We start from the raw sequence: 57,671 nt of genomic DNA, 5'->3' as shown, positions 1-57,671 counted from the left end.
ACATTATTACTACAGAAGATACCCGTACATTTTACGGAACACTTGATGATGTATATGAAAAAGTAAAGCAGTATAATTTTCTGGATATACATAAATCCTATCTGGTAAATTATAATTATATTGTGAAATTCGAGTATAGACAAGTGACATTATCCAATGACAGAGTTCTTCCTATTAGCCAAATGAACCGGAAAAGAATAAGGGCATTACAATTGGAGATAGAGAAGGATGGTGTCTCGGATGCAGCTCAGTAGATATGAAAGCATGAGCTTGGTTATTAACATTTTATATGTTTACACAGTTTTTAAGTTTATTCGGACTTTTATGGGGAAAAGAAGAGTCAGGTGGTATGTTGAACTTATTTCTTATTTTATGTTTTATGGTGTGATTGCCGTTGTAATGATTTTTTTTAATCGGATAATTATAAATATGGCAAGCAGCATTCTAAGTTTTTATGGATTGGCGCTGCTTTACCAAGGAACTATAAAGAATAGGTTAATGGCAGCTATTACTGTTTTTATGACAATTACATGTACAGAATTGTTAGGTGCGGCATTGTGTGGTTACCTGCAGTTTGATAATTTTTATGGGAAAAATGATTATTCATCTGTTGCGGCTACTATTTTTTGCAGAATTCTCAGTTTTATTATTGTATTGATTTATGAGAATTTCAAGCATATGAGGCAAGGTGTTGATATACCGGTTAGTAACTGGCTTGCATTGTTATTTATACCAATCGGGACATTTTATATTATCATTAATATTATGCTTGTGGGAAATGACAGGCAGGTTTTAATTGCAGTAAGTGTTTTTGTATTATTAGGCATAAATATTATCGTATTCTTTTTGTATGATGCTATGAACAACTATTATGAAGAAAAACTGCAGAAAATGATGTTACAGCAGCAGAATGAAAGCTACTTAAAACAGATGGAAGTTATGAACAGCTCTCATGAAAACGTGCGTTCTGTTCGTCATGATATTAAAAACCATCTGATTGCAATTGAAACATTTGTAAAGAGGGAAGAAAAAAAAGAAGCCATTGACTATATACATAAAGTTATAGACGCATCTTATGGGGATAAGGCAATTGTATCTACTGGCAATATTGCCATTGACAGTATCTTGAATTATAAGATTGAACAGGCAAGAGCCAAGGGGATTGAATTTGAAAAAGAGATCCGGATACCGACAGAACTGAATATAGAGGACTTGGATATTGTTGGGATTCTAGGTAATCTTATAGATAATGCAATTAATGCAAATATGCAGATAAATGAAGGGAGGAAGATTTTTTTAAGTTTAAAATACAGTAAGAATATGTTTTTTATTGCAACTTGGAATACTTTCAATGGAAAAGTGGTTTATCGCGATAATAAGATCGCTACCACACATAAAGATAAAGAACATCACGGAATCGGATTAAATAATGTGAATTCCATCGTTCAGAAATATGATGGGACAATGAATGTGGGACATGAGGATAAAGTGTTTAAAGTTGATGTTATGTTGTATTTAAAGTAACTGTGTAGGGGTTGCATGAGTTGGTTTAAAAAAGCAGGGCTGCTTTTTGGAGGAGGTAATAGTTATGAGAAATTCAATATTAAAATTAGAAAAGAGTATCGGTAAAATTGGATATCAGATAACAAGAAAAAATATTAACTCAGCATGTTGTGTGGTTGCATATCAGGAAAAACTACCAGAATCTGTAAAAAAACTGCGTGAATTTTAATTGTATAGAGATTTGCAAAATTTAATATAAGTATTAAAATATCCAGTCTTAACCGGGGGGAAAATAAGACTGGATATTTTTAATTTTTCTGTTATCATTCTATATAGAAAAGATAGTACGGAGGGATTATATGATAAAGATTAGAGAGATAGAATTTGGTGCGGGAACTCCTAAAATATGTGTTCCGATTACAGGAAGAACTCAAGAGGAAATATTTGAACAGGCAAAAAAAATTGCTCCATTAAAGGTGGAAGTAGTGGAGTGGAGAGTAGATTATGTACAGTTTTTAGATTCCGAAAAAACAATATTATCCGTATTAAAATCATTAAGAAATATCCTTGGTGAAAAAATTCTGTTATTTACGTTTCGTACCAAAAAAGAAGGTGGAGAGCAGGAGCTTGAGATAGAAACGTATTTGGAACTTAATAGAATGGCAGCAGAAACTGGATTTGTAGATTTGGTGGATTTAGAGATATTTTCATCTAAAGAGAAGTTAGGATATTATATAGAAATGATACATAATGCTGGATGTAAAATCATAGCATCTAATCATGATTTTTTTAAAACACCTTCTGAAGAAGAGATAATCAGCCGTTTAGGAAAAATGGAACAGGCAGGTGCAGATATTTTGAAAATTGCGGTTATGCCTCAGTCTGCTGAGGATGTGGCAACACTGCTTCGTGCAACAAGTAAAGCAGCTAGTCGGTTTAATAAGCCTGTGGTTACTATGTCTATGGCAAAACTTGGAGCAGTAAGCCGGATGACAGGGGAAGTGTTTGGTTCGGCGATGACATTTGGAACAGTAGGAGAAGCATCAGCACCTGGACAAATTCCAGTTGGAAAGCTTCGTGAATTTTTAGATTTCTTTTCTTTTTCTGATAAATAAGATATAATGAATATGAATAATAATGAGAAGTAGTATCATTATTATTTAGAATAGTAAGCAAGAAAGAAGGAAAGAAACGTGCAATTAGCAGAATGCAGAAAAGATACCAGTTATATCGTGCAAAAAATGTCACTTGGACTAGAAACCAATCGTCGCTTGCAAGCACTTGGGGTAACGAAAGGGACAAAGATTACGGTTTTAAATCGAAAAAAAAGTGGCAGTGTTATTTTCTTTGTGAGAGGTTCCAGACTCGCAATTGGGAAAGAAATTGCACAGGCACTAGAAGTAAAGGAGTCAGAATAATGGGTGAAGAGTTAAATGTAGGTTTTATAGGAAACCCTAACTGTGGAAAGACAACTTTGTTTAATGCCTATACAGGAGCAAAACTGAAAGTTGCCAATTGGCCTGGTGTTACGGTAGAGAAAAAAGAAGGTGCCATGAAGTATCATGACCATAGATTTAAATTAGTTGATTTGCCTGGTATATATAGTTTGACTTCCTATACTATGGAAGAAAAACTTTCACGAGAATATATAATTGGGAATGATGTAGATGTGATTGTGGATGTTGCAGATGCATCAGCACTAGAGAGAAATCTGTACCTGACATTACAGTTAATTGAGATTGGTAAACCAGTAGTGCTTGCTTTAAATATGATGGATATTGTAGCAGAGAGAGGGATGGAAATTGATCTTCACAGGCTTCCAGAAATGTTAGGAATTCCAGTAATACCTGTATCAGCAAGGAAAAGGACTGGCTTGGATATTCTGATGCATACGGTGGCACATCATAAATCAAAAACAAAACAATGTGCTTTGGAGCATCATCATAAGCATATGAGTAAAAGTGGAACATATCGTTCTGATATTCGTCATGAGCAGCATGCAATTGTTTATGATGATGTAATTGAATCTAAGATTGATAGTCTTACAATTCTTTTAAGCCAGAAATATAAGGAAATTCCAAATAAGCGATGGGTGGCAATAAAACTTCTGGAGCAGGATACGGAAGTGATGAAACGGTATCCGTTAGACACACAGGGAATTATTGATAAAAGTTATGAGACGGAAATTACCAATCAGAAATATGATTTTATTGAAGAAATTATAGAAGAAGTTGTAGTAAATAAGGCAGAGAAAGTTGCTGCAACAGATAAAGCAGACAGGTTACTGACTAATCAGTATTTGGGTATTCCGATTTTTTTAGCTATAATGGCTGCAGTATTTTTTGTTACCTTTGCAGTAGGCGATTATCTAAAAGGTGGATTTGAATGGGCCATAGATACGCTGTCAAGTGGAGTAACAGATGGGCTTTTAGCCATACATGCATCGGATGTTGTGATATCTTTAGTAGTGGATGGAATTATAGCTGGAGTTGGGGGAATTTTAACCTTTCTTCCAAACATTTTTATTTTGTTTTTAGCATTAGCATTCCTGGAAGATAGCGGATACATGGCACGGGTAGCTTATGTTATGGATGGAATTATGGGAAAGCTGGGACTTTCAGGAAGAGCTTTTATTCCTATGCTATTAGGTTTTGGATGTACTGTGCCGGCAATTATGGCATCCCGGGCATTGGAAGATAAAAGAGACCGTTTCAGGACAATACTGGTAACACCATTTATGTCCTGTAGTGCAAGGCTTCCGATTTACGTTTTGTTTTCACAAATGTTTTTTGGAAAGTATGCTATGCTAGCCGCATATTCTATGTACGTAATTGGCCTCTTAGTAGCTATTGGCATTGCCTTAATGATAAAGGTATTTGGAAAACAGAAAAGCATAAATCCGCTTCTGATTGAACTGCCTGATTTCAAGACACCAAATGGAAGAAGTATTATCATTTATGTGTGGGATAAGGTGAAGGATTATTTAACAAAGGCAGGGACTACAATTTTCGTAGCATCCATTATTGTCTGGATTTTCCTTAACTTTAATCAGGATGGATTAACTACGGATATTTCTACAAGTTTTGGTGCAGCCCTCGGAGTAATTCTTGTTCCTGTTCTTAAGCCAGCGGGACTTGGCATGTGGCAGGTGGGATTGTCTTTGTTATCTGGATTAAGTGCAAAAGAAGTTGTAGTTTCGAGTTTCTGTGTGCTGTTTCATGTTGCTAATATTAACTCGCCACAAGGCATTGCCAAGCTTCAGGCTTCTCTTGCAGCACAGGGATTCACCCAGGTAAATGCATATGCTATGATGCTGTTTTGCCTATTGTATACACCTTGTATAGCAAGTTTGGCAACTATAAGAAGGGAACTTCAGTCTCGCAAATGGACTGCATTTGTGATTGCATTTCAATTAATCGTTGCTTGGACTGTTACAACCTTATTTTATCAGATTGCAGTTAGATTGTAGCAGGACAAGGGATACGTTTGGCTAGAAATCCAGGAGAAAGGTGGAGAGAATATGGAGAATCATTTGATTTTGAATCTTAGGCAGCGTCAAGAACGCTGGGAACATGAGAGCCTTAGCCCTTATGCATCCTTTAGTGATGAGTCTTTGGGAAGAGATGTCTATGAAGAACCTTGCGATATTAGACCAAGTTACCAAAGAGACCGTGACAGGATTTTACACTGCAAGGCATTCCGAAGATTAAAACATAAGACACAAGTTTATCTTGCACCTGAAGGAGATCATTATCGAACCAGACTTACCCACACACTTGAAGTCGCACAGACAGCTAGGACAATTGCGCGTGCACTCCGATTAAATGAAGACTTGGCAGAAGCAATTGCACTTGGCCATGACTTAGGGCATACCCCTTTTGGCCATGCAGGCGAACGTGCATTAAATGGAATTTGTCCCGAAGGATTTGATCATGCCAGACAAAGCCTTCGGGTTGTAGAGGTTATTGAGAAAAATGGAGAAGGACTAAACTTGACCAGAGAGGTACGTGATGGCATCCTGAACCATCAGACAAAAGGGACGCCATCTACGTTAGAAGGCAAAATTGTAAGAATATCAGACAAAATAGCATATGTAAACAGTGATATTGATGATTCCATTCGTGGGAAAATTATATCTGAAGAAGAATTGCCTAAAGATCTTATAGAAATTTTAGGTGATTCTACAAGAAAAAGACTAGACGTTTTAATTCATGACGTAGTACGCAATAGCGAAGGAAAAGATGATATCGTTATGTCAGACATCGTGAGCAATGCTATAATGGAACTGAGAAAATTTATGTTCACACATGTGTATACCAATCCGAAGGCAAAGGGCCAGGAAAAAAAGGCAGAGCATCTTTTGGAACAGCTTTACGAATACTATTGTAAATATCCACAGCAGATGCCGGCTGAATACCAGATGTTTATTGCAGAAGGAAAATGGTCAAAGGAACGGGCAGTCTGCGATTACATCGGTGGGATGACTGACAGGTATTCCATCAGTAAATATAAAGATATTATGATTCCAAGTGTATGGAATATTTTTTGAAAAAATATGAATTTCTTTTAAAAGAAAAAAGGAAAATAGACACAGGTGTCGAATGTAATAAATTAAGGGAGATTTTAATTTATTAGCAAGGATATAGTAAAGAAGGAGGCACAATGTTTTATCCAGATGAAGTCATTGAAGAAGTAAGAGAACGAAATGATATTGTTGATGTTATTTCCAATTATGTAAAATTAAAGAAAAGTGGAAGTAACTACGTAGGATTGTGCCCATTTCATAACGAGAAGACGCCTTCTTTCTCTGTTAGCAGGAATAAACAGATGTATTACTGCTTTGGCTGTGGTGCCGGAGGCAATGTATTTACCTTTATTATGGAATATGAGAATTTTTCGTTTGCTGAATCGGTTAAATATCTTGCACAAAGATCAGGGATAGATTTGCCTGATGAAGATTATTCAGGGGAAATAAAGCGGGAAAATGATTTAAAGTCCAGGCTATATGAAGTTTATAAAGCAGCAGCCAATTATTATTATTACCAGATGAAGACAGAACAGGGAAGAAAGGCATACGAGTATCTTAAAAACCGAGAACTGACTGACGAGACTATGAAGCAGTTCGGCCTTGGGTATTCCAATATATATAGTGATGATTTGTACCGGTATTTAAAGAGCAAAGGATATGAGGATGAATTGCTGAATAAGTCAGGGCTTTTAACTTATGACGAAAAGAGAGGCGTTCATGACAAGTTCTGGAACCGGGTAATGTTTCCAATTCTGGATGTCCATAATAAAGTAATTGCTTTTGGTGGAAGAGTAATGGGTGATGGGCTGCCGAAATATCTGAATTCTCCAGAAACAATCATATTTGATAAAAGCCGCAATCTGTTCGGGCTGAATTTTGCAAGACAGGCACGAACAAGAAAATTTCTGCTGTGTGAAGGCTACATGGATGTCATTGCACTTTATCAGGCGGGATTTCAAAATGCAGTAGCATCCTTAGGGACAGCATTTACATCCCAGCAGGCGAGTTTGATCAAGCGGTATGCAGATGAGGTTTTTATTACCTATGACAGTGATCAGGCTGGAACCAATGCGGCACTTCGTGCCATACCTATTCTAAAAGAAGCAGGCTTGTCCGTTAAGGTAGTTAATATGCGGCCACACAAAGATCCTGATGAGTTTATAAAGGCACTTGGGAAAGAAGAATACCAGAAACGAATGGATCAGGCAATGAACAGTTTCCTTTTTGAGGTAGATGTTTTAGAGCGTCAGTTCAATTTTGAAGATCCCGAGCAGAAAACAAAGTTTTTTCAGGAAACAGCAAAGAAACTTTGCACATTTGAGGATGAAATCGAACGAAGCAATTACATCGAGGCTACGGCACGCAAATATCATATCCCATACGAAGATTTAAAAACTATGGTAAACCGCTATGGGGCGAGTTTATCCAATGTGAATCAGTACAATACAGCAGTAAAAGCAGATAGAGAGAGTTCCAAGCCACATAAGGAAGCGGATGGAATTAAACAGTCACAGAAAATACTTTTGACTTGGTTGATTGAAGAACCGGAAATCTACGACAAAATCAAAGATATTATTACAGCAGACGATTTTAAAGATGAAATGTATCATAAGACAGCACAGTTAGTATTCGAACAGTTTAGGGAAAATGGTATAGTGGTACCAGCTGCAATTTTGAATCAGTTCTCAAGCAAAGAAGAGCAAAATGAAATTGCAGCACTTTTTAATACAGGTCTAGTGGGAGAAATTAATCATGCAGAAAAAGAAAAAGCATTCAATGATACAATCCATAAAGTAAAGAAGTTTAGCTTGGATTATGAGAGCAGCAGGGTAACGAGCATAGAAGAACTTCAGAAAATCATAAAGGAGCAGACAAATTTACAAAAATTGCATATTTCTTTGCAGGATGGTTAGTATAGTGAATAAGACCTACGTGGAGGAAGAAAGAGGATGAATAATATGGACGATAGTATGGCGAAGTTTTCTGAAAAGTTAAAAGAACTTTTGGATATTGCAAAAAGCAAAAAAAATATTCTGGAATTTCAAGAAATAAATGATTACTTTTCCAGTATGGCATTAAGTCCAGATATGATTGAGCAGATCTATTCTTATTTAGAGAATAATGGTGTAGATATATTGCGAATTACGGATGACGGTGAAGACATGATTCCGGATTTAGATGACTTAGATGACGTGGAAGAAGAAGACTTAGAAAATATTGATTTATCAGTTCCAGAAGGAGTCAGTATTGAAGATCCAGTCCGTATGTATTTAAAAGAAATAGGTAAGGTTCCATTGCTTAGTGCTGATGAAGAAATTAATTTAGCCCAAAGAATGGAAAAGGGAGATGAGGAGGCTAAAAAGCGATTGGCAGAAGCCAATCTTCGTCTTGTTGTAAGTATTGCCAAGAGATATGTAGGCCGGGGCATGCTGTTTTTGGATTTGATTCAGGAAGGGAATCTTGGATTGATTAAAGCAGTAGAAAAGTTTGATTACCGTAAAGGATATAAGTTTAGTACTTATGCAACATGGTGGATTCGGCAGGCCATTACAAGAGCCATTGCCGATCAGGCAAGAACCATCCGGATACCAGTGCATATGGTGGAAACCATTAATAAATTAATCCGTGTGCAAAGACAGCTGCTTCAGGAGTTAGGAAGGGAACCAACTCCTGAAGAAGTTTCTGAAAAAATGAATCTTCCAGTAGATAGAGTGCGTGAAATCCAGAAAATTTCCCAAGAACCTGTTTCTTTAGAAACACCGATTGGGGAAGAAGAAGACAGTCACTTAGGAGATTTTATACAGGATGACAATGTACCAATACCAGCAGAGGCAGCGGCATTTACACTATTAAAGGAACAGTTAGTAGATGTGTTAGGAACACTTACAGAACGTGAGCAGAAAGTATTAAGGCTCCGTTTTGGATTAGATGATGGAAGAGCACGTACATTAGAAGAAGTAGGAAAGGAATTTAATGTTACCAGAGAACGAATCCGTCAAATTGAGGCAAAAGCATTGAGAAAATTAAGACATCCAAGCCGTAGCCGGAAATTAAGAGATTATTTAGACTAGTCAGGAGATTTTTATGCAACTTTCAGATAGGCTGTTTGCCATAGCCAGCGAAGTACCAGAAAATAAAGCCATTGCCGATGTAGGCTGCGACCACGCATATACATCTATTTATTTGGCAGAACATAAAAAGCCCACACATATTATCGCAATGGATGTTCGAACAGGTCCTTTGGATAAGGCGAAAGAAAATATTAGGGCGAGTGGTTTGGAAAAGATGATAGAAACCAGATTATCTGATGGATTAAAAGCCGTTGAGAAAGGGGAAATTAATACTGTTGTTATCTCAGGCATGGGTGGTGCCCTGATAAAGAAAATATTATCAGAAGGCAAGGAACCGTTAGAATCCGTAGAAACACTGATTCTTCAGCCACAGACAGAAAAGGCTGAATTAAGAAAATATCTTCATTCTATTGGCATGAAGATAAAGAAAGAAGTCATGCTTATAGAGGATGGAAAATATTATACGATTGCTGTGGCAGAGCGAGGAGAGGAAAAACAGCCATACAAGGAAGTTGAGTATGCGTTTGGAAGATATCTTTTAAATGAGAAAAATGATATTCTGTATCAGTTTTTACAGAAAGAATCTGAAAAAATCCAGTCCATTTTAGAGAATCTTGAACTGTACAGAGAAAAAAATGAGCAGCGGATTAGTGAATTAAGAGAACAGCAGAGATTAATTGAGGAGGGGCTGAATTATTTCAAATAAGGAGTAGAGTTATATGTCAAAAACTATAAATGTTACCATAGATGGAGTTTCCAAAGAATATCCAGAGGGGATTTCTCTTTGGGAAATCAGCAGAGTTTATCAAGAAGAATGCCATGACCAGATTATGCTTGCTTTTGTAAACCACAAGCTTAGTGAACTGAGAAAAACGCTACATAACGATGCAGTTGTTCGTTTTGTGACCATAGGAGAAGATGCTGGATATAAAACTTATACAAGAGGTCTTACCCTTGTCCTGTTAAAAGCCATTTATCAGGAAATGGGCAAGGAAAATGTGAAAAAAGTTTCCGTAGAGTATACCATTGATTCAGGCGTATACTGTGATTTTGAAGGTTCTTTGGCACTTACGGAAGAAGTGCTTCAGAGAATAGAGAAGAAAATGAAGGAATATGTTGAGAAAGATCTGCTTTTTGACAAAAAATCAATTGATACAGATGAAGCGATCCGTTTGTTTGAACAATATAAGATGTACGACAAACAGAAACTGTTCCGATATAGAAGGGTTTCCAGAGCCAATGTTTATAATTTAGATGGCTTTGAAGATTATTTTTATGGTTACATGCCATACAGTACGGGATGCTTGAAGTATTTTCGGTTGTTTTTGTATGATGAAGGCTTTATTATGTTACTCCCACACAGAAATAATCCTGAAACATTGCCGGAATTTAAAGACCGTCCGAAATTCTTTCAGACTGTTAAGGAGTCGAATGAATGGGGAAAAAGTATGGATGTGGATACAATAGGAGCTTTAAACGATGTGATAGCTGCGGGACAGATGAGTGACTTGATTCTGGTACAGGAATCTATGCAGGAGAAGAAAATAGCAGATATTGCAGCCAGTATTGCAAAATCAAAAGATAAAAAGTTTGTAATGATAGCGGGGCCTTCATCCTCGGGAAAAACGACATTTTCACACCGTCTAAGCATTCAGCTTAGGACATTTGGTTTGAAACCCCATCCAATTGCGGTAGATGATTATTTTGTGGATCGGGAAAAGACACCTGTAGATGAAGAAGGCAACTTTAATTTTGAGTGCTTGGAAGCCATTGATGTAGAGCAGTTTAATAAAGACATGACTGCACTGTTAAATGGCGAAAGAGTAGAGCTGCCTTCATTTAACTTTAAAACTGGTAAACGAGAATACAAAGGTAACTATAAACAGTTAGGTCCAGATGATATTCTTGTAATAGAAGGGATTCATGGACTAAACGACAAATTATCTTATTCACTACCAAGAGAGAGCAAATATAAGATTTACATCAGTGCATTGACATCGTTAAACATTGATGAACATAACCGGATTCAGACAACAGATGGAAGACTGCTCAGGCGAATGATTCGAGATGCTAGAACAAGAGGAACATTAGCAAAAGAGACGATTGCTATGTGGAAATCAGTACGCAATGGCGAGGAAAACTATATCTTCCCGTTTCAGGAAGAAGCAGATGTTATGTTTAACTCAGCAATGATTTATGAACTGGCAGTATTGAAACCATATGCAGAGCCGATTTTGTTTGGGATTCCAAAAGATTGTAAAGAGTATGTAGAAGCAAAAAGGCTCTTAAAATTCTTTGATTATGTAATCGGAGTAAGCAGTGAAGAAGTACCACATAATTCCATACTACGAGAGTTTATAGGCGGAAGCATTTTTAATGTATAAAAGAGTGAAACATCAGGGACGGAAAACAGGCACAAAAAAAGAGTTTCACAATTGAAACTCTGGTTTTGTATATTAGGCCATTAGCTGTCTGCTGAGCAGCACTATAAGCCGAGTTCTGTATTAGATGGTTATCTATCTGGTCCTGATGTCACCATCAGGCTCAAGCGACCTACCCAAAAGCACGACGGGCAATCGTATCGCTTTAAATTCGGTCTTGCTTCGAGTGGGGTTTACATATGCCCCTGCTGTTACCAGCAAGGCGGTGAGCTCTTACCTCGCCTTTCCACCCTTACAGAAAAAATCTTCTGCGGTTTATTTCTATTGCACTAGCCTTGGAGTCGCCTCCACCGGACGTTATCCGGCACCCTGCCCTGTGAAGCTCGGACTTTCCTCACCTAAGGTCTTTCGACAGCTAATAGGCGCAACCATCTGTGCTACTCATCAAACGTAAAATATTCTAACACGAAATTGCGAAAATGTAAATAATTTATATCTCATGTTTTTAGTTTTCTGTTCATATATACTTTTATAAGGACATGTAAACACATAGGTAGAATAGGATTTTTGTTTAGTAAACAAAGGAGGGCATATGGATATGTTAGATTCTACACTTTCTTTAAGAGAAATTGAGCATGAATTAAGAGAAGCAATTACTAAGAGAAAAGGAACTATCCGAACCATTGGGGATTTAGAACTTACAAGCGAAGATTATAAAATATTATCTTTGCGGTTTAGAGGATTCCGGAAATATCAAAATGATATAAATATTTATGAACAATTTACTTTAAGTCTTCTTGCTTTTGGATCGTATCAGTTTATGGGGGAAGAAGATCCATTAAAGATTGTTGAAAAAATCAATGAAATAGCTAGTGTAATTCCACAATATCTCCAGAGAAAAATCTTAGATGAATTTGACAGTGCTATTAAGGAGTATTCTTTATCGAATCCTAGCATTCACTTAAAAACAGTACCTCAATTAATATCACTTTTTTTATTAGGCTCATATAATACAGACACATTTTACCATCAGTATTTTGCAGAAATAGAAAATTGTTCAGATGAAGATTTTACGGAAGAATATATTGAAAAGCTAGATCGGAAATATTTTTACAGAGAATATGCGATATATGAAAAAGAAGTGCTGAACCATGCATTTGGCATGCAGAGACGGGCTTTTCTTGATTGCATGAATAACAAACTGGATATAAAAGAAATGCTCGTGAAATATACAAGACTTCCATATCGTTTTATTAAAAACTGCTGTGAATGGTGTGAATGCCATGAAAAGAAAAATAGCTTAAAAGTCGTGAAGTAACAGTTGTATATATTTCATTCTTGACATGAAAAATATTTATGTATATACTTATTTATAATTACATATAAAAAGACAGGCAATGACAAGGAGGAGTACAGATTGCTGAAAGCATAGAGAGAAGATGGAAGGTGCAAATCTTCGGGTAGGCAAATCTGGAAGTAGCCTTTGAGCTTTGAGCTGAACAGGACAACTTAGTAGGTTTTAACGGAAGATCCAACGTTATATGGATAGTAATAGGTAGCTTACATAAAAGCTGAATCTTTATTATATAGATAATATTATTCTGAGAGCAGGAATGAAAGTTCTTGAATTTAGGTGGTATCACGGATGTTAATTCGCCCTAAGCAATGTGCTTAGGGCGTTTTTTAGAAAGGATGAAAGATATGAAGTTTAACATTGCAGTTATTCCAGGGGATGGAATAGGACCAGAGATTGTAAAGGAAGCAAAAAAAGTTTTAGATGCCGTAGCAAAAAAGTATGATCATGTATTTGACTATACGGAAGTGCTAATGGGAGGAGCCTCTATTGACGTTCATGGAATTCCCCTGACAGATGAAGCCATAGAAGTATGTAAAAAAAGTGATGCCGTACTTATGGGTTCTATTGGTGGAAATACATCCACGTCACCTTGGTATAGATTGTCTCCAGATAAAAGACCAGAGGCAGGCTTGTTAAAATTAAGAAAATCCCTGAATTTATTTGCAAACTTGCGTCCAGCAGTTCTTTACGATGAATTAAAAGGGGCTTGCCCATTAAAAGAAGAAATCATTGGTGATGGCTTTGATATGATGATTATGCGAGAATTAACAGGTGGCTTGTACTTTGGTGAAAGAAGTACAAAAGAAGAAAATGGTGTTATGACCGCACATGATTCCCTTACATATAACGAAAATGAAATTAGACGAATTGCAAAACGTGGTTTCGATATTGCTATGAAACGCAGTAAAAAAGTAACCAGTGTGGATAAAGCAAATGTACTGGATTCTTCTAGGCTATGGAGAAAAGTGGTAGAAGAAGTTGCAAAAGATTATCCAGAGGTTACATACGAACACATGCTTGTAGATAACTGTGCAATGCAGCTGGTAAAGAATCCAGGCCAGTTTGATGTGATTTTAACGGAGAACATGTTTGGTGATATTTTGTCAGATGAAGCAAGCATGGTAACTGGTTCAATCGGAATGTTAGCTTCTGCAAGTTTAAATGATACAAAATTTGGTTTATATGAGCCAAGTCATGGTTCTGCTCCAGATATTGCAGGACAGGGAATCGCCAATCCTTTGGCAACCATCTTATCTGCAGCGATGATGCTACGCTATTCATTTGATTTGGATAAAGAAGCAGATGATATTGAAAATGCTGTTAAGACGGTATTAAAAGCAGGATATAGAACAGGTGATATTATGCAGGATGGAAAAACATCTGTTGGCACTGTAGAAATGGGCGACATTTTGGTAAAAACTATATTAGGTGAATAGAAAAGAGGGTTTATTATGAGAAGTGATGCAGTAAAATGTGGAATGCAGCAAGCACCACACCGTTCATTGTTTAACGCATTAGGATTAACAAAAGAAGAAATGGATAAACCATTAATTGGTATTGTTAGTTCCTATAATGAAATTGTACCAGGCCATATGAATTTAGATAAACTTGTAGAGGCTGTAAAACTTGGTGTAGCTATGGCGGGTGGAACTCCTAGAATGTTCCCTGCAATTGCAGTTTGCGATGGTATTGCTATGGGCCATGTTGGCATGAAATATTCTTTAGTTACAAGAGACCTTATTGCAGATTCCACAGAATGTATGGCTATGGCACATCAGTTTGACGCTTTGGTCATGATTCCGAACTGTGACAAAAATGTACCAGGTTTATTAATGGCAGCAGCAAGATTAAATATCCCTACTGTATTTGTAAGTGGAGGTCCAATGCTTGCAGGACATGTAAAAGGAGAGAGGAGAAGTCTTTCCAGCATGTTTGAAGCGGTTGGTTCTTACGCAGCAGGTTCTATGACAGAAGAAGATGTATTAGAATTTGAAAATAAAGCATGCCCAACTTGTGGGTCATGTTCCGGTATGTATACTGCCAACAGTATGAACTGTTTAACAGAAGCAATTGGCATGGGCCTGCAGGGAAATGGTACGATTCCAGCAGTTTATTCTGAGCGTATCAAACTTGCAAAACATGCAGGCATGAAAGTAATGGAATTACTGGAAAAGAATATACGTCCAAGAGATATTATGACAAAAGAAGCATTTATGAATGCTTTAACAGTAGATATGGCATTAGGATGTTCTACTAATACAATGCTGCATTTGCCAGCAATTGCACATGAAGCAGGTGTGGAGTTAGACATGGATATTGCAAATGAAATCAGTGCGAAAACTCCAAACTTATGCCATCTGGCACCAGCAGGTTATACATATATGGAACAGCTTAATGAAGCAGGTGGCGTTTATGCTGTTATGAATGAATTAAGCAAAAAGAATCTGCTAAATCTTGATTTAATTACAGCAACAGGAAAAACAGTTGGAGAAAATATCAAAAATGTATATAACAAAGATCCAGAAGTAATTCGTCCAATTGAAAACCCATATAGCCAGACTGGTGGCATTGCTGTATTAAAAGGAAATCTTGCTCCTGACTCAGGTGTTGTAAAACGTTCTGCAGTAGTTCCAGAAATGATGGTACATGAAGGACCGGCACGTGTATTTGATTGTGAAGAAGATGCAATTGAAGCAATTAAAAGCGGGAAAATCGTGGCAGGTGATGTAGTTGTGATTCGTTACGAGGGACCAAAAGGCGGCCCAGGCATGAGAGAAATGTTAAATCCTACTTCAGCAATTGCAGGAATGGGATTAGGATCTTGTGTTGCATTAATTACAGATGGACGTTTCTCAGGTGCTTCCAGAGGGGCTTCTATTGGACATATTTCACCAGAGGCAGCAGTAGGAGGACCAATTGCATTAGTAGAAGAAGGCGATATCATTTCCATTGATATTCCAAATAATAAATTAAATGTACTTGTATCAGAAGAAGAATTAGCAAAGAGAAAAGCAGCATGGACACCAAGAGAACCGAAAGTAACAAATGGTTATCTTGCACGTTATGCAAAAATGGTTACATCAGGAAACCGTGGTGCAGTCCTAGAAGTAAAATAGAGATACAAAGAAGACTTATGAAAGAGGTACAGACATGCAGTTAACAGGATCACAAATCGTAGTGGAATGCTTGAAAGAACAAGGCGTGGATACTGTTTTTGGGTATCCAGGTGGAACGATTCTAAATATTTATGATGAATTATACCGTCATCCAGAGATTAAACATATTTTAACATCTCATGAGCAAGGTGCTGCACATGCGGCAGATGGATATGCAAGATCCACAGGAAAAGCTGGAGTATGTATGGCAACTAGTGGCCCGGGTGCAACAAATCTCGTAACAGGAATTGCAACTGCCAATATGGATAGTGTTCCAATGATAGCAATTACTTGCAATGTTGCAAATCCGCTTTTGGGAAAAGATTCTTTTCAGGAAGTAGATATTGCAGGTGTTACAATGCCTCTTACAAAGCATAACTTTATTGTAAAAGACATTACAAAGCTTGCAGATACCATGCGAAGAGCATTTAAAATTGCACAGTCTGGTCGTCCTGGTCCTGTTCTGATTGATATTACCAAAGACGTAACAGCAGCTAAAACAGAATATACCAAAGAAGTTCCAGCCATTATCGGAAGAATTGGAGATACTATAACAGAGGACGCAGTTGCTGATGCAATTGAGATTATTAAAAAAGCGAAAAAACCTATGATTTTTGTAGGTGGTGGAGCGGTTATAGCAAACGCTAGCCAGGAACTGGCAGAGTTTGTGGAGAAAGTTGATGCACCAGTAACAGATACCTTAATGGGAAAAGGTGCATTTGATGGGAATAATCCGTATTACACTGGCATGCTGGGAATGCACGGCACAAAAACAGCGAATTTAAGTGTATCAGAATGTGATTTACTGATTGTTGTAGGTTCCCGTTTTTCTGATCGTGTTACAGGAAATGCAAGTAAGTTTGCATCTAAAGCAAAAATACTTCAGATCGATGTGGATCCTGCAGAGGTAAATAAAAATATTGTAGTGGATCATTATATTATTGGTGATATAAAGCTGGTTCTTGATATTCTGAATAAGAAGCTGGAAAAACAGGATCATAGCAAGTGGCTTGAGAAAGTTTTTGCAAGAAAAGAAGAGATGCCTTTAAGCTATCCTGTGGATCGCTTAACAGGGCCATATATTATGGAAAAGATTTTGGAAATCACCAAAGGTGAAGCTATCATCACGACGGAAGTAGGCCAGCATCAGATGTGGGCAGCACAGTTTTATTCTTATAAAAAGCCAAGAACATTTATTACTTCTGGTGGACTTGGAACCATGGGATATGGTTTAGGTGCTTGTATAGGTGCAAAAGTTGGAAATCCAGATGTACCAGTATTTAATATTGCAGGAGATGGCTGCTTCCGTATGAATATGAATGAGATTGCAACGGCAACTCGTTATAATATTCCAATTATACAGGTCGTATTCAACAACAATGTATTAGGAATGGTAAGACAATGGCAGACTTTGTTCTATGGCCAAAGGTACTCTCATACAATTTTAAATGATAAAGTGGATTTTGTAAAACTGGCTGAGGCTATGGGAGCTAAAGCTTACCGTGTTACAAAGAAAGAAGAAGTTGAACCAGTCATTAAGGAAGCAATGCAGCTTGGAGAACCAGTTGTAATAGAATGTGTCATTGACTGTGATGATAAAGTGTGGCCAATGGTTGCGCCAGGAGCTCCAATTAATCAGGTTATGACAGAAGATGACGTATAATACTGATAAAAGATAAAAAAGATTGACTAAAAAAAAACAAAGTTTTATAATAGCATATAAAATAGAAAAAATGCTATATAGGAAGATTAAAGGAGGATATATAAAGTGGCTAGAGTGTATAACTTTTCAGCAGGTCCAGCAGTATTACCAGAAGAGGTATTGAAAGAAGCAGCAGATGAAATGCTTGATTATCAGGGAACAGGTATGTCTGTTATGGAAATGAGCCATCGTTCAAAGGCATATGACAAAATTATTAAAGATGCAGAACAGGATTTAAGGGACTTAATGAATATTCCTGATAATTATAAGGTATTATTTTTACAAGGTGGTGCATCACAGCAGTTTGCTATGATCCCAATGAACCTAATGAAGAATAAGGTAGCAGATTACATAGTAACAGGCCAATGGGCTAAAAAAGCATATCAAGAAGCTAGTAAATATGGTAAAGCTAATAAAATCGCTTCATCAGAAGATGAAACATTCTCTTATATTCCAGACTGTTCCGATCTTCCTATCAGCGAAGATGCAGATTACGTATACATCTGCGAAAACAACACTATTTATGGAACAAAGTACAAAACATTACCTAACACAAAAGGAAAAACACTAGTTGCTGATGTATCTTCCTGTTTCTTATCGGAACCAGTGGATGTAAGCAAATATGGTGTTATCTATGGTGGAGTTCAGAAGAACATAGGACCTGCTGGTGTTGTTATCGTAATTATCCGTGAAGACTTAATTACAGAAGATGTGTTGCCAGGCACACCAACCATGCTTCAGTATAAAATCCATGCAGATGCGGATTCTTTATACAATACACCACCAGCATACGGAATCTATATCTGTGGAAAAGTATTTAAATGGCTTAAGAAAATGGGCGGTTTGGAAGCAATGAAACAGCGCAATGAAGAAAAAGCCAAAATTCTTTATGATTTCTTAGATCAGAGTGAATTATTCAAAGGTACGGTTCGGAAAGAAGACCGTTCTTTAATGAATGTTCCATTTGTAACTGGTGATGCTGATTTAGATGCAAAATTTGTAAAAGAAGCAAAAGAAGCTGGTTTTGAAAACTTAAAAGGCCACAGGACTGTTGGCGGCATGCGTGCAAGTATTTATAATGCTATGCCAAAAGCTGGTGTGGAAGCTTTAGTAGAATTCATGAAAAAATTTGAAGCAGAAAATAAATAGTCAGTCATACGGGAGGAAATTATGGTAAAGGTAAACTGTCTTAATAAAATTTCACCTGTTGGGTTAAATTTACTAACAGATAACTATACACAAGTAGAAGAAACAGCAGATGCTAATGCAATTTTAGTTCGTAGTGCTGCTATGCACGATATGGATTTTTCTGATAATCTTGCAGCAATCGCTCGTGCTGGTGCAGGGGTAAACAATATTCCTTTGGATAAATGTGCAGAAAAAGGTATTGTGGTATTTAATACACCAGGTGCCAACGCCAATGGGGTAAAGGAATTAGTAATCTGTGGCATGCTTATGGCTTCTAGAGATATTGTTGGTGGCATTGAGTGGACAAAAGAAAATGAGAGCGATCCAAATGTAAAGAAGACCATGGAAAAAGCAAAATCGCAGTTTGCTGGTAAAGAAATTAAAGGGAAAAAGCTTGGCATTATTGGTTTAGGAGCAATTGGTGTATTAGTAGCCAATGCAGCTAACCGTTTAGGAATGGACGTATATGGATGTGATCCGTTCTTATCCGTAGGCAATGCCCTTAACTTGTCTAGAGATATTCATGTTGTAAAAACAAGAGAAGAAATCTTTAAAGAATGTGATTATATAACCGTTCATGCTCCTTTGTTAGACGATACCAAGGAAATGATCAACAAAGAAACAATTGCCATGATGAAAGATGGCGTTATCATTTTAAATTATGCTCGGGATCTTCTTGTATGTGAAGCAGATATGGTAGAAGCAGTACAGTCTGGCAAAGTTGCGAAATATATGTGTGACTTTGCAAGCCCTGCATTTAAAGATGTAAAAAATATTATTGCTACACCTCATTTAGGAGCATCAACAGAAGAATCCGAAGATAACTGTGCAATTATGGCTGTAAATCAGGTTATGGACTACATCGAGAATGGTAATATTAAAAACTCAGTGAACTATCCTGCATGTGATGCTGGAATCTGTACAACAGAAGGACGTATTACTGTAAACCATAAAAATGTACCAAACATGTTAACACAGTTTACAAAAGTGTTTGCAGAAGAAGGAATTAACATAGAAAATATGGTAAATAAGAGCCGTGGAGAATATTCATATAGTGTATTTGATATTTGTTCTCCATCTGGCGTACATTTAGTAGAACAGTTAGAAAAAATCGAAGGCGTATTAAAAGTCAGAATAGTAAAATAATACAGCGGATATATAAGAGAAAAAGCAAGAATAAATTTAGAAAACACCTGTGGATTGCGATTGTGAATCCAGCAGGTGTTTTTTAGGAGAAGAAAAATGAGAAAACAAAAGAAAAAGTAAGGAATGGATTAGCCGCATTAAAAAATTGGCAGAAGTACTTACAATTTAATCTATGAATCCTCAGGTACAACAGCTTACTGGACAGGTAAGTCCGTACAAGTTGAAATAATGAAAGAAAAATGATCCTTCTCTAGGAGCTTTTTTTGTATAAAAAAACATATAACGGCAATTCTATAAGGTAATAAAGCTTAGGAATAAGGAATCGTATAATATGGGAAATTCTTATAAGAATGAAATATATCTGCGGTATATTTTAAGCAGCTGCACGGCACCTGTCTTGGCTAATAAAAAGCCTTCAGGACTTGTTACCGTATGGAAGCATTATTTAAGTGATGTTGAATTGCAAGCATACTGTGAGTCAAGTGAAAATGGCTTCTTGAATGGAAGCAGATTAGAGATTCTGTTAGAAACAAAACTTTACTATTTGCTTTTTTGTTATCAGAGAGAACAGCTAGAAGAGGAACTAGAAAAGAACAAAAATTCAAAACTATTAAAAGAATATTTTCTGGCATTAAATCTAGATGAAAAGATCGGACAGCTACGAAGAAGACTGCAGGCTTATTATTTAGGAGCTGCAGAATTTCCCCATGAAATAGGTTTGTTTCTTGGTTATCCTATCTGGGATGTAGAAGGATTTATTGAACATAAGGGGTTAGCATATAAGATATGTGGTTACTGGAAAGTGTATGATGATGTGCCAGGTGCACTTCAAAAATTTGAAGAATATGACTGGTTAAAAAAGGCTGCTTTGAATCGGTTTTATATGCAGCTTGAGAGAAATAATCAGAAAATCTAAGAAAAAAGCTATCCAGTTTGTATAAAAAGTGGTAAAATCTATTGATGATACGAACATGCAGATAAGAAAGAAGGTTTTGTAATGACAAAAATAAATATTATTTCGGGTTTCTTAGGAGCTGGAAAAACAACATTAATTAAAAAACTTTTGAATGAAGTGTATAAGGGGCAAAAAGTCGTTTTAATTGAAAATGAATTTGGTGAAATTGGTATTGATGGTGGTTTCTTAAAAGACGCAGGTATTGAGATTACAGAGATGAATTCAGGCTGTATCTGCTGTTCCTTAGTAGGTGATTTTGGAAAATCATTAAAGGAAGTACTAGAAAAATTTAAACCAGACCGTATTATTATTGAACCATCAGGTGTTGGAAAATTATCAGACGTAATCAAAGCGGTAAAAGATGTGCAGAAGGATTTATCTCAAGTAGAATTAGATAGTTATGTCACTGTTGCAGATGCAGGAAAGTGCAAGATGTATATGAAGAACTTTGGAGAGTTCTTTAATAATCAGATTGAACATGCCTCAACAATTATTTTAAGCAGAACACAGAACTTAAGCCAGGAAAAACTAGAACAGGTTGTAAAGCTGATACGCAGCGTGAATACAGAAGCAACAATTATTACAACAGCATGGGATTTGATTACTGGAGAGCAGATTGTTGCAGCTATGAAAAAAGAGAATTCACTAGTTGATGAATTATTGAAAAAAGAAGAAGAAAGCCATGACCATCATCATGATCACGAATGCTGCGGACATGACCACGACCACGATCATCATCATGACCACGAATGCTGCGAACATGACCACGATCATGATCATCATCATGATCACGAATGCTGTGGACATGACCATGACCACGATCATGATCATCATCATGATCACGAATGCTGTGGACATGACCACGATCATCATCATCACCATGCAGATGATGTATTTACAAGCTGGGGAACTGAAACACCACACAGATATAAGAAGGCAGAAATGGAAGCAGCATTGAAACAACTATCCGAATCTGAGGAATATGGTATTATTTTACGAGCTAAAGGTATGGTTGCCAATGAAGATGGTACATGGATTTACTTTGACCTGGTTCCAGGAGAATATGAGTTACGTGAAGGAAATCCAGATTATACTGGACGCCTATGTGTAATTGGAACGAACCTGAATACACAAAAATTAGAAGAACTATTCCAGTTAGCATAGGCAGATTGAGAGGAAAGTACAATGGAGATACCAGTTTATGTCATCGTCGGCTTCTTAGAAAGTGGCAAGACGAGTTTTCTTAGAGAAACATTAGAGAGCGAAGATTTTACAAGTACAGAAAAATCTCTTCTAATTGCTTGTGAAGAAGGGGAAGAAGAGTATGAAGAAAGCTTTCTTAAAAAAGTAAATACTTCAATTGAGATGATTGAGGATCAGGAGGAACTTACGCCAGAAAAACTGGAAGCTTTCCAGAAACAATATCATCCTGACAGAGTTTTGATTGAGTATAATGGAATGTGGAAGTTAGAGGATCTTATGAATATGCAGCTGCCAAAAGACTGGGCAATTGTTCAGGTTATCAGCATTATAAACGCAGAGACATTTTCTCTATACTTAAATAATATGCGTTCCCTTGTAATGGAAGAATTCACGAACGCAGATATGATAATTTTCAATCGCTGCGAAGATGATACACCAGGGGCTTCCTACCTTAGAAGTATCAAAGCAGTGAATCGGCGTGCAGGTGTTTATTTTGAAACAAAGAGTGGAAAACCATTGGAAGTAGAAGAAGAACTTCCATTTGACTTAGATTCAGATATTATTGAAATCGAAGACATTGATTTCGGTGTATGGTATATTGATGCAATGGAAGAATCTAAAAAATATGATGGTAAGACGGTTCGTTTTAAAGGACTTGTATATAAAGGCAAGAAGTTTGCAAGGGGTACTTTTGTTCCAGGACGTTTTGCAATGACATGCTGTGCAGATGATATTTCCTTCTTCGGATTTATCTGTAAAGGTGGAAAAGAATTTTATGAATTGGTGGATTCCCTCGAAAACCGTGAATGGGTTACTGTAACAGCAAAAATCCGTCATGAATTCTGTAAGGATTATATGAGAAAAGGACCAGTGCTTTATCCAGTATCCATTGAAAGATCAACAAAGCCAAAAGAAGAATTAATTTATTTCTAATATAGAAAACCTCTTAGATTTTTCTCTAAGAGGCTTTGCTTAATATAGCAGGAAATGCGGCAGAATAAGAAAATGCTAAGGACGTGTGTTAAATACAATACAGTACACAAAATAGGAATCAGGGGGATTTACTGGAATGGTAAATCCCCCAAAACTCTTCAGGATAGTTCATAATGGATAATTTACAGTGTAAATTAATTGCCTACACCTGTAATTTTTATATAAATAGCATTGGTATATTGATAGGTACTTAGTGGACGGTAAAGGGCATTGTCGTCATGGGCAGCTACTAGGATTTCTTTATTTGCTGTAAGTACATAAAGACTGTGGTATATTCGGCCAGTTTCATTTTGCAGCTGAATAATGTCACCAGGTTCCATGTCTGATTGTGTTGTGATTTTACCTTGAGGACCTGAGGACTTATTGGTTAGCAGAAAACGATTTAAGAAAATGGCCCCAGTCCATGATGGGCTACGGCTATTTAGTGAATTGTAATACCATCCAAAAGTAGGAGTGTAGTTCATATGCTTTGCACCAGCATAGAGACATTGAGAGATAAAATTGGTGCAGTCCCCCCCTAGCTTATCAAAGCTGTAATAAGCAGGATTTCGGCCAAGTGCCCATTTTCTGGCATATGCAACACCGGCATTTCTGTTATAAGGAAGCAGATTTGGCATTTTCGTCACCTCGTTTCCAGTATATTCCTAGGCAGCAGAAAGGTTACTGTTTCTTAGATAACAGGGGATTTTTAAAAAGCCTTTTCTTCTCGTTTATGGGTTTGATCCATTAACCATATTGGTAGCGACATTACCAGTTCAAAATTCTAAGATACTTACATTTTTTGCAGGAATGGTGGCAGCAGCTACATTAGGATATGTAACGCATTAAAAAAAAGTGTACAACAAAATTTAGTAAAGATGTATAGGAAAAATGATAAATACATTTGCATATTTTTCTAATATATGATAGACTTATCTCAATTGATGTTTTAAATCAATTGAGATCCGTTGCTTATTAATTATACACTGAAACAGGATTTTTTACTCATGTAGAAAATCTCATTATGAAAACCTTATTGACATTGAATTACTGTATTAACTCAACTTCTTGTCAGCCTAATATGTACAGTATTTACATAAGAATTGAACTGAAAGTAAAGGGAAATGAAAAATAATAAGTGGCATTATGATGTAATGCTGATAAGACCTTGACAACATGGAGAATACATCGTTTATTTGAGAAGTGAAGGAGATGTAATATACGTTGGGGACAAATAATAATTCAATGAGAATCATTAAAGATATCTATTGGCCAGAAAAGATGAAGCTTTATTTTGAACAGACTATGAGGGCAACACCATCCCAATTCCGTAATATTGCTAGTGGGAGTCTGGTTCGTGAGATAGAGGACAAGACAAGGGAGAGAAACGGAACAGAGGTAGAAGAGCAGGATTTGCTTAATGCATTTCTTGATACCATCCCTGTTTATTTCCGGGGAGATATGATAAAGCTGCTTAGAGATCTGGGAATTAATACAAACAGAAAGAAAGAGGAAAGTGTTCCTGAAAATGATATACCGGCTACCAAAAAAGCAATCCTTAAGGCAGTAGAACTAGCAGGTGTTACATATGATGAAAAAGCAATAGACAGTATTTTAACTACATATAAAACTAGCCTGAGCAGTATTCGGACGAATATTGTATTGGGTACTACCACAAGAAAACCGGAACATAGAGGACTAACGGTTCATTTTTCAGATATTTTCAATCAGCTTAATCCTTATAAAATTGCGGTAGAGAATCACTTGTTGCCAAATAACGGAATGCCGGCAGATAAACTGGTTATGGAAGTAATGGAGTCTATACCAGTGTTAGGGTATATGGTTGAATTTGATGCAGCTGTAGGAATGCAGACTATAGGTATTTTAAGTGCATCCCATTTGCCACAAAAGCTTCAGTATATATCTGCTCTTAAAAATGTACCAGACAGCTTTAGAAGAAATATAGGAATACTGGAAGAGAGTGGAATTCGGTATGGAAGCATTTTCGGAGTGAATTACTTAAAAGGAACCATGTTCGCTTATTGCATGGCAAACCAGTTACCAAAAGTTACAACACAGTGGTTTGGAAATCTTCTTAAAAAATTTGACTATAAGGTTCCATCTGATACAATTTTAGAGCTATGCCTGAATTTGAATTCTATTACGGCAGAGTTTTCATATATTAAGAGTCAGCCAGATTCTATAACGGTTCAGGTTTGTGTAAATGTTTTTGAGGAAGTGCCAAAGAATCTGAATAAGTTTATAGAAAACTTTGGAAGGAATCTGGAGTTCCGCTCGGAAAAGAAAAAATATATGTATGCAATTACATTTACCAAAAATGGACAATATCTTCATTTAAAGGGCGATTATTCAGGTACAATGGTAGATTGTCTGACTGGACCTTTCAATCAGCCTATTAGGGAAGAGGAATAATCGTATAACTGAATACGGCGGTAATATATGTACCTTGCGTATATATGTTATATATAAAAACCTAGGTCAATTGAAGGGGGGGACCTAGGTTTTTTGGATCAGTAATAGGAAATTTGTATCTTTTAAGATATACTAAATTTTCGTCACTTTATGTTTGAAAATTATACATGTTGTCCTGTTTTGTGGATTGTTATAAGGGAATATGGTAAATTATACACAAATAAAACGATTGGGAGGGATTAGATGCTAAGCAAAACAAAAAAACGTACTTTTGCGTTTATTATGAGCTTTGTATTTATCTTAACAGGTTTTGGGTTTAATGTAGGCACTCCAAAAGCAGATGCCGTAACGGTTACAGACTCAAACCTTACTTTAGCTTTTGAAGCAGGAAATGGATGGAATGATGGAACTGCTTCTTATCAGCAGATTAGCTGTACATTATCCAGTGGCAATGCTGGAGTAATTACAGATTGGAAAGTAAGTTTCCAGTTTAGTGCAGGAGCACAAGTTAATCAGGGATGGTGCGGAGAATATTCCGTTGATGACGCTGGTCTTTTGACAGTAGAACCATCTGACTCAAATGCGACAATTCAGAAATCATCTTCAACTACATTTGGTTTTATTGTGAAAAATCCAGGTACTTTTAAAGAGGATTGTGCAGCAATTGTCAGCTATAAATTAAATGGCAAAGAAGTTACAGGTGAACCAGAAGTTCCTGCTGTAAGTGAAGAACCAACTCCAGTGCCATCAGCAGCAGTAAGCAAAGAACCAGCTGTTTCAACTGTACCAAGTCAGAAACCAAGTGCAGTACCAAGTCAGAAACCAAGTGCAGTACCAAGTCAGAAACCAAGTGCCGCACCAAGTCAGAAACCAAGTGCAAAGCCTTCTGGAAGCGGTGACTGGTTATTCACAGATGGTAACAGAGTTATTGATAAAAATGGCAATCAGGTATGGCTGACAGGATGTAACTGGTTTGGCTACAACACAGGTACAAACTGTTTCGACGGTATCTGGGCTTGTGACTTAAATAAAGCATTAGAAGGTATTGCAGACAGAGGATTTAACCTTTTAAGAATCCCTATCTCTAGTGAATTATGTTTAAACTGGGAAGATGGAATCTATCCAAAACCTTGTTACAATGATTTCGTTAACAATTACTTAGCTGGAATGAACAGCTTAGAAATCTTTGATTATGTAATCAAAAAATGTGATCAGTTAGGCATCAAGATTATGATGGATATCCATAGTGCAGAAACAGATGCTTCTGGACACTATGCACCATTATGGTATACAGAGAAGATTTCTGAAGCAGATTATCTTGAATCCCTTTCATGGTTAGCTGACAGATATAAAGATGATGATACAATCATTGCTTACGACTTAGAAAATGAACCTCATGGAAAAGCCCAAGAAACAAAAAGAGCGATCTGGAATGGTACAAAAGATCCTAACAACTGGAAATACATTGCAGAAAAAGCAGCAGCTGCTGTATTATCCAAAAATCCTAATGCTTTAATTATGGTAGAAGGTATTGAAATTTATCCAAAAGACCTTGAAAATAATTCTGATTACCATTCAACAAACGCAAAAGAATACTACGGAACATGGTGGGGTGGTAACTTAAGAGGTGTTAAAGACTTCCCTGTTGATTTAGGAAAGTTCCAGAATAAATTAGTATATTCTCCACATGACTATGGCCCAGGAGTATTTGAACAAGACTGGTTCAAGGGTGATTATACATTGCAGTCTTTATATGATGACTGCTGGGGTGACAACTGGATGTACATCCACGATGACAACATTGCACCAATCTTAATTGGTGAGTGGGGTGGTTATATGTCACAGCCTAACTTAAAATGGATGACATTATTAAGAGAATTAATCATCAAAAATAAATTAAACCACACATTCTGGTGCTACAATGCGAACTCTGGTGATACAGGCGGATTAGTAGGATATGACTTTATCACATGGGATGAAGACAAATACGAATTCGTAAAAGAAGCACTATGGCAAGAAGGCGGTAAGTTCGTAGGTTTAAGCCAGGATACAAAACTTGGTAAGAACGGAACTTGTGTAGGAGAAGTTTTCAAATAAAAATTCCAATAAATAAATAATCCTTTATCAGCACCCAGGCGGTTTTGTCTGGGTGCTTCCATTGTGTAAAGAGAAAAATAAAAGAATGGTATTGCAAAAGGTGTGAGGATTAGAGTATGATAGTAGCAATAAAAATGAAAAAAGGGGAAATGAAGGTGAAAGGGAAAAAAATATTTACCAATCCAGTCATGGTTGTGCTGATTGCGGTATTTTGCAATATTTTATGGGGGAGTGCATTTCCATTTGTAAAGAGAGGATATGCACTCTTTCATATTACAGATGCCGTAAGTGACAAGCTGCTTTTTGCTGGAACGAGATTTTTTCTTGCGGGGATACTATTGCTTGTGGGGTATCTGGCATTGAATAGAAGAGTTCCAAAACTTCACAAGGATAACTTAAAAAATGTAGTGGAACTTGGGATTGTACAAACAACGGTTCAATACATTTTTTTCTACATTGGATTATCCAACACTACTGGCACCAATGGTTCTATTGTAAATTCTTCCAGTGTGTTCCTTTCGGTCATCCTTTCACATTTTATCTATGCGAATGATAAAATTACTTTGAAAAAAGCCATAGGATGTATGATTGGGTTTGGTGGAGTGTTATTCTGTACATTAGGACAGGGAAGTGCAAAGTTTTCTTTTACAGGAGAAGGGTTTATTGTAATTAGTGGATTTACATCTGCAATGGGAGCTGTGATATCGAAAAAAGCTACCCAGAGAGATGAGTCATGGGTAGTAACTGCGTACAATTTAGCAATGGGTGGAGCCATTTTAATAGCTGCAGGATTTCTGATGGGTGGAAGGCTTTGGGAGGTATCATTAGAAGGAAGTCTGGTTTTGCTCTATCTGTCTATGCTGTCAGCTGCTGCATTTACTTTGTGGGCTATGTTATTAACTTACAATAATATTAGTAAAATCTGCATTTATAACTTTGTGATTCCTATTGCAGGAACACTGCTTTCAGGATTGATATTAAAAGAAACTATTTTTAAAAAGGAATATATAGTGAGCCTGCTTTTGGTAAGTGGGGGAATTTTTCTTGTAAATAGCCAAAAGCATGATAAAATCGTACAGTAATGTTTAAAATAGACAATGACAGAAAAGAGGGCTGCCCATGACACAAGAACAAGTCGTAAACATTGCAACGGAAATCAGCTATCTTATGCTGAAAAATGGAGCGGAAATTTATCGTGTGGAACAATGTGTCCGTTTTATTGCCAATGCCTATGGATACTATGATGCAGACTGTTTTGCAATACTGACAAGCATCGTTGTATCTGTTGTGGATGGGGATAAAGTATGCACTAGGACAAAAAGAGTAACGGATCGGGGAACCGATTTTAATAAAGTCGTAGCACTAAATGATTTGTCGCGGAATATATGCAGAGAATGTATGGATTATGAGACTATTATGAAAAGAATAAATGAAATCAGAAGAACTAGGCCATATCCATTTTGGGTTTCTACGGTGATGTATATTATGATTTCTTTTTTCTTTGGATTGTATTTTGGCGGAACCTTTATAACAGCCTGCATATGTGGAGTGGCAGGAGTAGTGGTGTATCCTGTTCAGTGGTTTGCCAGAAAAATTCAGACCAATATTTTTATTGCTAACATGATTACTAGTGGCGTAATTACCATTCTGCTCAGTACGTTTTATGTTACGTTTTATCCAAAACAGCTGGATATTATGCTGATTTCTCTTATTATGAATTTAGTGCCAGGAGTTGCACTGACACACTGCATGCGTGACTTGATTTCCAATGAGCTGATATCGGGACTGGCACGTCTGGCAGAAGTATTTATCAGTGGAGCAGGGACGGCAGCAGGTGTGTTTATTGTGTTGTCTGTATTTGGACTGCAAATTTAACGAAAGAGCAGGTAGCATCATGTTTTTAAAGTGGCTTCTAGAGTGTTTTTATTGCTTTATTATTTCAGTAGGGTTTTGCGTGATATTTAATGTAAAAGGGAAGGATGTATTTTACGGTGGCTTTGGAAGTGCTCTGGGATGTTTTTTATATCTTATCTGCCAGAGCAGATTTGGCTCTATTGTAGGCGGTTATTTTATTGCCACAGTAGCAACCACTTTGTATTCGGAATATATGGCAGTAAATCGGAAAAAACCATCCACCATATTTCTGATTCCGTCTATTATTCCATTTGTTCCAGGAGGTATTGTATTCCGTGCCATGTCAGCCTGGTTAAATGGAGACCAGAATGAATTACTTGTACAGGGAAGGTATTCCATTACGGTAGCAGGTGCTATTGCACTTGGCATTATTATAGGTATTTCATTTGTGCGTTTACAGAAAAGCAGTATTAAGCTTTTACGTTCAAAATTTTGAATATAGCAGTTAATGATAAATGTTCTCATCTACATTCTTGACTGGGATTTAATAAAAGAATAAAATGATATTGAAAATCGTTATCATAATTAAATTCGAGAAAGGTGAAAAGAATGAGTGTAGTAATTGTAGGAGGCCATGACAGAATGGCGGCGAAATATAAGGAGATTTGTAAACGATATCATTGTAAGGTTAAGGTGTTTACCCAAATGCCTAGCAAATTAAGAACTCAGGTTGGAAGTCCGGATTTGCTGATTTTATTTACCAATACAGTTTCTCATAAGATGGTAAATGGTGCATTAATGGCAGTGGAAAACCAAAATACGGTTGTAGCACGTTCTCATAGCAGCAGTGCCTGTGCGTTGTGTGATATTTTGGATAATTACGCTGCCTGTTAGAACTGCGAAATATAGAAGTTTTATATGACCAGATGTCGTTAGTAGAGAACATCGACCTGTTTATGGGTGAGCTGGTGAGGAAAAACAAGAAATAAACTGCTTGGAGCAGCAGTAGGAAAACAAAGCAAACCAGCAAGCACCTTTTGGGGCAGATCTGGAATAAGGAAGCACTGAAAAAGCCCCCAGAGGGGGCAGCTGAAAATGTAGTGCAGCTGGCAGACCTTTCAGTGCGCCTTCCAGGCACAAGCAGGTAATATCCCCTGATAGGGGAGAGAGCAAGCCATCAGCTAAGCTGGTGGTCTTGACTTTATATAGTTGGAAACTGAATCTTTTTATACTTCTCGAATTTCGTTTTCACAATTTTCAGATTTTCTTCTGTATAAAAGCCGCCTTGGGTGACAGCAATTTCAGTCATATGTTCCCCGCCACCAGCAGCACAAGTACGGTCGCGACAGAGTCCATTTTCGGCTAGTACGAACTTCCATTTTCCATTATCTGATTTTTCTAGGTCACCACCAGCTCCACAGACTTGACATTCAACAGGGAAGCAAAGTCCATCCCATCTAGGCTGACCTAAAATTAAAGCATTGGAGTGACAATTTGGGCACCATCCCATGTTCTCGTCACCAAGCCATTTTCTTTCTTCTACTGGGGTATGTAATGCTTGCATGATGTTATTTCCAACTTCTTCGGCTCGTTTAATCAAATTATCATGAAGTAGACAATGTTTTGGAGCAGGAACTCTAGTAGCCATAAACATATCTACTATTTTTGCACCACTTGTAATGCATGCAGCCTGCATAGATTCTAATGCCATAGACTGCCAAGAAAGAGTTGAACCTCCAACTGCGATTAATGCTCCAACACGGTCAATGTGTTTTAACTTTCCTGTAGCCTCAAGATATGGAATCGTATACCCAAGGTTTCGATGCATGAACTTTAAGAATGTAGCACTGGGCATAAGCTCATAGGTTGGAATAGAGAAAATTAAGGCATCTTGCTGTAATAATACATCCATAATGGCTTTTTTATCATCTTTTCCTTCTAATGAGCATTTTAATTCTTTGCCATCGCTCATTGCATGAGTGCAGACAGTACATCCAGTACAATCTAAAATATTGTAGTCATGTAAGTTGATCATAGTGATTTGTGCACCTTGATTTTGACAAGCAAGCAAGGCTTCTTTTAATAAAATTTCAGAATTGGAATCTTTTCTTCCAGCAGTAATTCCCATAACTTTAAAACTCATATGTGTAACCTCATTAAATTTATATTTTGCAAACTATATTATACTACATTTATCTGCAGATGGTAAAGGAGAAACTCTCCTTGAGTTTCCGTGGTTTTATCTACAACAGTCTCATTTTATCTAAAAGTACAAATCACTGCATCGAAACCAGGCATCCGTATTGAAAGCCGTTGCATGGATCAAAGAAAAAGTTTGTCTATTTTATGTCCTGATGTATTGCTTCCAAAAGATAAGATAAATTTCACGAGCGTAGAAAAGCCAAATTTTTGTTGTATTTCTGCATAATCTGCTCTTTTAGGGTATCATATTAACTTTGAACTGTTATCAAGCTTGGGAAAGCAGCTAACAGAACCAGAAGATATCAACCTTTCAAAGCTGTAAAAAAGGAGGCAAAACTTTACATAGTCTTTACAAATGCTTATAATATATCTTACAGCTTAGGAATATAATGGATTTTAGTGTATAAGCAGAAATTTTATGATTTATATATGGAAAGGAAGTATATAAAATGAATTACTGTTCCACAATAGTAATTTTTTTTGGAGGGTTAGGAATGTTTCTGTACGGTATGAACCGCATGGCTGAGGGTATGCAGAAACTGACAGGAGCATTTGTTAAGAACTTTTTAGAGGCTTTATCGGATAAAAAAGCAATGGCAATACTGGCAGGAGTGCTGATTACAGCCATTATTCAGAGCAGTACAGGGACAACCATTATGGTAGTGGGATTTGTCAATGCAGGAATTTTAAGTCTGATTCAATCTGTTGGTGTTATTATGGGAGCTAATATCGGAACTACAGTAACAGGATGGCTTGTATCGCTGTTTACTCTTAGAAACCTGCAATATGGGTATTTAATAGCTTCATTTTTAGTAGGAATTGCAGCGTTTATGATGATGTTTTTAAAGACAGAGAAGAAAAAAGTGGCTGCAGATGTAATCTTTGGAGCTGGAATTCTCTTTTTAGGGTTATTTACTATGACAAATGCTATCGGACAAGTGAAAGAACAAGGAGATTATGTTCAGAAGTTTTTATACCTAGGGAATAGGCCATTTCTTGCAATTATAGCTGGAATTTTTGTGACATTAATTTTGCAGAGTTCTTCTGTATCCATAGGAATTCTCCAGTGCTTTGCACTGAATGGACTTGTAAACTGGAAAACAGCCGTTTTTATTATCTTAGGACAGAACATAGGAACTTGCATGCCAGCACTTATTTCCAGTGCAGGTACTCAGGTAAATGCAAAACGATCTGCCATGATTCATTTGTTTTTTAATGTTTTTGGAACAATTGTATTTGGTTTCGGAATGGCAATTGTATTTGCAAGAAATGCGGGTTTTGCTAATGGAACCATATCCAGTGCAGGAATTGCAGCATTCCATTCTGGATTTAATATTGTAGTAGCCTTTCTGCTCGCTCCATTTACAAAACTTGTAGCCAGTTTTTCTGATATTGTGTTAAAAAGTCACGGTTTAGAGGAAGCTGAAGATGACGTGGAACTTGCATCGAGGCATCTGGATAAACGTATTTTAGAATCCCCATCTTTTGCAGTAGCGGAGGCTGTCCAGGAAGTGGTTCATATGGGAGAAGTGGCTTATGAATCAGTTAAGCTAGCCTTTGATGCTATCATTTCAAGAGATGCAAGGAAAGTGAAAATAGTATTTGAGAAAGAAGATACTATTGATAAAATGACGGATGTAATATCGGATTATTTAGTAAAAATCAGTGCATTGCCTTTAACGGAAGAACAGCATACCAGTATTACCAATCTGTTTTATACCGTAAGCAATTTTGAAAGAATGGGGGATCATGCTGAAAACCTTGCAGAACTCTGCAATTATATGATAGAGAATAACATCCAGTTTTCAGAACCTGCCTATAAGGAATTAGAAGGTATTATGGAGATTGTAACCAACAGTTTTATTTATTCCATAAGGGCTAGAAGAGATTTGAGCAAGGAAAGTGCAGACAGGGCAAGACAATATGAAGACCTGGTAGACAGTATAGAAGACGAACTTCGAAATAAACATATGAAGCGGTTAGCTAATGAATTGTGCAAACCTACCTCAGGGGTGGTATTTCTTGATATTTTAAGTAATCTGGAGAGAATTTCCGATCATGCCGATAATGTTGCAGGGTATGTCTTAAATGAGATATAATAAAAGATGGTGGTGAAAAGTATGGCGCAATTGATTTATTGTATAGAAGATGATGATAATATCCGTGAACTAGTAATTTATACCTTGCAGTCTGCCAATTATCAGGCTGAGGGTTTCGAAAATGCAGAAAGGTTTTACAAGGGATTAAAAAACAGAAAACCGGATTTGATTTTGTTAGATATTATGCTGCCTGATGAAGATGGAATCTCTATCTTAAAGAAACTGAAGGCAAATCAGGATACAAGGAAACTGCCTGTAATTATGTTGACTGCCAAGGCAAGTGAATATGATAAAATCAAGGGGCTTGATCTGGGAGCGGACGATTATGTGGCCAAGCCATTTGGAGTAATGGAACTGATTTCCCGTATCAAAGCAGTTATGCGCAGAACCAATGTCAGTGAGCGTGAAAATGTATTGCGGATCGGAAACATTGAACTGGATAATGAAAAACATATTGTTTTAGTAGAAGGAGAACAGGTATCTTTAACCTATAAAGAATTTGAACTTCTTTACAATCTGATGGTCAATCATGATTTAGTCATGTCTAGGGAAAAACTGCTGGATCTGGTATGGAATACAGGTTACGAAGGAGAAAGCCGCACCGTAGATGTTCACATCGGTTCTTTAAGACAGAAACTTGGTGCTGCTGGAAGTCTGATTCAGACCATCCGGGGCGTAGGATATAAAATCGGGGTGGCAAAATGAGAAAGCGAATTTATATGAATATGTGTGCCTTATCCTGTGCTATTTTAATGGTAATTTCTGTGTTTGTTCTAGTGCTCTTTCATAACGTAAATCACATTATGATGGAAAAACAGATGAAAAGCGAAGTAGAGGATATTGCCATTGCATTAGAGCATATGAATTCAAAGGAAGTGCAGAGGTATTTGGAATCTATATCCAAGGAAAATGATTCACGAATTACTGTGGTAGCTAAGGATGGAACGGTGTTATACGACAGTAAGGAAAAAGCAAGCCAGATGGGAAATCATAAAGACCGTCCTGAGATTAAGGAGGCTTTTACTCATGGCAGTTCCTTTGATGTAAGGCATTCCAAGACTCTGAATGAGCAGACTTATTATGCAAGCCAGTGCGTAAAGTCGGGTGAAGCTGTTCGTATCGCCTATGTGTCACAAAGCCTGCTTTCTCTAGTGATAAGTTTGACACCTTATTACTTTGTTGTATTTGCATTTATCATGGTGTTGTCTCTGGTGGTTGCATGGAAAATGTCCAATACTATCATTGAACCTATCAATAATATTGATATACACAACCCGGAAACTAATTTCCGTTACAAAGAGTTTAATCCTTTGTTACGAAGAATTAGTAAATATAACGATGAGCGAAAGAAAAATGAGAAACTTAGAAGAGAGTTTTCGGCTAACGTTTCTCACGAATTAAAAACACCTATTACCACTATATCAGGCTATGCGGATCTGCTTCGGAATGGCATGGTAAAGGCCGAAGATGTGGAACATTTTTCAGAGAAGATTTATAAAGAATCAGAAAGACTTATTAATCTGGTAAATGACATTATTAAGCTTTCCAGGCTAGATGAGAAAAAAGTAGGAATTGATGTAGTCAGTGTAAAAATGAATGAACTTGCCATGAGAGTGGAACAGTCTTTACAGCCTGTTACCGATCGCTATAAAGTAAAATTTGATCTGGATATAGAAAATATCCGGATTACAGCAGTGGAGCTTATGATGGAAGAACTTTTGTATAATCTCTGTGAAAATGCAATTAAATATAACAAACCTGGTGGTTTTGTGCATTTGAGGATTAAGAGGAAACAGGAAAAAGTAGTAATCGAAGTAGAGGATAACGGAATTGGAATTCCAAAGGATTGCCAGAACCGCATTTTTGAACGTTTTTACAGGGTAGACAAAAGCCATTCCAAACAGATTGGCGGGACAGGATTAGGGCTTGCCATTGTGAAGCATGTGGTAGAATACCATGAAGGAAAAATAGACATCGACAGTGATGTAGGAATAGGAACTAAAATTATGGTAACATTGCCAGCAGAGACAAAGGTAAGTTGACATTGCCATCTCCATTGTGTAAGCTTGTTATAATTCCAGTATTTCGTATGGAACAAGCTTACCGATGGAGTGATTATATGGAGACTTTCGTATTTGCCTGTAACGCAGTGTTACCTATTATTTTGCTTATTTTTCTGGGGTATTACCTTAGACGGAAAGAGATTTTAAATGATAGTTTTTTAAAATGTGGAAACCGGTTTGTATTTCAAGTGGCGTTACCCGTGCTGCTTTTCTATAACGTATATTCAATTGAAGCGATTACAGAGATTCATTGGCAGGTACTGCTTTTTATATGTATGGCAATAGGAATTATATTTCTGGCAGGTATTGGTGTGACAATACTGTTTACGAAGGAGCCGAAAAAACGTGGTGTTCTTTTACAATGTATCTTTCGTTCTAATTTTGCCATTATAGGTATTCCATTAGCAGAATCTATAGGAGGAAGTGGCGGGATTAAGGCAGCATCCGTTGTTTCTGCATTTTCCATTCCTATGTTTAATGTACTGGCTGTCGTTGCATTGACTATGTTTCAGACGGATGCATCAGGAAAAAGGGTTTCTCTTAAAGAAATAGGAAAGAAAATAGCGAAAAATCCATTAATACGAGGTGTTTTATTGGGAATAATCTGCCTGTTGGTTCGTTTGGTACTTCCAAGGGAAGAACAGTCAGGACATCTGGTATTTACCATGCAGGATAATCTGCCATTTTTATATAAAGCAATTAAGAGTGTAGGAACCATTGCCTCTCCACTTGCACTAATAGTGCTAGGTGGCAATTTTCAGTTTCGTGCAGTGAAAAGACTGAGGAAAGAGATTATATATGGAACATTCTGGAGAGTTGTGCTTACACCATTTCTTGCATTAACCAGTGCAGTACTTTTGTCAAGTTACACAGAACGGTTTCAATTTACAAATGCACAATACTCAGCATTTATTGCGTTGTTTGCCTCTCCTGTGGCAGTAGCAAGTGCCATTATGGCAGGGGAAATGGGTGGGGATGAAGAACTGGCAGGACAGCTTGTAGTGTGGACAAGCATTATGTCTGTGTTTACTATATTTATTGCAATTGTTATTTTAAGAGGAATTGGACTAGTATAAGGTGGGTTCGCAGTGATTATTGACTGGACATTGCATAGTTTTCATTACGAAAGAGCAGTAAAGTCGCAAAAGAAAATATTTTATAAATGTCCCATATGCAAGAGAAATAACTTGGCACGGCATGGGTACTATAAGAGAAATATAGTACGATGGCAAGGTACTTTGGAAGAAGTACAGCTTAAGATTCTGAGAGTTCGCTGTTTAGCTTGCAAAGTAACTCATGCTGTTTTGCCAAAAGACGTTGCTCCATATCGTATTTATAGCATTTCTTTCTATCTGAAAATATTACGTCTTCTATTTCAATTCAAAGGAAAAGTAAGTTGTTGTCAAAGGATTCTAAAAATATACCATAATTTTGTTTATAGGACGTTACATGGTATTCATCTTATTTTATATATCTTTAGAAAACAATGGATAAGCTGGTTATATTATCTACAGAGCACTAAGATTATAACTAGAAAAAAGGTAAGGCAGATCCTTTTTTATACCACATAGATTGTGAATAGGCAAAATGTAAATATTATGTTACATTTGGTGAGGAATAACTAGATATAAGGGAGGTTACAATGCGGTTACATACAAACGATTTATGGGTATTACAGGAATTGGAGGACGTAGATATGTATGTGGAGGATAGACGGCGAAAGGGAAAGCTGATTTTTGTCTATGATTATGTGAGTCAGTTTATTTTGCAGGCAAAATTTTTCTTTTTAATAGAGTCAAATGCAGATACGATTTCGCTGTTTGATAAGCTGTGGCGTTATGGGATTCCAAAAACGGTATTAATTGAAACAGAAAGGATGTTGGGGGAGAATTGGCTGCAAGTTGCACATGTACTAGGAATTCAGGTGTGGAAAACAGAAGAAAAACGAGTTGATTTAGATACTGGTTCAATTAAGGAACAATGGGGAGAAAAGATAAAGACGCTTACAATAAAAAAATACAGGAATTTTAAAGAATTCAGGAAGCATGTAAATGGGCTGATTTTAGAGTGGAATCAGCAGAACAGGGAAGGACGTGAGAAAAATTCAAGATTGCAAGAATACGATAAACAGCTATGCAGGCACATTTTTCTAGAGAGAGAAGTATTAAGAGAGAGTTATCTCATCAAATACAAAAGCTTTGTTACGGCAAAAGGCAACATTCAGGTTCTGCACAGAATTTATCAGGTGCCAGAACAATATAAAGGGAAATGGATAGAAATCAGAGTCTCTCTCATTTACAAACAGGAAATTTACATATATGATGAAACCAGAAATTTGCTGATACATCGGTGTCCATTAGTGGCACAGCTATAAAATTTTAATTTTTAGTTTACAATCTGGCAGATTACTCCTTATTAAAAGATAGAAATACTTCTTCAGTGGCCACATGAAAAGCATTTCCAATTAATAAAAGGATTAATAGGAGGATGAAAATTATGAGTAATAGTTCTTTAGTAGTGTATACCAAAATATCACCAAACAAAACGGTGAACAGAAATCATGTCATTGATACAATCACAATCCACTGTATGGCAGGTAACTTAACCATTGAATCTTGTGGTAATTTATTTGCAGACAGTACAAGAGGTGCAAGTTCTAACTATGGTATTGGCAGTGATGGCAGAATTGGCATGTATGTAGAAGAAAAAGACCGTTCATGGTGTTCTTCTAGTGGTTCTAACGACCATCGTGCAGTTACGATTGAAGTTGCAAATGATGGTGGGGAATCGACAGGATGGCATGTTTCAGATAAAGCCTACAATGCTTTAATTGATCTGGTTACAGATATCTGCAGACGTAATGGTATTAAACAGCTTCTCTGGAGGGGGGACAAGTCTCTGATTGGGCAGGTGGACAAACAGAACATGACAGTACATCGCTGGTTTGCAGCAAAAGCCTGCCCTGGAGATTATTTATATAACCTTCATGGACAGATTGCAAATCAGGTAAATGCAAGATTAGGTGCTCCAGCAGTTCCTGACAACAATAACAATGATTCTGGTGCATCATATTTAGTTAGGGTAACAGCAGATGTATTAAATATCCGTAAAGGCCCTGGAACTTCTTATGGAATTGCTGGTACCATCCAGGATAGAGGAATTTATACCATTGTCCAGACAGAAGGCAATTGGGGTAAATTAAAGAGTGGTGCAGGATGGATTTGTTTGGATTATACTGTTAGAGTGTAAGAACAGTTAAATATTAGCTGTTAATAAAAAATAGCGTTTTGCTAGTGCGATTAGTTGCTTAAACGAAACTTTTTGTACGGCAAAGCGCTATTTTTCTTGAGGTTAATAGTTTATTCAATAGTCTTGTCTATATTCCTATAATAGAGTAAACTAATAGTGGTCTACATAGTTTAGGGAGGGGAAAGAATGTATAGATTTTTGGCTTTCTATATAAAATATCAGAAAGTGTTCCATGTAGTTCTAAGGATTCTATTTGCTATTTTTGTAGCGGATATTGTTCGGTTAATTAAAGCAGGTGGAGAAACAAATCGTATAGTAAGCGAAATTTTAATAGCTCTCGTGCTCGCATTAGTTGGATCTGTAACAAGAAATGATAAGGAAAAATAGAGACGTAAACTTCAAAGCCAGGGTATCTGCTCTGGCTCCTGTGCTCTGGAAATTGTTTTCCATGAATATTTGAATTGATATATACACGTAAGTTAAGAAAAACGGAAGAATAAACAATAGAAAGTTAATTGATTATTAATGAAAATTGATAGATAGTGGGGCGAATATCTTAGTAGGGGAAAATAAAACTACGTGGGTTTCTTTCTCATGCTAAACCTCACGTTTACTATTAGTTCAATAAAAAATTTATAATCAATCAAAAAAAGTAAAATTCTGCATTTACAGTCATATCTACATGTCCCACATATAAAAATATCCAAAAGTAACACAAATACTAAACTTCAAGTTTATTATTACTCTTGCCAAATCTTTCGTTTTCCTGTATACTGTTAAAGATTATTACACGAGGTGGAAGGAGAGTCGAACGTTGAATATGCTAACACAACAAGACACGCCTATTCGTAAGGCGTTAGAAGAACAGAGACACAATCGTTTAGCTCATTTTGATGTACCTGGCCACAAAGGTGGAAGAGGAAACAAAGAATTGAGGGACTTTCTAGGAGAAGAATGTATGAGATTAGACATGAATTCTATGAAGCCGTTAGATAATTTATGTCATCCCGTATCAGTAATAAAAGAAGCACAGGAACTTGCAGCAGAAGCATTTGGAGCGAAAAAAGCATTTTTTATTGTAAATGGAACAACTGCGGCGGTGCAGGCTATGATCATGTCTGCATGTAAAGCTGGCGAAAAAGTCATTATGCCCAGAAATGTACATAGAAGTGCAATTAATGCGTTAGTAGTGAATGGAGCAATACCTGTTTATATAAATCCAGGAACGAACAAGCAGCTAGGTATCCCATTAGGAATGTCTGTTGAAGATGTAAAGAAAGCAATTTTAGAAAATAAAGATGCCAAGGCAGTGCTTGTGAACAATCCTACCTATTATGGAATCTGTTCCAATCTTTGTGAAATTGTAAAACTTGCCCATCAGTATCATATGCTTGTACTGGCAGACGAAGCACATGGAACCCATTTATATTTTAATGAAGATTTACCGGTGTCAGCAATGGCAGCAGGAGCAGATATGGCAGCTGTCAGCATGCATAAGACAGGTGGCTCATTGACACAGAGTTCTATTCTGCTTACCAATAATAACGTAAACAGCGATTATGTGAGGCAGGTAGTTAATTTAACCCAGACAACAAGTGGAAATTATCTTTTGCTGTCTTCACTTGACATAGCCAGAAAAAACATGGTGTTAAATGGTGCGGAAATGATACGGAAAACCCTTGGTTTTTCAAGTTATGCCAGAGAAGAAATTAATAAATTAGGCGGATATTATGCATTTGGGGAAGAACTTATAGATGGAGATATGGTTTATGGATTCGATACTACAAAACTTTCCGTTCATACAAGAAATATTGGACTTGCGGGAATTGAAGTGTATGATTTGCTTCGTGATGATTACGGAATCCAGATCGAGTTTGGAGATATTGGCAATATCTTAGCCATTATTTCGGCAGGAGACCGCAACCTTGAGATAGAACGCCTGATAGCAGCCTTATCTGAGATTAAGCGTCTGCATCAGAAAGACAAAGCAGGATTATTTGATCATGAATATATTCCACCTCATATTATTATGGGACCACAGCAGGCATTTTATAGCAGGAAAGTTTCCATGCCAATCGAAAAAAGCGAAGGTCGTATCTGTGGAGAATTTGTTATGTGTTATCCACCAGGAATACCGATTCTTGCACCAGGTGAACTGATTACCAGAGATGTGCTTAATTATATTCAATATGCCAAAGAAAAGGGATGTTTTATGACTGGAACACAGGATATGAAAATAGAAAATATTTGTGTTGTGGAGGAATCATAATGGAATATTGGTATAGCGATAAGCATACAAAAGATGTGAAGTTTTCTATGAAGGTAAAAAGGCAGATTGTGAGTCATGAAAGCACATATCAGAGAATTGACATATTAGAAACTTTTGAATATGGAAGAGTTCTGATTCTAGATGGGGAACTGATGATTACCGAAAAAGATGAGTTTATCTATCATGAAATGATTTCCCATGTATCCATGGCGGTTCATTTAAATGTAGAGGATGTGCTGGTAATTGGAGCAGGAGATGGAGGAACAATCAGGGAACTTTGTAAATATGATACCATAAAGAGAATTGATATGGTAGAAGTCGATAAGGATTTGGTGGATATTTGTAAGGAACATTTCCAGAAAACAGCCTGCAGGCTAGATGATAAACGTGTCCATATTTATCATGAGGAAGGACTTCGGTTTGTCCGTTCTCATCATGAGGAATATGACTTAATTATAGTAGACTGTGCAGATCCTTTCGGACCTGCAGAAGGTTTGTTTACAAGAGAGTTTTATGGGAACTGTTTTAAGGCAATGCGAGAAGATGGAATTCTGATTAATCAGCATGAAAGTCCATTTTACAGTGAGCATTCCCAAAGTGTCCAAATGGCACATAAGCATATTACAGCAGTATTTCCTATGAGTACAGTATATCAGTGCCACATTCCGTCTTATCCATCGGGACACTGGCTGTTTGGATTTGCATCCAAAAAATATGACCCGATTAAAAATTTAAGAGAAAACTGGTGGAACAGTCTTGGAATCCAGACACGTTACTATAATACGGATCTCCATAAAGGATGTTTTTGCCTTCCGAATTATGTAAAGGAGCTATTAGGAACCAATGGATAGAAACATACATACTTTTATTGGCTGTGAAAGCGAGTACAAAGATGCAGATGTTGTGATATTTGGTGCACCATTTGACAGTACCACGTCGTACCGTCCAGGAACTAGATTCGCTAGTTCAGCCATTCGCAATGAGAGTTTTGGATTAGAGACGTATAGTCCTTATCAGGATAAAGATTTAACAGATTATCAGATTTTTGATGGAGGCGACTTGGAACTTCCATTTGGAGATCCAGGTGATGCATTAAGGAAAATTGAGGAATATGTTGATGGGATTCTTGAAGATAACAAAATTCCACTTATGATAGGTGGAGAACATCTGGTTACATTAGGTGCAGTAAAAAGTACAGTAAAAAAATACGAAGATCTTCATATTATTCATTTTGATGCCCATGCAGATCTGCGAAATGATTATTTAGGAGTTACCCTGTCTCATGCAACGGTGCTTCATCGCTGCCATGACTTAATAGGAGATAATAAGATTTTCCAGTTTGGGATTCGAAGTGGAGATCGTGAAGAATTCCGATGGGGAAAAAATCATGTAACTACTTGTAAGTTTAATTTTGATACGTTAGAAGAAGTAGTAGAAAAGCTGAAAGGAAAGCCAGTATACTTTACATTAGATTTAGATGTATTAGATCCATCTGTATTTCCAGGAACAGGAACACCAGAGGCAGGTGGCGTGACTTTTATGGAACTGTTAGAAGCTATTAAAAAAGTAGCGGAACTTTCTGTGGTGGCTTTGGATATGAACGAACTGTCACCAATGTTAGACCAGTCCGGAGCATCTACGGCTGTTGCCTGTAAGGTTTTACGAGAAATGTTATTATTGTTTGGAACAGAGTACCAGACAGAAGACTAATAGAAAAAAGCAGGAGGAATTGTAAAATGGGAAGAGCGTTAATTATTGGAGCTGGCGGAGTAGCAAATGTTGTTGTTCATAAATGCTGCCAAAACAGTGAGGTATTCGAAGAAATCTGCATTGCAAGCAGAACCAAATCAAAGTGTGATGCTATGAAAGCAAAGCTAGATGGTGGAAAAACGAAAATTACCACTGCACAGGTGGATGCAGATAACGTACCAGAACTGGTGGCACTAATCAAGGATTATGAACCAGACATTGTAATTAATGTAGCACTTCCATATCAGGATTTGCATATCATGGATGCCTGTCTTGAGACAAAGACAAACTATATGGACACAGCCAATTATGAACCAGAAGATACAGCCAAATTTGAATACAAATGGCAATGGGCTTACCGTGAACGTTTCGAGAAGGCAGGTATTACAGCTTTGTTAGGATGTGGTTTTGATCCAGGCGTAACAGGTGTATTTTCTGCTTATGCCCAGAAACATTATTTTGATGAAATCAGTGAAATTGATATTTTAGACTGTAATGCAGGGGATCATGGTTATCCATTTGCAACGAATTTTAACCCGGAAATTAATATACGTGAAGTCAGTGCGAAAGGAAGCTACTGGGAAAATGGAGAATGGGTTGAGACAGAACCAATGGAAATTAAGAAGGTTTACAATTTCCCAGAAATCGGTCCAAAGGATATGTATTTGCTACATCACGAAGAATTAGAATCTCTTGGTTTGAATATCAAAGGCATTAAGAGAATCCGTTTCTTTATGACATTTGGGGAAAGCTATTTAAGACATTTAGAAGTATTAAAAAATGTTGGCATGACTTCTATTGAACCAATTAATTTTGAAGGAAAAGAAATCGTGCCTTTACAGTTCTTAAAAGCAGTACTTCCAGATCCAGCTTCCCTAGGACCTAGAACAGTTGGAAAAACAAATATCGGCTGTATTTTCAAAGGAGTAAAGGATGGAGAGGAAAAAACATACTATATATACAATGTATGTGACCATCAAGAATGTTACAAAGAAGTAGGTTCTCAGGCGATCTCTTATACTACAGGTGTACCAGCTATGATTGGTGCCATGATGGTGATGACAGGCAGATGGAAGCGCCCAGGGGTATATAATGTAGAAGAATTTGATCCAGATCCATTTATGGAAGCGTTAAATAAATGGGGACTTCCTTGGAAAGAAAACTTTAACCCAGATCTGGTAGAGTAGGAGTGTGGCATGGAAAAAACTGCAGTTCAGACACCGTATTATGTAGTGGAAGAAAAACTTCTTAAAGAGAATTTAGAAAAGTTAAAGTATGTAATAGATAAAACAGGATGTAAGATACTATTGGCACAAAAAGCATTTTCTATGTTTTCGGTGTATCCAACAATTGCACAGTATCTGGATGGAACGACAGCAAGTTCTTTGTTTGAAGCTAAGCTGGGAAAAGAAAAGTTTGGAAAGGAAACACATATTTTCAATCCAGCTTATGATCCAAGAGATTTTGAAGAAATTGTATCTTTGGCAGACCATATCGTATTTAACTCAGTAGAACAATGGCAAAGGTTCCGCTTTCAAGTAGAGAAGGCGGATCATCCTGTCCAGTGTGGAATCCGGTTAAATCCAGAGTATGCAGAGGTGGAAACAGATTTGTATAATCCTTGTTTTACTGGTTCCAGATTAGGAACGACTCTTGCAAATTTAGAGGGAAAAGATGTAAGTGGAATTGACGGCTTTCATTTCCATACTATGTGTGAACAGAATTCGGATGTTTTGAAACGTACCATTCCTCATATAGAAGAGAAGTTTGGCAAGTATCTAAAGGAGGCCAAGTGGATCAATCTAGGAGGAGGACACCATATTACCAGACAGGATTATGATATGGAAACTTTAATCCAATGTATTTTATATTTGAAAGAAAAATATCAAGTACAGATTTATCTAGAACCAGGAGAGGCAGTTGTTTTGAATACAGGTTTTCTGGTATCCACTGTGTTAGATATTACTCAAAACGGTTTAGATATTGCGATTCTGGATACATCTGCAGCGTGTCATATGCCAGATGTACTGGAAATGCCATATCGTCCAGAAATTATAGGAGCAGGCAAGCCAGAAGAAAAGAAATATACGTACCGTCTTGGTGGACCAACCTGTCTGGCAGGGGATGTTATTGGAGATTATTCTTTTGACAAGCCATTAGAAATTGGAAGTCAGGTTGTCTTTTGTGACATGGCTCATTATAGTATGGTAAAAAATAATACATTTAATGGGATCAACTTACCATCAATTGCAATACATCATACGTCGGGAGAACTTGAAATTGTACGTAGATTTCGTTATACTGATTTCATGATGAGATTATCATAGGATATAGGATCCAATAAGATAATGTCGTGTGCAGATGCTTTTAGATGTCCAGAAGGGTCATTTATGAACAGGTTGCATAAGAAAAAAAGACGAGAAACTGATTTGGATGAATTGGTTTTGTGGAGGAATTATATGAAATTAAGTGAAGTTCTGAAAAAACATACGGTTAAGGAACTAAAAGATATGTCAAAAGCATTTGGCATCCAGGGCTATAGCAAACTAAAGAAAGATGAGCTTATTGAGTATGTAGAAGCATCCTTATTAAACTATGAAACTGCAAAGCAGGTTTTTTTATGTGCAGATGATAGTGAAATGGAACTTTTTAGGCAGGCAATGAAAGAAGAAGTTATGGTATCCGAAGAGGATTATTATAAATGTGCATACTTTTTTGTTTCAGGATATTACTATTTAACCGATGGGAATGGAATTATCGTGCCTGATGAAATAAAGGACTTATATGAAAAATTATTCACGACCGAGTTTATCGCAGAAAAAGAAAGATTTGATTTAGTTATCAAGTATTGTGTGGCATGTACCAATTTATATGGCATTGTGCCAACGGCTAAGATCGTCGAGATTTTTAATGAACAGAATGAAGAAGAAACTTGTATAGAGGAAATATTAACGGATTATCATAATCTTGGTTTGCGTGTAGTATTTTTTGAACTTCAAGGAGATTATTTTGTTCATGAAGCCATTGAGGGAGAAGAAGAATTTAACAATCTTTTAGATGGACAAAGTGATAAACCTTATTATGTACCAGCAAAAGCGGAATTGTTAAAGTATGCAGAGGATGATTATTTTGAAAGAAATGAAGCATATGAAACGTTAAAAGCATATATTATTGCAAATATATTAGAAGATGAAGCGGCAGCAGAAGAACTTTGTTCTGATTTACAGCTTGCATGCTGTTTTGGAGAAGGTCCAGCGGATGCGTTGAACCAGTTTTTGGCAAGGAATATTGAATTTGCCAATGAACAGCAAGTTTACGAAATTGGTGAATTAATTTCAGAATTAAATAACACAACCAGAATGTGGGACAATCGAGGATATACTCCAGATGAGATGCAAAAATTAGGTTTTGCAGAAGAAGTACCTAGAATAGCAGGCATGATGCCTCCAAAACAGACTACTTATGTAAGAGAAGGCAAAAAGATTGGACGTAATGACAAATGTCCATGCGGAAGCGGGAAAAAATATAAGCATTGTTGTGGAAGATAATAACATAATAAATAAAATAATGAAAAAGCCTAGGAATTTATTTCTAGGTTTTTTGATTTTAAGAATTTAGTCATGCTTCTATTCTTATTAAGTAAAAAGTATCCTGATAAACAGTAGTATTTCCTTGAATTTTTATAGAAAGAGGAAGATGTAAGTGACGAATTCTTATATTTGTGGTATGATGTTTACATATGTTGGTTTCCAAAGTAAGCTTTTATTTATGTACGACTGAAGAAAACTGGGAAATAAGGAAAGAGAGTGTGAAGATATGATGAATGAGTTGTTAAAAAATATTATTGAGATTGCACCATTGTATGCGAAGGCTTTGCAGCAGGATGTGGCAATCGGTATTTCTGATAACGAACAGTTTTTAGCACTCTTTGAGACGGAAAATTTAAAATATCCTTTTAAAGCAGGAACAAAAGTAAAAGACACAGCTTACATCAAAGAATTAGAGCAGGTTATTAAGACTAAGGAACCACATGTTTTTTATATACCCAAAAAGGTAACAGGCAGAGTGGATATAAAATCTATTATTGCACCTATTATGGATAACGGGGAAATGGTAGGATGTATTTCACTCTCTATTAATATGGAAGAAGAAGCAAGGCATGAGGATTATTCTTCTATACTTCGCCTGTGTGCGAATAGTGCAAAACCTATGGCGGCTCGTGAAAGAAGGCAGTCAGATAAAAAAGGGGAAGGGGAAGTTGTAGAGACGCTTCTGGAGATTCAGGATGGCATCGTTCAGTCTGCGGAGCATGGAAAGTAAAATATATAGGGAAAATTGTTTTTTATATAAAGTATTTAAGTGACTATTATCATAAAGTATGCTATGATAATAGTGTAAGTTTATTCTAAGTTATTCTGTCGTTTTAAAACATCATTTATATCTCAAAAGAGTGTCAAAAAGCAAATCACAATCAAGATAAGAAATATCAATACAATCTTTTAACAGGAAAATGAAATAGGGAAGTGTGAAGGTAAGATGAATGTATTATTAGAGAATTTGATTGAAGTTGCACCTTTATTTGCTGAAGTTTTACAGCAGGATGTTGCAATCGCAATTTCCGATATGGAGCAGTATTTGGCTTTTTATGAAACGGATACTCTGAAATATCCTTTCCCAGTAGGAACCAAAATAAAAGAGGCTGGGTTTGATTATATTATAGACGAAATTTACCGTACTGGAGAACCAGTAGTGGATATTGTATCACGGGAAGTTACTGGAAGTGTTGATATTAAGACGATTATTGCACCTGTGATGGATCAGGGGGAAATGGTAGGATGTATTTCTCTGTCAATTAATATAGAGAAAGAGGCGGAATTTGACAATTATGCATCCATGCTAAGGATGTCTGTAAATGCGGCTAATAAAAGCATACATAATGCAGGGAGAAAAGATTTGCATACAAAGCAGTTTGAAAAAATGAAGGGGCAGTTACATGACACTTTGTAAGATATTCAGGATGAAATCGTTTTAACAGCAAAGAATACGTAAAAACAATGAAAAGTGAAAGAGGACACAAACATATACATTTACCAATTGTGTATTAGAAGTAGAACTTTTCGCAGAAAACTGTGAAATTGTAAAGGCTGATAGCAATGTAAACCTTTGTTATAAGAAAGTTACCTGCTAAGGGGTTAGATAGAGAGCATTTTCAGAATCTGGTTTGGGTTTTGGAAATGCTTTTGGTTTATAGGAGATATATGTTATATACAGATGTTAAAAAATTTGAATATATATTGTCAGAAGAGAGTTTGTATATAGTGAATGGCGGAGATAAGGCTGACTTTGATTTTGGCTATAAATGTGGGAGAGCTGCGCGAACAGTATGTAATGCAGTGAAGTCAGCATTTAATACTGTAAAATCATGGTTCTAGTATAAATTTGGAAGTTTGAGTTTAGAAAGGAGTAGTATTTTAAATGAAAAAATTATCAGCTGAAGAATTAAAAAATGTGAATGGTGGTTCACCATTAAATTGGTACATAGGCGTAAGAGATTTTGTTAATAATCACTTAGACGATTTTGTAAAAGGCGTAAAAGCTGGATGGAACTCAAAATAATGTATAGTTGGTAAGGAAAATGAAAGCAAATATTTTGAAGATGTTTTGTCCCATTATATATCTGTTATTTTATGCATTATGTGCTTATTGGATATACAAGGGAACAAGTGAATCTGTATTATATTGGAAAGACTGCTTCAAGATTGTAATAGGTAATTTATTATTTATTGTAGTACTAATATTCTATTGCAGACTGATTGGAATAAATTTAAGGGAAAAGATAAAGCTAATACCGTTAAAATATTACTGGGGAGCATTGATTATTCCAGGGGCATATTGGCTTTTGATGCGGTTGATACTGTATCTTATAAAGTTATTAGGTTATACATACAATTTAAAATAGGAATGAGACAAAGGCTTGGACTTGCATCTGTATTAATAAGTAATCCGCAGATTATTTTATTAGATGAACCAATGAATGGTCTGGATCCCGATGGAATAAGAGAGCTGCGTGCTTTGTTAATCGAGTTAGCACATAAAGAAAATAAAGCCGTTCTTGTATTGCAATTTTTGCATTTGGGCTGTTTTTAAAAAATGACATAACAAGTGATGAAAGGGATTCCAGTACATCAGCAGAAGAAAAACAATTACAAGAAGAATATGAAAATGCTGACGACTGGAAGGAACAGATGCGGATTCAAATGGATTTAAATATATATATGAGCGATATTTATGGAAAAGAACAGGCTGAAGTTAAAAATGAAATACTTCAATATAAAATAGATCATAATTTGCAGCCATATAAAGAGAATACGACGTATGATTTTGTAGCCTATATGTTTCAGATTTTAGGATTTTTATTATCTGTTTTTGCCATTGTTATTGCAGTAGAAATAGTTATAAGTGAATATTCTAATAAGACAGTAAAGCTGATTTTTTGTAAGCCATATAGAAGGGAAGAGATCATTATGTCTAAATATATGGCAGTATTATTGTATGTAATATGGCTGGTCATTGTTAGCTTTATTATATCTCTTATAACGGGCGGAATACTTTTTACATGGCATGGCAGTAACGTTAAGACGGTTATAAGGTTTTTTCATTCTATGTGCCAGTGCTCTCTCTTAGGGAAAGCAATGATATATTTTGCTTTTTCTTTAGTAAATATGGTGATAATAGGGACAATTGCATTTTTTTTAAGTGTTCTGTTCAAAAGTCAAGTAAGTGCCCTGATTGTATCTTTAGGAATATTGTTGTTTGGTAATACTGTTGCAGAAAAAATAGATTCAGCAGATTTTAAAGCAATAAAGTACTCTATATTAGCAAATTTAAACCCTGGAAAGTTTGTAGATAGTCCAGTTCATCAAGGATATACTCCATTTATAATGGCAGCAGTGATAATGATTCATATGGTTTTACTTGTTGGTGGAATAATATTTCTAATAAAGAAAAGTGATTTTTAGGTGAGATTATGAAATATTTTTGTATTAGGCAGATGGACGAAACAGATTGTGCCGCTGCGTGTTTATCAACAATATGTAAACAGTATGGTGTAAATAAAAACGTTACTAAGATTCGTGAAATGGCAGGAACAGATAAAAATGGAACAAATGGAATCGGAGTTATAAAAGCAGCAACAGAACTTGGATACAAAGCATATGGCATTGAAGATAGTGTTAATATCCTTTTGTTATACACTGGTAGGAATTCTATGTACACTCTTTTTTCAGTTTGTATTTGATAAGTTTATTCCAGTAAAAAATATTGGCCTGCTTCATTTGTTTGGAACTGGTTTTGTTTTGCTGAATATTTTACAAGGTGCAATTCAATATTTCCGAATAAAGTTAATTCTTTTGTTAGAAAAAAAGTTTGATATTGAATTGACGTTTCATAGTTATACACATATCATGGAATTGCCTATGAATTTTTTTGCGCTTCGACAGACCGGTGAGATAATCTCAAGATTAAATGATGCATCAAAAATAAGAGATGTTTTATCAGGTGTAACAATAAGTGCTGCTGTAGATACAGTTATGGCAGTATTTTGTGGCATTATATTGTTTATGTACGATAAGACTTTGTTTTTTATTGCATTTATTACATTGGTTTTATATGGAACAATAAATTTATTTTTTGCAAGCAAAATAAGAAAAAAGAACAGAGAGGTACTAGAACAGAGTGCCAATGTGAATTCCATGTTTATCGAGACAATAAAAGGAATAGAAACTATCAAATCATATGGTGCTGAAAAAGAAGTTGAGAAAAAATCTGGTAATATTTTTACAAAGCTTTTAGATGCATCAATTGACTGTCAGGACAATCAAGGTTTTTTAGGTGCAATTACAGCAGCTATATGCGGAATTGGGTACATTGCTATTATTTGGGCAGGTGCTATGAAAGTTATGAATAGGGATATTACAGTCGGAGTATTATTAACATTTTATTCTTTGGCAGGATACTTTTTATCACCAGGACAACGGATAATGGACTTGCAGATCCAGTTGCAAGGGGCGATAGCTGCCATGCAAAGGCTGGAGCAGTTATTAATTTCAGAACCAGAAGATAAGAATGTAGAAAAAGGAACATCTGATTTAGGACATATTGGGCAAATAAAAGTATCCAATTTGAATTTTCGTTATGGGACTAGAAATTTAGTGTTAAATGATGTTTCGTTTGAGATAAATGAAAATGAGAAGATTGCATTTGTAGGTGAAAGTGGTTCAGGAAAGACAACTATAGCTAAATTGCTTCTTGGATTTTATGAGTATGAAGCTGGTGATATTTTTTTTGGAACAAAAAATTTAAACGAAATTAATAAGGAATGGTTAAGAAGTAATATTGCTTATGTATCGCAAGAACCATATTTTTTCAAAGGGACAGTCCGAGAAAATCTCTTATTTGGGAATAGCAGCTATCATTCGGAAACAGAAATAATTAAAATATTAGAAATTGTAAAAATAAGGGATTTTATTAAGGAATCTCCAGATGGTATAGAAATGAAATTACAGGAAGGTGCATTCAATATCTCAGGAGGGCAAAGACAAAGATTATGTCTTGCAAGAGCACTATTACGAAAGCCTAAAATATTGATTTTAGATGAGGCGACTAGTAATCTAGACGTAATAACAGAAAAAGCAATTACGGATGCGTTAGAAGAGTATACAGATACGACAAAGATAATTATTGCGCATCGGTTAAGTACAGTAAAGAACTGTGACAAAATTATAGTATTAAAAGATGGCAGAATTCTTGAAGAAGGAAGGCATGAGAAATTAATTAAGAACAAGAAGTACTACTATTCATTGTGGAAAAAGCAAGAGTAAATATAAATAAGAAACGAACGTCAGGCAAAATACAGCCTGGCGCTGTTTCTTTTATTTTAAAATAGTGTAAAATATGAAATTTTTCTGAAATTCTTATTTTGCTGTGTACGAATAAAAAGAAAATGGTATAATGGCAATAAGTTTAGTCAGTGAAAGGCTATTCAGTATGGAGGAAATATGTTTGGTTATGTAACAATTGATAAGCTGGAACTTAAGGTAAAAGATTATTATAAGTACCGAGCTTATTATTGCGGGTTATGTAAAACACTAAAAGAACGTCATGGACGTTTTGGACAAATGACACTAACGTATGATATGACATTTCTGATACTTGTGCTTACTTCATTATACGAGAAAGAACCAGAAAGTGCGAAACAAAGGTGTCTAGCACATCCAGCTAGTAAGCATTGGATGTTATGGAACCAGTTCTCAGAGTATGCCGCAGATTTAAATATTGCACTTGCATTTCATAATTTTGCAGATGACTGGGCGGATGAGAAGAAAATTTCAGGATATGCAGGAGCGGTATATCTGAAAAAGTCTTATAAAAAAATAGCAGACAAGTACCCCCGTCAATGCCAGAAGATAGAGGAGGGACTGAAAAAACTAGGGGAGTGCGAACAGCGGAATGAGGAAAACCTGGATATAGTTTCAGACTGTTTTGGTGAAATCATGGGTGAACTGTTCGTATACCAAGAAGATGAATGGCAGGATAATTTAAGACAGCTTGGATATTATTTAGGTAAATTTATTTATCTGTTAGATGCCTATGATGACCTTCCAGAAGATATTAAGAAAGGAAATTATAATCCATTTAAAGCTATGGCAGGGCAGCCAGAGTACCATGAGATTTGTGAAGAAATTTTAGAGATGCTTATGGCAGAATGTGCAAGGGAGTATGAGAAGCTGCCTTTGCTGGAAAATGCAGATATTTTACACAATATATTATATACAGGAGTTTGGGTAAAGTACAAAACCAAAAAGTTAGGAGAGGAAAAGAACAATGATAGCAGATCCATATAGCGTATTAGGTATTTTACCTAACGCATCCAATGACGAAGTGAAAAAAGCATATAGAGATTTAAGCCGCAAATACCATCCGGATTCATATGCCAACAATCCATTAGCAGATTTGGCAGAAGAAAAGTTTAAAGAAGTGCAAGAAGCCTACAAGCAAATAATGGATGAACGAGAAAAAGGATATAACAGCGGATATTCTGGAGGACAAAGTTATCAGAAGGAAAGCTATTCCAATCAGGGATATAATTCTTATGCTTATGAAGAATCACAGGAAATGCGAGAGATTTATAGCATGCTGATGATGAGGCATTTCAGGGAAGCATTAAATGAACTTTCCAGAATTCCAGAAAGAGGTGCAAGATGGCATTATTACAATGCCATTGCTTACTCGGGACTTGGAAATACCATTACTGCAATGGGCCATGCAAGACAGGCAGTTGCTATGGAGCCGTCCAATTCAGATTATAGCCAGTTTTTAAGACAACTGCAGAATAACACTAGAAATTATCGGAATAATGGTGGTGGAATGTCAGGTTCTAATTCTGACGCATGTGATATGTGCTGTAAATTGTGGCTGGCAGATTCCATCTGTGAATGTATGGGAGGAGATTTGTGCGCATGCATGTAAATGCAAGAAAAATTGCCTATTTAGGCATTTTGTTAGCGTTAGCAGTTCTATTGGTTTATGGAGGAACCGTGATAGAAATAAATACATTATTTTTTATTTGTGCAGCATCATTTTGTTTAGGAATTGCCATAACAGAGTGTGGGAGAAGATTAGGGGCAGGCTTTTTTATAGCATGTACCCTATTAACTTTTATATTGCTGCCTAATAAAATGTATGGTTTGACACTAACGGTCATAAACTTTTATGTACTAGTTTCAGAGTGTCTAAAAGACAGAATTCCCAAGGGATTTCTTTTGGCAAAATTCGTATTGTTTAACATTGTGTATATTCCGGCATTTATATTTGCACCAGAACTTATTTATACAGGAAAGATGAATGATAGATTTTTTATCCTGGGTATTCTGGCAGGCCAGATTGCATTTTACATCTATGACAGAGTATACCGCAGTATCATTTACGGCTATTGGCCAGCAATCCGGAGAAGGATAATGCGAGATTAGCATATGGATTAGGGGGGCAAGGAGTTGGGAAAGGAAAAGAAACTTGGAAACCATGCAAAAGATAAGTTAAATGGCCTTTTGCCATATATTAACGTGTTTTTGTTTATCACGATTTTATTTATTATTGTGTACCGGCTGGGGATACACCAGCATGTGAAAATAATACAAGGCTTTATGCTGGCAGGAGTTTTCTTTTCTTTGGCGGGACTTGGAATCTGCAGTTTAGGAAAAGGGTATTCTTGGAGTACGGCGGTTAAAGTATTCATTGGAATTGGATTTATCATGCGCATAGGCTATATGCTGTATACTCCGTATACTACAAGGGCAATTGATTTAGGGGATAGCAGCCTAGAAGGATACGGCCATGCGGCGTACATATTAAAGTTACTGATAAACGGCCATTTGCCAGAGACAAACTGGGTGCAGTTTTATCATCCTCCATTCTTTCATGGAACAGCAGCAGTTGTCTGCTTTTTTGTGAATAAGATTATGGAGTATTCCAAATATGAGGATATCCTGCAGATAGCTAAGATTGTATCTTGCACAGCAGCCTGCTGGTCCTTGATGCTTTTGCCTAAGATATGTCAGGAACTGAAGTTAAATGCCAGGGCCAAGGCAATTGCTGCTGGAATTATTGCTGTGCTGCCAAGCTGTTACCTGATGAGTGCCAGGGTAAATAACGATGCACTGGTAACGTATTTTATGATACTGGCAGTTTTATATACGATACGATGGTACAAGACACAAAACTGGGAAAATACAATTTGCCTTGGACTGGCTTTTGGGCTAGGCATGATGACAAAGACGTCTTGTGGTAACATAGCCATATTTACAGGAGCATTAATGCTTTATGTTGCTTATAAAAAGTTCAAAGAGAAAAAGGGAAAGGATATCGGATACAAACTTCTAGGCTTTGGATCCATTGCATTTCCACTAGGACTTTGGTATACAGTCCGTAATTATATTTTATTTGCTCAGCCATTTGGATATGTAGTAAGAATCGGAACAGATCAGCGGATATATACAGGAGATGTGTCCTTTGTAAAACGGTTCCTTACATTTCCTGCAAGAGAATTATTTCAGCCAGTCTATTCAAATCCTTGGGAAGAATATAATATAAGTATGTTTGTAATTAAAAGTTCCTTGTTTAGTGAGTTTACATTTGATATTCCTGCAATGATACCTAGAATCCTAATAGCTCTAAATAGCTGCATGATTCTATTGGCATTAGGTGCTATGGTGTATGTAATGGTAAAGTTTAAGGAAAATAAGTTATTGAGCAGAGGAATGCCTGTGTTATGGGGTGTTATTTACATTACTTTTTTATATTTTAATATAGAATATCCTTTTGGCTGTACAATGGATTTTCGATATATTGTACCAACGGCCTTTTTAGGTGCCATTTTTATGGGAAGTGTTTTTGAAAAGGCGTGTAACAGGAAAACAAAAAAGGCTGTTTTATGCCGTTTTACAATAGGAACAGTGACAATGCTGTTTGGGATTTGTTCAATTCTGATGTTTTGTATGATAGGACAGTAGCGAAGGAAACTTGTATGTGTAAGTTTCCTTTTTGCATTTGAGTAGGAAAGTCCTCTGCGAGTACATTCCTATCGCGAGAGTCTGGGGGAACTCAGATTTTGTTCTAGAGCAGTTCATGCAGGAAATAGGATCTGTTAGAGAGTCTGGTAAATGGGAAAGGGGTTTTAGGATGGAAGATATCATCAATAAGGCAATTGTATTTGCAGCCAATGCGCATAAGGGAGCAGTACGGAAAGGAAGCAAACTTCCGTATATTTTACATCCCTTAGAAACAGGTGTCATTGTATCTGCAATGACGAATGAGAAAGAAGTCATTGCAGCCGCAATTTTACATGATGTGCTGGAGGATACAGAAGTAACTTACGAAGAACTAAAAAGGGAGTTTGGCAAGGCAGCAGATTATGTTTGTGCAGAATCGGAGAATAAAAGGAGAGAACTTCCAGCAGAAGCTACTTGGAAGATTCGGAAACAGGAAACCATAGAACGTTTACAACAGGAGACTTGTTTGGAAATAAAAATGATTGCACTGGCAGATAAACTTTCTAATATACGTTCTATGTATTATGATTATAATAAACTGGGAGACGCTTTGTGGGAACGGTTTCATGAAAAAAGGAAGGAAATGCAAGGCTGGTATTATAAGTCACTGGTGAAAGCACTAGAGGATCTTAACTGCTATTTGGCTTGGCAGGAGTATAAAATGCTTGTAGAAAGAGTGTTTGGAGAAGAATAAGCGGATGGGGCGGAGCCGATAGGCAGGAATATAATATCTTTTTGTGGAGATTGACAGATAAAGAGCAATATAGTATTGTATTTGAAAAAGGAGAAGTTTGGTATAAGAAAAAGAGTAATTAAATTTTTAGCTAGCTGCTTTATGGTTACGACATTTGTAACAAGCACTAGTAAAGCGATGGCGTTTAGCATTACAAATGAAAAAAAGACATTTGATAAAGCATGGGAGTTGAGTGTTACATCTGATAATTCCAAAGCTGTGTTGACATATGGGTATAATACATTTGCAATTAATGAAGATTATGCTCATGCATATCATTCAAGTAAAAAGCACTATGCATATGTAAAGAATTCAAATGGTTCATTTGCAGGTTCAAATGTTAGGGATGGTAAATGGTCAAAAATTGAAGTAACACATAAGGGAAGTAGTATCACATATGGAAATAGTTATTAACTGTTATAAAAGAAATAGGTATTGGAAAATGTTTGTATCAAGGTATACATATACTTAAGAGAAAAATTAAGAAAAAAACATGAAGAAAGAGGATATATTTTGAAAAAGGTAGTTTCATTAGTGTTAATAATATTAATACTATTTGGGTTATATAAGAGGGTGTAACTATTTTTGTGTCTAATAATTCAAGAACATCATCTTAATAACATTCAGATAGGTACGTTTGCCTTGTCGAATTATGCTGTTATCTTAAGTATATCCCTTTTCTTCTGTTTTATTCAAATAGTCCTATTTTTTTGTATTATAAATACAGGCAGCGTCCTTCCTTTTTTCTTGGGCGCTGCCCAAACCCGACCTCGGGTATATTTTTATGCTCTTCCGTCAATACTTTTACTGCCGACGGTATATTTTGCGTTACAGATACTTTTTAAGCTTCCAGCGTTACACCAAGGACAACATAGGCAGCACGGTTTATAATCCTTCCGTCTTCCCTCATTTTATAAGGAATGGCATCCATAAATATAAACGGATAAACAGGTTCCAGTGGTCTTGACTGCCATTCTTTAATCTCGGGCAGGATACGGTCTGTGATTCTGGATACCATTTCAGCTGAAATATGAATTCCGTATAGTTCGTTCAGTTCGGCACCAATATCCCTTGTGCTTAACCCTCTTGCATATAGTGAGATAACTTTTTCTTCGATTCCAGAGATGTCCCTGCAGTATTTGGGTACAATTGCAGGC

General features: G+C 36.5%; 56 protein-coding genes, 1 other RNA gene, 1 pseudogene and 1 other annotated feature (1 of these 59 running past the window's edge). Of the genes and pseudogenes, 54 read left to right on the top strand and 4 right to left on the bottom strand.

All coding sequences use genetic code 11. The features are described 5' to 3' along the window. The 11 genes from BMY85_RS09030 to BMY85_RS08980 form a co-directional block, all read left to right on the top strand. Positions 1–254, top strand: the 3' portion of a protein-coding gene (locus BMY85_RS09030; protein ID WP_092477944.1) for a LytR/AlgR family response regulator transcription factor. It extends 481 nt beyond the left edge of the window; 254 of the gene's 735 nt are visible here — the last part of the coding sequence; its start codon lies beyond the left edge, outside the window; it ends in the stop codon at positions 252–254. Then, positions 241–1,524 (top strand): sensor histidine kinase, encoded by a 1,284-nt coding sequence (locus BMY85_RS09025; RefSeq protein WP_177180717.1) that lies wholly within the window; start codon positions 241–243, stop codon positions 1,522–1,524. The genes BMY85_RS09030 and BMY85_RS09025 overlap by 14 nt, the downstream gene beginning before the upstream one ends. A 64-nt stretch (positions 1,525–1,588) precedes the next feature. Further along, the gene (locus BMY85_RS09020; protein WP_092477942.1) at positions 1,589–1,732 is read left to right on the top strand and encodes a cyclic lactone autoinducer peptide; all 144 of its coding nucleotides are present in this window, start codon (positions 1,589–1,591) and stop codon (positions 1,730–1,732) included. Between the two features lie 130 nt (positions 1,733–1,862). Beyond that, the gene (gene aroD / locus BMY85_RS09015; RefSeq protein ID WP_092477941.1) at positions 1,863–2,618 is read left to right on the top strand and encodes a type I 3-dehydroquinate dehydratase; all 756 of its coding nucleotides are present in this window, start codon (positions 1,863–1,865) and stop codon (positions 2,616–2,618) included. Between the two features lie 78 nt (positions 2,619–2,696). Continuing rightward, entirely contained in the window at positions 2,697–2,921 is a 225-nt protein-coding gene (locus tag BMY85_RS09010) for a FeoA family protein (protein ID WP_092477940.1), read from the top strand. Continuing rightward, positions 2,921–4,972, top strand: a complete 2,052-nt coding sequence (gene feoB / locus BMY85_RS09005; protein WP_092477939.1) for a ferrous iron transport protein B — start codon at positions 2,921–2,923, stop codon at positions 4,970–4,972. The genes BMY85_RS09010 and feoB overlap by 1 nt, the downstream gene beginning before the upstream one ends. Before the next feature lie 51 nt (positions 4,973–5,023). After that, positions 5,024–6,052 carry a deoxyguanosinetriphosphate triphosphohydrolase gene (locus tag BMY85_RS09000; RefSeq protein ID WP_330387254.1) on the top strand — a complete coding sequence of 343 codons (1,029 nt, stop codon included), beginning with the start codon at positions 5,024–5,026 and terminating at the stop codon, positions 6,050–6,052. Positions 6,053–6,165: 113 nt separating this feature from the next. Beyond that, positions 6,166–7,944, top strand: a complete 1,779-nt coding sequence (gene dnaG, locus BMY85_RS08995; RefSeq protein WP_092477938.1) for a DNA primase — start codon at positions 6,166–6,168, stop codon at positions 7,942–7,944. 45 nt (positions 7,945–7,989) lie between these two features. Further along, positions 7,990–9,102, top strand: coding sequence for an RNA polymerase sigma factor RpoD (rpoD, locus tag BMY85_RS08990; RefSeq protein WP_092477986.1), 1,113 nt, complete (start codon positions 7,990–7,992; stop codon positions 9,100–9,102). A gap of 13 nt (positions 9,103–9,115) precedes the next feature. After that, positions 9,116–9,808, top strand: a complete 693-nt coding sequence (locus BMY85_RS08985) for a tRNA (adenine(22)-N(1))-methyltransferase (protein ID WP_092477937.1) — start codon at positions 9,116–9,118, stop codon at positions 9,806–9,808. Positions 9,809–9,821: 13 nt separating this feature from the next. Further along, the gene (locus BMY85_RS08980) at positions 9,822–11,486 is read left to right on the top strand and encodes a nucleoside kinase (RefSeq protein ID WP_092477936.1); all 1,665 of its coding nucleotides are present in this window, start codon (positions 9,822–9,824) and stop codon (positions 11,484–11,486) included. A gap of 88 nt (positions 11,487–11,574) precedes the next feature. Here the strand turns inward: BMY85_RS08980 and rnpB are convergent. After that, positions 11,575–11,927, bottom strand: an RNA gene (gene rnpB / locus BMY85_RS08975) — RNase P RNA component class A. A 148-nt stretch (positions 11,928–12,075) separates the two neighbouring features. Here rnpB and BMY85_RS08970 point away from each other — a divergent pair. The 9 genes from BMY85_RS08970 (at position 12,076) to BMY85_RS08930 (ending at position 23,122) form a co-directional block, all read left to right on the top strand. Continuing rightward, positions 12,076–12,801, top strand: coding sequence for a hypothetical protein (locus tag BMY85_RS08970; RefSeq protein WP_092477935.1), 726 nt, complete (start codon positions 12,076–12,078; stop codon positions 12,799–12,801). Positions 12,802–12,871: 70 nt separating this feature from the next. Next, positions 12,872–13,147: a binding site (T-box leader), on the top strand. Between the two features lie 37 nt (positions 13,148–13,184). Continuing rightward, positions 13,185–14,276, top strand: coding sequence for a 3-isopropylmalate dehydrogenase (leuB, locus tag BMY85_RS08965; RefSeq protein ID WP_092477985.1), 1,092 nt, complete (start codon positions 13,185–13,187; stop codon positions 14,274–14,276). Positions 14,277–14,291: 15 nt separating this feature from the next. Next, the gene (gene ilvD / locus BMY85_RS08960) at positions 14,292–15,956 is read left to right on the top strand and encodes a dihydroxy-acid dehydratase (RefSeq protein WP_092477934.1); all 1,665 of its coding nucleotides are present in this window, start codon (positions 14,292–14,294) and stop codon (positions 15,954–15,956) included. Between the two features lie 34 nt (positions 15,957–15,990). Continuing rightward, a complete protein-coding gene (ilvB, locus tag BMY85_RS08955; RefSeq protein WP_092477933.1) occupies positions 15,991–17,658 on the top strand; it encodes a biosynthetic-type acetolactate synthase large subunit in 1,668 nt (555 codons plus the stop codon). Between the two features lie 105 nt (positions 17,659–17,763). After that, positions 17,764–18,846 (top strand): 3-phosphoserine/phosphohydroxythreonine transaminase, encoded by a 1,083-nt coding sequence (gene serC / locus BMY85_RS08950; RefSeq protein WP_092477932.1) that lies wholly within the window; start codon positions 17,764–17,766, stop codon positions 18,844–18,846. Positions 18,847–18,867: 21 nt separating this feature from the next. Beyond that, a complete protein-coding gene (locus BMY85_RS08945) occupies positions 18,868–20,031 on the top strand; it encodes a phosphoglycerate dehydrogenase (protein ID WP_092477931.1) in 1,164 nt (387 codons plus the stop codon). A 331-nt stretch (positions 20,032–20,362) separates the two neighbouring features. Continuing rightward, a complete protein-coding gene (locus tag BMY85_RS08940) occupies positions 20,363–20,947 on the top strand; it encodes a DUF3793 family protein (protein ID WP_092477930.1) in 585 nt (194 codons plus the stop codon). An 81-nt stretch (positions 20,948–21,028) separates the two neighbouring features. Further along, entirely contained in the window at positions 21,029–22,150 is a 1,122-nt protein-coding gene (locus BMY85_RS08935) for a CobW family GTP-binding protein (protein WP_092477929.1), read from the top strand. 21 nt (positions 22,151–22,171) lie between these two features. Continuing rightward, the gene (locus BMY85_RS08930; protein WP_092477928.1) at positions 22,172–23,122 is read left to right on the top strand and encodes a TIGR03943 family putative permease subunit; all 951 of its coding nucleotides are present in this window, start codon (positions 22,172–22,174) and stop codon (positions 23,120–23,122) included. A gap of 194 nt (positions 23,123–23,316) precedes the next feature. Here BMY85_RS08930 and BMY85_RS08925 read toward each other — a convergent pair whose 3' ends face one another. Continuing rightward, a complete protein-coding gene (locus BMY85_RS08925) occupies positions 23,317–23,799 on the bottom strand; it encodes an amidase domain-containing protein (RefSeq protein ID WP_092477927.1) in 483 nt (160 codons plus the stop codon). Positions 23,800–24,385: 586 nt separating this feature from the next. On the opposite strand from BMY85_RS08925, the gene BMY85_RS08920 reads away from it, so the two are divergent. The 6 genes from BMY85_RS08920 (at position 24,386) to BMY85_RS08895 (ending at position 30,439) form a co-directional block, all read left to right on the top strand. Further along, complete coding sequence (locus BMY85_RS08920) at positions 24,386–25,594, top strand: aromatic prenyltransferase (RefSeq protein ID WP_207646541.1); 1,209 nt, start codon at positions 24,386–24,388, stop codon at positions 25,592–25,594. Between the two features lie 243 nt (positions 25,595–25,837). After that, on the top strand, positions 25,838–27,691 hold the full coding sequence (locus tag BMY85_RS08915; protein ID WP_242939711.1) for a cellulase family glycosylhydrolase: 1,854 nt from the start codon (positions 25,838–25,840) through the stop codon (positions 27,689–27,691). A 116-nt stretch (positions 27,692–27,807) separates the two neighbouring features. Continuing rightward, positions 27,808–28,773 (top strand): DMT family transporter, encoded by a 966-nt coding sequence (locus BMY85_RS08910; RefSeq protein WP_092477925.1) that lies wholly within the window; start codon positions 27,808–27,810, stop codon positions 28,771–28,773. Between the two features lie 37 nt (positions 28,774–28,810). Continuing rightward, positions 28,811–29,566, top strand: coding sequence for a threonine/serine exporter family protein (locus BMY85_RS08905; RefSeq protein WP_092477924.1), 756 nt, complete (start codon positions 28,811–28,813; stop codon positions 29,564–29,566). Between the two features lie 19 nt (positions 29,567–29,585). Beyond that, the gene (locus tag BMY85_RS08900) at positions 29,586–30,041 is read left to right on the top strand and encodes a threonine/serine exporter family protein (RefSeq protein WP_092477923.1); all 456 of its coding nucleotides are present in this window, start codon (positions 29,586–29,588) and stop codon (positions 30,039–30,041) included. 113 nt (positions 30,042–30,154) lie between these two features. Continuing rightward, entirely contained in the window at positions 30,155–30,439 is a 285-nt protein-coding gene (locus tag BMY85_RS08895; RefSeq protein WP_092477922.1) for a DUF2325 domain-containing protein, read from the top strand. Between the two features lie 307 nt (positions 30,440–30,746). On the opposite strand, the gene BMY85_RS08890 is transcribed toward BMY85_RS08895, so the two are convergent. Then, a complete protein-coding gene (locus tag BMY85_RS08890; RefSeq protein WP_092477921.1) occupies positions 30,747–31,688 on the bottom strand; it encodes a flavodoxin family protein in 942 nt (313 codons plus the stop codon). Between the two features lie 553 nt (positions 31,689–32,241). Here BMY85_RS08890 and BMY85_RS08885 point away from each other — a divergent pair. The 28 genes from BMY85_RS08885 (at position 32,242) to BMY85_RS08760 (ending at position 56,928) form a co-directional block, all read left to right on the top strand. Then, positions 32,242–33,846 (top strand): Na/Pi cotransporter family protein, encoded by a 1,605-nt coding sequence (locus BMY85_RS08885; protein ID WP_177180716.1) that lies wholly within the window; start codon positions 32,242–32,244, stop codon positions 33,844–33,846. 30 nt (positions 33,847–33,876) lie between these two features. After that, entirely contained in the window at positions 33,877–34,551 is a 675-nt protein-coding gene (locus tag BMY85_RS08880; RefSeq protein WP_092477983.1) for a response regulator, read from the top strand. After that, positions 34,548–35,888, top strand: a complete 1,341-nt coding sequence (locus BMY85_RS08875; protein ID WP_092477919.1) for a sensor histidine kinase — start codon at positions 34,548–34,550, stop codon at positions 35,886–35,888. The genes BMY85_RS08880 and BMY85_RS08875 overlap by 4 nt, the downstream gene beginning before the upstream one ends. 77 nt (positions 35,889–35,965) lie before the next feature. Next, on the top strand, positions 35,966–36,985 hold the full coding sequence (locus BMY85_RS08870; protein WP_177180715.1) for an AEC family transporter: 1,020 nt from the start codon (positions 35,966–35,968) through the stop codon (positions 36,983–36,985). Between the two features lie 12 nt (positions 36,986–36,997). Beyond that, a complete protein-coding gene (locus tag BMY85_RS16355; RefSeq protein ID WP_092477917.1) occupies positions 36,998–37,480 on the top strand; it encodes a DUF6431 domain-containing protein in 483 nt (160 codons plus the stop codon). 71 nt (positions 37,481–37,551) lie between these two features. Beyond that, positions 37,552–38,283, top strand: a complete 732-nt coding sequence (locus BMY85_RS08860) for a hypothetical protein (RefSeq protein ID WP_092477916.1) — start codon at positions 37,552–37,554, stop codon at positions 38,281–38,283. 122 nt (positions 38,284–38,405) lie between these two features. Next, positions 38,406–39,158 (top strand): N-acetylmuramoyl-L-alanine amidase, encoded by a 753-nt coding sequence (locus BMY85_RS08855; protein WP_092477915.1) that lies wholly within the window; start codon positions 38,406–38,408, stop codon positions 39,156–39,158. Between the two features lie 186 nt (positions 39,159–39,344). Continuing rightward, positions 39,345–39,545 (top strand): hypothetical protein, encoded by a 201-nt coding sequence (locus BMY85_RS08850; protein ID WP_092477914.1) that lies wholly within the window; start codon positions 39,345–39,347, stop codon positions 39,543–39,545. Positions 39,546–39,978: 433 nt separating this feature from the next. Beyond that, on the top strand, positions 39,979–41,427 hold the full coding sequence (locus BMY85_RS08845) for an aminotransferase class I/II-fold pyridoxal phosphate-dependent enzyme (protein ID WP_092477982.1): 1,449 nt from the start codon (positions 39,979–39,981) through the stop codon (positions 41,425–41,427). After that, positions 41,427–42,278, top strand: coding sequence for a polyamine aminopropyltransferase (gene speE, locus BMY85_RS08840; protein WP_092477913.1), 852 nt, complete (start codon positions 41,427–41,429; stop codon positions 42,276–42,278). Before BMY85_RS08845 ends, speE begins: the two co-directional genes overlap by 1 nt. Then, positions 42,271–43,137, top strand: a complete 867-nt coding sequence (gene speB, locus BMY85_RS08835; RefSeq protein WP_092477912.1) for an agmatinase — start codon at positions 42,271–42,273, stop codon at positions 43,135–43,137. The genes speE and speB overlap by 8 nt, the downstream gene beginning before the upstream one ends. Before the next feature lie 26 nt (positions 43,138–43,163). Next, positions 43,164–44,363 (top strand): saccharopine dehydrogenase family protein, encoded by a 1,200-nt coding sequence (locus tag BMY85_RS08830; protein WP_092477911.1) that lies wholly within the window; start codon positions 43,164–43,166, stop codon positions 44,361–44,363. A gap of 9 nt (positions 44,364–44,372) precedes the next feature. Then, positions 44,373–45,503, top strand: a complete 1,131-nt coding sequence (gene nspC, locus BMY85_RS08825; RefSeq protein WP_092477910.1) for a carboxynorspermidine decarboxylase — start codon at positions 44,373–44,375, stop codon at positions 45,501–45,503. Positions 45,504–45,635: 132 nt separating this feature from the next. Then, positions 45,636–46,724 (top strand): SEC-C metal-binding domain-containing protein, encoded by a 1,089-nt coding sequence (locus tag BMY85_RS08820; protein ID WP_177180723.1) that lies wholly within the window; start codon positions 45,636–45,638, stop codon positions 46,722–46,724. 268 nt (positions 46,725–46,992) lie between these two features. Continuing rightward, positions 46,993–47,496 carry a hypothetical protein gene (locus BMY85_RS08815; RefSeq protein WP_092477909.1) on the top strand — a complete coding sequence of 168 codons (504 nt, stop codon included), beginning with the start codon at positions 46,993–46,995 and terminating at the stop codon, positions 47,494–47,496. A gap of 216 nt (positions 47,497–47,712) precedes the next feature. After that, positions 47,713–48,183, top strand: coding sequence for a hypothetical protein (locus BMY85_RS08810; protein WP_092477908.1), 471 nt, complete (start codon positions 47,713–47,715; stop codon positions 48,181–48,183). A gap of 251 nt (positions 48,184–48,434) precedes the next feature. Next, a complete protein-coding gene (locus tag BMY85_RS15610) occupies positions 48,435–48,608 on the top strand; it encodes a hypothetical protein (protein ID WP_177180714.1) in 174 nt (57 codons plus the stop codon). 43 nt (positions 48,609–48,651) lie between these two features. After that, positions 48,652–48,792: a bacteriocin gene (locus BMY85_RS15350; RefSeq protein WP_143066356.1), complete on the top strand. Its 141-nt coding sequence runs from the start codon at positions 48,652–48,654 to the stop codon at positions 48,790–48,792. A gap of 276 nt (positions 48,793–49,068) precedes the next feature. Beyond that, entirely contained in the window at positions 49,069–49,323 is a 255-nt protein-coding gene (locus BMY85_RS16055) for an ATP-binding cassette domain-containing protein (protein ID WP_278280402.1), read from the top strand. A gap of 98 nt (positions 49,324–49,421) precedes the next feature. Then, a complete protein-coding gene (locus BMY85_RS08800; protein ID WP_092477906.1) occupies positions 49,422–50,195 on the top strand; it encodes an ABC transporter permease in 774 nt (257 codons plus the stop codon). Positions 50,196–50,203: 8 nt separating this feature from the next. Then, positions 50,204–50,473, top strand: coding sequence for a cysteine peptidase family C39 domain-containing protein (locus BMY85_RS08795; RefSeq protein WP_092477905.1), 270 nt, complete (start codon positions 50,204–50,206; stop codon positions 50,471–50,473). Beyond that, positions 50,391–52,055: a peptidase domain-containing ABC transporter gene (locus BMY85_RS08790; RefSeq protein ID WP_092477904.1), complete on the top strand. Its 1,665-nt coding sequence runs from the start codon at positions 50,391–50,393 to the stop codon at positions 52,053–52,055. Before BMY85_RS08795 ends, BMY85_RS08790 begins: the two co-directional genes overlap by 83 nt. Positions 52,056–52,232: 177 nt before the next feature. After that, entirely contained in the window at positions 52,233–53,078 is an 846-nt protein-coding gene (locus BMY85_RS08785) for a DUF5685 family protein (RefSeq protein WP_092477903.1), read from the top strand. Beyond that, positions 53,059–53,703: a J domain-containing protein gene (locus tag BMY85_RS08780; RefSeq protein WP_092477902.1), complete on the top strand. Its 645-nt coding sequence runs from the start codon at positions 53,059–53,061 to the stop codon at positions 53,701–53,703. The genes BMY85_RS08785 and BMY85_RS08780 overlap by 20 nt, the downstream gene beginning before the upstream one ends. After that, positions 53,688–54,203 carry a hypothetical protein gene (locus tag BMY85_RS08775; protein WP_143066355.1) on the top strand — a complete coding sequence of 172 codons (516 nt, stop codon included), beginning with the start codon at positions 53,688–53,690 and terminating at the stop codon, positions 54,201–54,203. Before BMY85_RS08780 ends, BMY85_RS08775 begins: the two co-directional genes overlap by 16 nt. Positions 54,204–54,227: 24 nt before the next feature. After that, positions 54,228–55,742, top strand: coding sequence for a glycosyltransferase family 39 protein (locus BMY85_RS08770; RefSeq protein ID WP_092477900.1), 1,515 nt, complete (start codon positions 54,228–54,230; stop codon positions 55,740–55,742). Between the two features lie 169 nt (positions 55,743–55,911). Next, on the top strand, positions 55,912–56,475 hold the full coding sequence (locus BMY85_RS08765) for an HD domain-containing protein (RefSeq protein WP_330387250.1): 564 nt from the start codon (positions 55,912–55,914) through the stop codon (positions 56,473–56,475). A gap of 75 nt (positions 56,476–56,550) precedes the next feature. After that, complete coding sequence (locus BMY85_RS08760) at positions 56,551–56,928, top strand: mediterrocin family bacteriocin (protein WP_242939710.1); 378 nt, start codon at positions 56,551–56,553, stop codon at positions 56,926–56,928. Between the two features lie 433 nt (positions 56,929–57,361). Here the strand turns inward: BMY85_RS08760 and BMY85_RS08755 are convergent. Next, a pseudogene (locus tag BMY85_RS08755) lies at positions 57,362–57,671 on the bottom strand (transposase); the annotation flags it as partial.

Source organism: [Clostridium] polysaccharolyticum, from assembly GCF_900111595.1.
GTDB classification, from domain to species: Bacteria; Bacillota; Clostridia; order Lachnospirales; family Lachnospiraceae; genus Clostridium_AI; species Clostridium_AI polysaccharolyticum.
This window is presented reverse-complemented; position numbering and strand designations above follow the sequence as displayed.

Bases quoted from the DNA above. Each gene is read 5' to 3' on its own strand.
- BMY85_RS08810 (WP_092477908.1), top strand. From the start codon at position 47,713: ATGAATGTATTATTAGAGAATTTGATTGAAGTTGCACCTTTATTTGCT.
- BMY85_RS08785 (WP_092477903.1), top strand. From the start codon at position 52,233: ATGTTTGGTTATGTAACAATTGATAAGCTGGAACTTAAGGTAAAAGAT.
- BMY85_RS08885 (WP_177180716.1), top strand. From the start codon at position 32,242: ATGTTTCTGTACGGTATGAACCGCATGGCTGAGGGTATGCAGAAACTG.
- ilvB (WP_092477933.1), top strand. From the start codon at position 15,991: ATGCAGTTAACAGGATCACAAATCGTAGTGGAATGCTTGAAAGAACAA.
- BMY85_RS08970 (WP_092477935.1), top strand. From the start codon at position 12,076: ATGGATATGTTAGATTCTACACTTTCTTTAAGAGAAATTGAGCATGAA.
- BMY85_RS08910 (WP_092477925.1), top strand. From the start codon at position 27,808: ATGATAGTAGCAATAAAAATGAAAAAAGGGGAAATGAAGGTGAAAGGG.
- BMY85_RS08855 (WP_092477915.1), top strand. From the start codon at position 38,406: ATGAGTAATAGTTCTTTAGTAGTGTATACCAAAATATCACCAAACAAA.
- BMY85_RS08795 (WP_092477905.1), top strand. From the start codon at position 50,204: ATGAAATATTTTTGTATTAGGCAGATGGACGAAACAGATTGTGCCGCT.
- BMY85_RS08905 (WP_092477924.1), top strand. From the start codon at position 28,811: ATGACACAAGAACAAGTCGTAAACATTGCAACGGAAATCAGCTATCTT.
- BMY85_RS08930 (WP_092477928.1), top strand. From the start codon at position 22,172: ATGGAGATACCAGTTTATGTCATCGTCGGCTTCTTAGAAAGTGGCAAG.
- nspC (WP_092477910.1), top strand. From the start codon at position 44,373: ATGGAAAAAACTGCAGTTCAGACACCGTATTATGTAGTGGAAGAAAAA.
- BMY85_RS08790 (WP_092477904.1), top strand. From the start codon at position 50,391: ATGGCATTGAAGATAGTGTTAATATCCTTTTGTTATACACTGGTAGGA.
- BMY85_RS08875 (WP_092477919.1), top strand. From the start codon at position 34,548: ATGAGAAAGCGAATTTATATGAATATGTGTGCCTTATCCTGTGCTATT.
- ilvD (WP_092477934.1), top strand. From the start codon at position 14,292: ATGAGAAGTGATGCAGTAAAATGTGGAATGCAGCAAGCACCACACCGT.
- BMY85_RS09020 (WP_092477942.1), top strand. From the start codon at position 1,589: ATGAGAAATTCAATATTAAAATTAGAAAAGAGTATCGGTAAAATTGGA.
- BMY85_RS08820 (WP_177180723.1), top strand. From the start codon at position 45,636: ATGAAATTAAGTGAAGTTCTGAAAAAACATACGGTTAAGGAACTAAAA.
- BMY85_RS08845 (WP_092477982.1), top strand. From the start codon at position 39,979: ATGCTAACACAACAAGACACGCCTATTCGTAAGGCGTTAGAAGAACAG.
- rpoD (WP_092477986.1), top strand. From the start codon at position 7,990: ATGGACGATAGTATGGCGAAGTTTTCTGAAAAGTTAAAAGAACTTTTG.
- BMY85_RS08945 (WP_092477931.1), top strand. From the start codon at position 18,868: ATGGTAAAGGTAAACTGTCTTAATAAAATTTCACCTGTTGGGTTAAAT.
- BMY85_RS08815 (WP_092477909.1), top strand. From the start codon at position 46,993: ATGATGAATGAGTTGTTAAAAAATATTATTGAGATTGCACCATTGTAT.
- BMY85_RS08985 (WP_092477937.1), top strand. From the start codon at position 9,116: ATGCAACTTTCAGATAGGCTGTTTGCCATAGCCAGCGAAGTACCAGAA.
- BMY85_RS09000 (WP_330387254.1), top strand. From the start codon at position 5,024: ATGGAGAATCATTTGATTTTGAATCTTAGGCAGCGTCAAGAACGCTGG.
- speB (WP_092477912.1), top strand. From the start codon at position 42,271: ATGGATAGAAACATACATACTTTTATTGGCTGTGAAAGCGAGTACAAA.
- BMY85_RS08830 (WP_092477911.1), top strand. From the start codon at position 43,164: ATGGGAAGAGCGTTAATTATTGGAGCTGGCGGAGTAGCAAATGTTGTT.
- BMY85_RS15610 (WP_177180714.1), top strand. From the start codon at position 48,435: ATGTTATATACAGATGTTAAAAAATTTGAATATATATTGTCAGAAGAG.
- aroD (WP_092477941.1), top strand. From the start codon at position 1,863: ATGATAAAGATTAGAGAGATAGAATTTGGTGCGGGAACTCCTAAAATA.
- feoB (WP_092477939.1), top strand. From the start codon at position 2,921: ATGGGTGAAGAGTTAAATGTAGGTTTTATAGGAAACCCTAACTGTGGA.
- BMY85_RS08925 (WP_092477927.1), bottom strand. From the start codon at position 23,799: ATGCCAAATCTGCTTCCTTATAACAGAAATGCCGGTGTTGCATATGCC.
- speE (WP_092477913.1), top strand. From the start codon at position 41,427: ATGGAATATTGGTATAGCGATAAGCATACAAAAGATGTGAAGTTTTCT.
- BMY85_RS08850 (WP_092477914.1), top strand. From the start codon at position 39,345: ATGTATAGATTTTTGGCTTTCTATATAAAATATCAGAAAGTGTTCCAT.
- BMY85_RS08895 (WP_092477922.1), top strand. From the start codon at position 30,155: ATGAGTGTAGTAATTGTAGGAGGCCATGACAGAATGGCGGCGAAATAT.
- BMY85_RS08870 (WP_177180715.1), top strand. From the start codon at position 35,966: ATGGAGACTTTCGTATTTGCCTGTAACGCAGTGTTACCTATTATTTTG.
- BMY85_RS08890 (WP_092477921.1), bottom strand. From the start codon at position 31,688: ATGAGTTTTAAAGTTATGGGAATTACTGCTGGAAGAAAAGATTCCAAT.
- BMY85_RS08900 (WP_092477923.1), top strand. From the start codon at position 29,586: ATGTTTTTAAAGTGGCTTCTAGAGTGTTTTTATTGCTTTATTATTTCA.
- BMY85_RS08915 (WP_242939711.1), top strand. From the start codon at position 25,838: ATGCTAAGCAAAACAAAAAAACGTACTTTTGCGTTTATTATGAGCTTT.
- BMY85_RS08935 (WP_092477929.1), top strand. From the start codon at position 21,029: ATGACAAAAATAAATATTATTTCGGGTTTCTTAGGAGCTGGAAAAACA.
- dnaG (WP_092477938.1), top strand. From the start codon at position 6,166: ATGTTTTATCCAGATGAAGTCATTGAAGAAGTAAGAGAACGAAATGAT.
- BMY85_RS08940 (WP_092477930.1), top strand. From the start codon at position 20,363: ATGGGAAATTCTTATAAGAATGAAATATATCTGCGGTATATTTTAAGC.
- BMY85_RS08860 (WP_092477916.1), top strand. From the start codon at position 37,552: ATGCGGTTACATACAAACGATTTATGGGTATTACAGGAATTGGAGGAC.
- BMY85_RS08765 (WP_330387250.1), top strand. From the start codon at position 55,912: ATGGAAGATATCATCAATAAGGCAATTGTATTTGCAGCCAATGCGCAT.
- BMY85_RS08800 (WP_092477906.1), top strand. From the start codon at position 49,422: ATGCGGATTCAAATGGATTTAAATATATATATGAGCGATATTTATGGA.
- BMY85_RS15350 (WP_143066356.1), top strand. From the start codon at position 48,652: ATGAAAAAATTATCAGCTGAAGAATTAAAAAATGTGAATGGTGGTTCA.
- leuB (WP_092477985.1), top strand. From the start codon at position 13,185: ATGAAGTTTAACATTGCAGTTATTCCAGGGGATGGAATAGGACCAGAG.
- BMY85_RS09025 (WP_177180717.1), top strand. From the start codon at position 241: ATGCAGCTCAGTAGATATGAAAGCATGAGCTTGGTTATTAACATTTTA.
- BMY85_RS08780 (WP_092477902.1), top strand. From the start codon at position 53,059: ATGATAGCAGATCCATATAGCGTATTAGGTATTTTACCTAACGCATCC.
- BMY85_RS08980 (WP_092477936.1), top strand. From the start codon at position 9,822: ATGTCAAAAACTATAAATGTTACCATAGATGGAGTTTCCAAAGAATAT.